The sequence below is a fragment of the Massilia sp. TSP1-1-2 genome (assembly GCF_049896185.1).
Lineage (GTDB): Bacteria > Pseudomonadota > Gammaproteobacteria > Burkholderiales > Burkholderiaceae_D > Telluria_A.
This window is the reverse complement of record NZ_JAFCTU010000037.1, coordinates 1-56,679: the sequence shown is the minus strand read 5'-3', so window position 1 is coordinate 56,679 and position 56,679 is coordinate 1. Positions and strand designations below refer to the sequence as shown.

Genomic DNA, 56,679 nt, shown 5'->3' with positions numbered 1-56,679 from the left:
TACGTGAAGCGGTCTGCGCCAAAGTAGCCGGCCTGCGGGGTGTAAGTCCAGGTGCCGTTGGCGTTGACGGCGATCGCGCCATGCGCCGGCTGGGTGACGACAATGGCCGCTAGCGCGTCCAGGTTGACATCCGTGGCATGGGCCAGCGGCGTGATCACGACGCTTGCCCCTTCGTTCACCGTGGCCGTGCTGCCGGCCAGGACCGGCACGTAATTGACCTTGGCGACATCGAAGGTCAAGGTGGCGACGTTCGACGGTTGGACGCCATCGCTGATCTGGTAGGTCAGGCTGTCGGGGCCGTAGTAGTTCAGCGCCGGCGTGTAAGTCCAGCTGCCGTGCGCCGGCTGGCGGACCACGCTGGCGGTCAGCACATCGTTCGCATTGCGGTCCGCCGCCGCAGCCAGCGGGTTGAACGTGCTCGTACCGTTCTCGCTCACATTGACGGTGCTGTCGGCCAGGGTGGGTGCGAACGCGATCTCGCCGACTGTGAATGTGACCGTCGCCGTGTTGGAGTCAGCAACGCCGTCGTTGACCTTGTAGGTGAAGCTGTCTGTGCCGAAGTAGTACTGCGCAGGCGTGTAAGTCCAGCTGCCGTCGGCATTCACACTAATGGCGCCGTGTGCCGGCTGCGACACCACCAGTGCCGCCAGCACGTCATTCGGGTTCAGGTCCAATGCATGCGCCAGCGGGTTGAAGCTGGCCGATGCATTCTCGTCCAGGCTAAGCGCGCTGTTGGCCAGCGTTGGCGCAAAGGCGATTTCGGCGACGTTCAACACGACCGTTGCCGTGTTCGAGTAGGCATTGCCATCGCTCACCTTGAACGTGAAGCTGTCGCTGCCGAAGTAGTACAGCGCGGGCGTGTAGGTCCAGCTGCCGTCGGCATTGACGGTGAGAACGCCATGCGACGGCATCGACACCAGCACTGCATTAAGCACATCATGATTCAGGTCGGCCGCGCTGGCCAGCGGGTTGAAGCTGGCCGCAGCGTTCTCGCTGAGGTGGATGCTGACATCGCCCAGCGTTGGCGCGAATGCTATTTCAGCCACGTTAAGCGTGACCGTCGCCATATTTGAGTCGGCGGCAGCGTCGCTCACCTTGTAAGTGAAGCTGTCGCTGCCAAAGTAGAACAGCTCCGGCGTATAGGTCCAGCTGCCATCGGCGTTGACGGTGATGAGGCCGTGCGCTGGCTGCGTAAGCAGCACCGCGGACAGCACATCCCCATTGCGGTCGAAGGCGGTCGCCAGCGGTTCAAAGCGGGCCGATCCGTTCTCATCGAGATTGACAATGCTGTCGCCCAAGGTCGGTGCAAACGCGATTTCGGCGACGTTGAGCACGACGGTTGCCGTGTTCGAGTCGTCGATGCCGTCGTTGACCTTGTAGCTGAAGCTGTCGGTGCCGAAAAAATACAGTGCCGGCGTGTAGGACCAGCTGCCGTCAGCGTTGACGGTGATCTGGCCGTGGGCAGGCTGGGACACCACAAGGGCGGTCAGCGGCTCCCGGTTGACGCTGTTCGCAGCAGCGAACGGCGACAGCGTCAGGCTGCCATTTTCGTCCAGCGCGTAATCGCTGTCGACCAGGGTCGGCGCGATCTGCACCTTGGCGATGGTGATGCCCAGGCTTGCCTCCTGCGAGCTGAGAAAGCCGTCGCTGAGGATGAAACTGAGGGTATCGCTGCCGTAGAAATGCAGGCCAGGCGTATAAGTCCAGGTGCCGTTCGCGTTCTGGGCAAGCACGCCACGGCTTGGCTGCGACGTAATGACGGCGCTGAGCGCGTCGCCATCAGCATCGGCGCCGAAACTGCCGAAGTCGATCACCAGGCTGCCGTCTTCCAGTACTTCGATGGCGGCGTTGTGCACCACGGTCGGCGCACGGTTCTCAGGCGTGACCTGGAAGCTGACGCTGACCGGCGCGGAGTCGGCCAGGCCGTCGTTGATGTGGAACACCAGCACGTCTGCGCCGTCGTAGTCGGCGTTGGCGGTGTAGGTCCAGCTACCGTTGGCATTGACCACCAGCGCGCCGTGCGCAGGCGGCGTGTCGAGCACCGCGCTCATGGCGTGGCCGTTGATGTCCTGCGCACCGGCCAGCGGATCGAAGGTGAACGGCACGCCGCCGATTGCCTGCGCATTGACGTTACCGCCGCTGACAGGGGCATAGATCACTTCGCTGACGGTGACGTGCACGGTGGCCAGGTTCGACACTTGGCCCTCGACTTCGTAGCTGTACTCGAAGCTGTCGACACCGTAAAAATGCAGGGCCGGGGTGTACTTGAGCGTACCGCCGGCGTTGCGGCTGAGCACCCCATGCACGCAAGTTTGCGCATGGGCGGTCATGTTGTCAAGGGGGCGCAGGCCGTTTGCAGGCCGTTTCGAGGTGTGGTCAACCTCCGTTTTCAAGAGGTCGAGTTTTTTTGAACCAGCGAAAAAATCGCTAAGTCCTTGATTTCTGGAGGCGAGGACGGGAATCGAACCCGTCTAAACGGCTTTGCAGGCCGCTGCATAACCTCTTTGCTACCTCGCCAGAAACTTTGCTACTTTCCCCTGAGAGGAAAAAAAAGGAAGCCAGGCTTCCCTTTTGAATTCTGGAGCGGGAGAAGAGTCTCGAACTCTCGACCTCAACCTTGGCAAGGTTGCGCTCTACCAACTGAGCTACTCCCGCGTCGTCACAACAGGCAGGCATTATAGATCATCTGAGCGGGTTGTCAAGGTTGGTTTCCCACTCGATTTTTTATAAGGCGTCGCCAGCCTTTTCCTTGATCAATGGCCACGCCAGGCGCATGTAATAAAACATCGACCACACCGTCAGGATCGCCGCCAGGATGATCAGGTAGTCGCCCAGCAGCTGGGTGTCGAGCACGCCCCACAGCTTGTCATGGAACAGCAGCATGGGGATGGCAATCATTTGCGCGGCCGTCTTAATCTTGCCGATCGAACTGACCGCCACCGAACGCGAGGCGCCGATCTGCGCCATCCATTCACGCAGCGCCGAGATGGCGATCTCGCGCCCGATGATAATAAAAGCGATGAAATGGTCGACCCGGTCCAGGTGCACCAGGACCAGCAGCGCGCCAGCCACCATCAGCTTGTCGGCCACAGGGTCGAGAAAGGCGCCGAAGGCCGAGGTCTGGTTCCAGCGCCGCGCCAGAAAGCCGTCGAACCAGTCGGTGACGGCGGCAACGACAAACACCACCGTTGCCGCCAGATCCTGGTCGGAGCGCGGCAGCCAGTGCAGCGGCAGGTAGTACACGCCTACCACCAGGGGAATGAGGGCAACGCGTAACCAGGTCAGGAGAATCGGGATGTTAAAGGGCATAGAGACAGGGCATAGAGACAGGGCATAGAGGCAGGGCACAGAGGCGCACGAACTGGTTAGGCATTATGAATACTTGCGCCGCTAGTCTACCTTGCTAATGCATATTGCACCAGTTCGGGAGGCAACATGGCGCGGGCGCGGCGCAGTGCCGCTTGCACCGGTTTGCACGCCGTGCGAAGCACGCGCAAACGCAGGGAACAAAAGCGCAGCGCATTGCGCCGCGTATCCACCCGCGGTTAATGCAGCTGCCGGTAAATCTCTTCGGCCAGCTGGGTCGAAATGCCTTCGACCGACATCAGGTCTTCGACACTGGCATCGACCACCCCGCGCAAGCCCCCAAAGCGCGCCAGGAGGCGCTGGCGGCGTTTGGCGCCGATACCCTCGATCTCTTCCAGGCGCGACGTTTGGCGCGTCTTGGCGCGCTTGGCACGCATGCCGGTGATGGCAAAGCGGTGCGCCTCGTCGCGAATCAGGGCGACCAGCATCAGCGCGGCCGATTCCTTGCCCAGTTCCTGCGCGGCGCGCCCGTCGACGAACATCAGCGTCTCGAGCCCGACGCGGCGCCCTTCTCCCTTGGCTACGCCCACGATCAGCGAAATATCCAGGCCAAGTTCGGCAAACACCTGGCGCGCCATTTCGATCTGGCCTTTGCCGCCGTCGATCAAGACCACGTCGGGCATGACGCCGTCGCCATTGGCCACTTTCTCGTAACGGCGCATCAGTACCTGGCGCATGGCCGCGTAATCGTCCCCCGGCGTGATGCCGTTGATGTTGTAGCGCCGGTACTCGCCGTTTTGCATGGCGTGGTGATGGAACACCACGCACGAGGCCTGGGTCGCCTCGCCCATAGTGTGGCTGATGTCGAAGCACTCCACGCGCAAGGTCTCCAGGTCTTCCGATTCAATGAGCAGCGCCTCGGCCAGCGCGCGCGTGCGCGACTGCTGCGAGCCCTGTTCGGAGAGCAGGCGCGCCAGCGAAATCTCGGCCCCCTTGTGCGCCATGTCGAGCCACTGGCGGCGCTGCCCCTGGGGCTGGAAGAGCAGATTGATGCGGTGGCCGCACTGCTCGGTCAAGGCCACCATCAGCGCCGGCTGGTCGAATTCGATATTCAGGATCAAGGTGCCGGGCACGAATTTTTCGGTGTAGTGCTGGGCCAGAAAGGCGGCCAGCACTTCGCATTCGATCGCCCCTTCGGCAATCGCCGCAGCTTCCGCCAGCTGCGACGGAAAATACGCGCGGTCGCCCAGGTGGCGCCCCCCGCGCACCATCGCCAGGTTGACGCAGGCGCGCCCGCCCTGCACCACCACGGCGATGATGTCGACGTCGGCGTCGCCGCCGCTCTCCATGCTTTGCTGGTGCAGCACGCGCGAGAGCGCCTGGATTTGGTTGCGCACCGCGCCCGCCTGCTCGAACTTCAGTTCACCGGCAAAGGCGTGCATCTTCGCTTCCAGGTCGGCCAGCACTTCGCTCTGGCGCCCGCGCAAGAACTTGGCGGCGTTGTCGACATCGCGCTGGTAGTCGCTTGGCTCCACCAGGTCTACGCACGGCGCGCTGCAGCGCCCGATCTGGTGCAGCAGGCAGGGCCTGGTGCGGTTCGAATACACGCTGTCTTCGCAGGTGCGCAGCATGAACACCTTTTGCAGGATCTGGATCGATTCCTTGACCGCCCACGCGCTCGGGAATGGGCCGAAGTACTGGCTCTTTTTGTCGATCGCGCCGCGGTAGTAGGCCATGCGCGGCGTGGCGCCGCCGGTGATTTTCAAGTACGGGTACGACTTGTCGTCCCTGAACAAGATGTTAAAGCGCGGCTTGAGCGTCTTGATCAAGTTGTTTTCAAGGATCAGCGCCTCCGCTTCACTCTGCGTGACGGTAGTCTCCAAGCGTGCAATGCGCTCGACCATCATGGCGATGCGCGGGCTGGCCAGGTTCTTTTGAAAGTAGCTCGACACCCGTTTTTTCAGGTCGCGCGCCTTGCCCACGTACAGCACGCCGTCCTGCGCATCGAAATAGCGATACACGCCGGGCAGATTGGGAAGCTTGCCGACCGTGTCGAGCACGATGGCGCGCGCCTCCGAAGTGACTACTGGCGTGAGCGCTGGAGTGACTGCTGGAGTGACTGCTGGAGTGACTGCTGGAGTTGCTGCTGACATCTACTGAACCTCTTGCGTCACGATCACGAAGGCAACCCCGTACTCAGCTTCGTCGCTGATGGTCACCTGGGCACTGAGCCTATTTTGACGCATAAACGCTGCGAGCGCGCCACTGCACGCGAGCACCGGCTGGCCGCTATCCAGATTCAGCGTTTGCGCGGCGGGCCACGTCATCGGTTCGCGCAGACCCAGGCCAATGGCCTTGGAAAACGCTTCCTTGGCCGAAAAGCGCGTGGCCAGGTAGCGCATGCCGCGCACGGGATTTTTGGCGCTGCGCTCGTGAAATTCGACCAGTTCGTCGGGCCCCAGGATCTTTTCGGCGAAGCGCACGCCATGCCGCGCCAGCGCCTGCGCAATGCGCGAGACCTGGACGATGTCGGTGCCGATCCCGTAGATCATGCGCCCCGGGCCAGGTTGGCCAGGCTCACGCCCAGGCGCGCGGCCACCATGATGGCCTTCATTTCGCGTACGGCGTTTTCCCAGCCGGCGAACACGGCGTGGGCGACAATCGCATGGCCGATATTGAGTTCGCCAATGTCGGCAATGGCGGCAATCGCTTGCACGTTGGTGTAGTGCAGGCCGTGGCCGGCGTTGACCGCCAAGCCCCGTTCCACGCCAAACCTGGCCCCGGCCTTGATGCGCGCCAGCTCGCGTTCCAGGTCGCTGGCGTGGGCCTGCGCGTAGCGCCCCGTATGCAGTTCGATCACCGGCGCGCCCAGCTCGGCGGCGGCGCTGATCTGCTGCTCGTCGGCGTCGATGAACAGCGACACGCGGATGCCCTCCCCCTGCAACTGCCTGATGGCCGCTTCCACCTGTTTGTAGTAGCGCACCACATCGAGCCCGCCTTCGGTGGTCACTTCCTCGCGCCGCTCGGGCACCAGGCACACGTCCTGCGGCTTGATGACGCAGGCGAAGTCGATCATCTCCTGCGTGACGGCCGCTTCCAGGTTCATGCGCGTCATGAGCAGCGGGCGCAGCGCCACCACGTCGGCGTCCTTGATGTGGCGCCGGTCTTCGCGCAGGTGCAGCGTGATGACGTCGGCGCCGGCCTGCTCGGCCAGCAGCGCCGCGCGCAGCGGGTCGGGATAGACGGTGCCGCGCGCATTGCGCAAGGTGGCCACGTGATCGATGTTGATGCCCAGGTCAATCACAGGGCCGGACGGCTGGAGAAAGCTCATGACGTTGTTCTCAGGTTATAACTGCATCAGGTCGATCAAAATCTGGCGCGTGTTGAGCGGCGCGCCGCCCAGGTGGTGCGCCAGCAAAAAGCGCATCAGCTGCTTGCTTTGCGCTTGCGTGACAGGGTCGCGGTAGTCTTCGTTTTCCATGTCGAGCAGCGTCTTGCCCAGCACCGCCGGCCAGGTGTCGGCCGCGCGCACCAGGCGCGGCCCGCGTTCCGGGTCGACGACGTACTCGACGAGCGGGTCGACCGCAGCGCGCGTGCTGGTGCAGCGCGTCAGGTCGGCCGCCACGCCTGTCTCTTTAAGTAAGGCCCGTTCGAATTTTCTCAAGACGATGGGCGCCGATTCCCCGTGCGCGAGCGCGTTGAGCGTGGCCACGTAATGGTCGAACAGCACCGGATGCGGGTCGTCGCGCGCCAGCAGCTTGACCAGCAGCTCGTTGAGGTAAAAGCCGCATAGCAGCGCCGTTTTTTCCAGCGGCAGCATGCCGCCCACCCATTCGGCGTCGATCATGGTGCGCAGTTCGGATTTGCCGCTCCACGACGCCTGCAGCGGCTGGAAGGTTTGCAGCACGCCGCGCAGCTTGGAATGGGGCCGCTTGGCGCCCTTGGCCACCAGCCCAATGCGGCCGTAATCGCGGGTGAACATGTCGACGATCAGGCTGGTTTCTTTGTAAGGGTAACTGTGCAGCACGAAGGCCGGCTGGCCGGCCACGCGCCCGGCCAGGGCGGGATTGCGCGAGCGCGCGGCGGCTGTGCGCCTGGCCGGGGCCGGTGCGCTGTCAGATGGCGCGGTGAGGGCCGTGTCGGCCGTGTCGGCGCTGGGCGTGGGCATGCAGGCGGGACGCTCTGCTTACTCGTAACCGTAAGCGCGCAGGCCGGCTTCGTTGTCGGCCCAGCCCGATTTGACCTTGATCCAGATTTCCAGGTAGACCGGGCCGCCGAACAGTTTTTCCATGTCCAGGCGCGACTGGGTGGACAGTTCCTTCAAGCGCGCGCCCTTGTTGCCGATGACCATGGACTTGTGGGTGTCGCGCTCCACCAGGATGGCCGCGAAAATGCGGCGCAAATCGCCCTCCTGTTCGAACTTTTCAATCAATACCGTGCTGGTGTAGGGCAGCTCGTCGCCCACCAGGCGGAACAGCTTTTCGCGTACGATTTCCGAGGCCAGGAATTTTTCGCTGCGGTCGGTGATGTCGTCCGGGCCGAACACGGGCGCGTTCTCGGGTAGGAAGCGCTTGATTTCGTTTTGCAGCGCGTCGAGCTGGAAGCGCAGCTTGGCCGACACCGGCACGATGGCGGCAAAGTTATGCTTGGCGGCCAGCTCCTGGGCGAACGGCATCAGCGCCGCCTTGTCCTTGACGCGGTCGGACTTATTGATCACCAACATGCACGGCACGTCCTGGGGCAGCAGGTCGATCACCTGCTGGTCGGCCGGGCCGAAGGTGCCCGCTTCCACCAGGTACAGGATCACATCGGCCGAAATGAGCGTGTTGGTGACGGTCTTGTTGAGCGTCTTGTTCAGGGCGTTCGAGTGGCGCGTCTGGAAACCGGGCGTGTCGACATAAATGAACTGGGCGTCGTCCAGCGTCTGGATGCCGGTGATGCGGTGGCGCGTGGTCTGCGCCTTGCGCGAGGTGATCGACACCTTGGCGCCGATCAGCTGGTTCATCAGCGTCGATTTGCCCACGTTGGGGCGGCCGACAATGGCGATATAGCCACAACGGAAATTGTCTGGGGTAGTTGGGCTTGTCATGCTGATTTCGTTTCAGGGTGTTTGAAAGCCTTGGCGTCGGCGGATTTTGCGGGTGTGGCCAGGATAACTTCTGCATCGCCCTCGCCGTCGCCGTCGCTCTGGATGGTGGCGATGCCGGCCAGCTTGAGCTGGGCGGCGCGCGGCTTGGCCTTGCGCGTTGCGCCCGGGGTCTTGAGCAGCGCTTGCTGGGCGACGTCGAGCGCCAGCTTGGCGGCCGCCTGTTCGCCGGCGCGCCGGCTGCCGCCGCGGCCATAAACCTGGATGCCCAGCTTGGGCACCAGGCATTCGATCTCGAATTCCTGGCTGTGCGCCGCGCCATGGGTGGCGACGACGTTGTAGGTCGGCAGCGAGATTTTTTTGCTCTGCAAAAACTCTTGCAGCAGTGTCTTGGCATCCTTGCCCAGCGTGCGCGGGTCGACCGAGTCGAGGATGGGAATGTAAAAGGCGCGGATCACGTCGCGCGCGGCATTAAAGCCCGCATCGAGGAAAATGGCGCCCAGCAAGGCTTCGAGCGTGTCGGCCAGGATCGACGGCCGGCGAAAGCCGCCCGACTTGAGTTCACCCTCGCCCAGGCGCAAGAATTGCGACAGTTCGAGCTTTTGCGCGATTTCATACAGCGACTGCTGCTTGACCAGGTTGGCCCGCAGGCGCGACAGGTCGCCCTCGTCGATGCTGGCAAAGCGCTCGTAGAGCACCGAGGCGACAACGCAGTTCAGAATCGAATCGCCCAAAAACTCGAGGCGCTCGTTATGCAAACTGCTGTGGCTGCGGTGCGTCAAGGCTTGCTGCAAGAGGCCAGCATCCTGGAACGTGTACGCCAAACGGGTTTGCAATAACTGAAGATTCATTGTCGGTGGTATGGTTGTCGTGCCTTAATGCACAGTCGCGTCGGACTTTTCAGGGACCACGCCGCTCTTGTCGGTCGTCGCCGCGTAGTGAATGCCCAGGTAGACGTCCTTGAACAGGGCAATCTTGTTCTCGTAATCGAAGGCCAGTTCGGTCTCGCCGTTGACCTTGGTGACGATCAGGTCCTTGCCGTCGATCGACGTGATCATGTTGATGTCGGCAGCCTTGTTGAAGGCAGAGCGCATTTCCATGGGCGTGCCGCCCTGGCGCTTGGCGCTGACGATGCCTTCTTTCGCGGCGCGGTATTCCAATACTGACGGAAACACTTTCATGCCGAGCAGCGCGACGGCGAAAATCACCGCGAGGCCGACGATCAGGCCCGAGAGCGACACGCCACGCTGCGAATGAAGATTTACACGCTTGGAACCGTACATGGTGTTTCCTTATGGTCTAGTCAATGCCGCCGATACGCTTCGGATTACCCAGGTTCATCCAGACGAAGAATGCCTTGCCGACAATGTTCTTATTGGGTACAAAACCCCAATAGCGGCTGTCCATGCTGTCGTCCCGGTTATCGCCCATCATAAAGTAATTGCCTGGAGGTACGATACACGTAAATTTGTCGTCGGAATACGCGCAAGCGTCATGGAAAGGGAAATCTTGCACCTGTTCCTGATTAATACTGCGGGTATTTTCCTTGTTCAATATCCGGTGTGTCTTTCCAGGCAAGTTCTCCACGAATTGCTTGTCGTAAGAGAATTTCTCATCGTGCAAGTAGTCATCCATCTGCGTATAGGCCAGCGGCTTGCCATTGACGGTCAGGCGCTTGTTCTCATACGTGATTTTATCACCCGGCACGCCCACCACGCGCTTGATGTAGTCCTGGCTCATGTCTTTCGGGTACTTGAAGACCATCACGTCGCCCCGCTGCGGGTCGTTGACGTCGAGGATTTTCTCGTTGAGGATAGGCAGGCGTACGCCGTAGGTGAACTTATTCACCAGAATCAGGTCGCCGATCACCAGCGTGGGCACCATGGAACCCGATGGAATCTTGAACGGTTCGTACAGGAACGAGCGCAGGAAAAACACCAGCGCGATGACCGGGAAGAAACTGCCCGAATACTCGATCCAGGTTGGCTGCGCCAGGTGATGGCGTTCGATATCGGCGCGCGCATTGGCATTGCTGTCGGGCTTGACGCCGTCGGCCATCAGCTTGGCGGCGCGGATGTCGAATTCGGCCAGCGCGGCATCGGCCGCGCGCCGGCGCTGCTTGGCGAGCACAAAGACATCGAGGCACCAGACCACCCCGGTGACCACCATCAAGACAAACAGGATCAGGGCGAAGTTGCTGAGAATCGTTTGTAGTGTCATTTAACCATCCACCTGTAAAATTGCCAGGAAAGCCTCTTGCGGGATTTCCACCGAACCAACTTGCTTCATGCGTTTCTTGCCGGCCTTTTGCTTTTCAAGCAGCTTTTTCTTGCGGCTGATGTCGCCGCCGTAACACTTGGCCAGCACGTTCTTGCGCAGCGCCTTGACGTTTTCACGCGAGATGACGTTCACCCCGATCGCGGCCTGGATGGCGACGTCGAACATTTGGCGCGGAATCAGTTCGCGCATCTTGGCGGCCACTTGCCGGCCGCGGTAAATGGCGTTGGCGCGGTGCACGATGATGGCCAGCGCATCGACCTTTTCGCCATTGATCAGCATGTCGACCTTGACCACGTCCGAGGCCCGGTTTTCCTTGAACTCGTAATCCATCGAGGCGTAGCCGCGCGAGGTCGACTTGAGCTTGTCAAAAAAGTCGAGCACGATTTCCGCCATCGGCATTTCGTAGATCAGCTTGACCTGGCGCCCGTGGTAGCTCATGTCCATCTGCACGCCGCGCTTGGAAATGCACAGCGTGATGACCGAACCGACGTACTCTTGCGGCATGTACAGGTTGACGATGACGATCGGCTCGCGCACTTCCTCGATCTTGGTCGTTTCCGGCATCTTGGACGGGTTGTCGACCTTGATGATGCTGCCGTCGCGCATCAAGACTTCGTACACCACGGTCGGCGCCGTGGTGATCAAGTCCATATCGAATTCGCGCTCCAGGCGCTCCTGCACGATTTCCATGTGCAGCAAACCCAGGAAACCGCAACGGAAACCAAAGCCGAGCGCCTGCGACACTTCCGGCTCGTACATCAGCGCGGCGTCATTGAGCTTGAGTTTTTCCAGCGAGTCGCGCAGTGCGTCGTACTGGTTCGCCTCGACCGGGAACAGGCCGGCAAACACTTGCGGCTGGACTTCTTTAAAACCTGGCAGCGGCGCGGCAGCGGGCCGGGCGGCGTGGGTGACGGTGTCGCCCACTTTGGCCGCTTTCAATTCCTTGATGCCGGCAATCACAAAGCCTACCTGGCCGGCCGACAATTGCGGCAGCGGTTGCGATTTGGGGCTGAACACGCCGACCGATTCGACCAGCTGGGTCGATTCGGACGCCATCAACAGGATTTTTTCCTTAGGCTTCAAGGTGCCGTTGATCACCCGCACCAGCATCACCACGCCGACATAGTTGTCGAACCACGAGTCGACAATCAGCGCCTGCAGCGGCGCCGTCGGGTCGCCCTTGGGCGGCGGCACGCGCGCGATCAAAGACTCGAGCACGTCTTCGACGCCCAAGCCGCTCTTGGCCGAGCATTGCACGGCGTCGGCGGCATCGATGCCGATCACGTCTTCGATTTCCTTGATGGCATTGGCCGGGTCGGCGTGCGGCAAGTCGATCTTGTTGAGCACCGGCACCACCTCCACGCCCAGGTCGAGCGCGGTGTAGCAGTTGGCAACCGTTTGCGCTTCCACGCCCTGCGACGCGTCCACCACCAGCAGCGCGCCTTCGCACGCCGACAGCGAGCGCGACACTTCATAGCTGAAGTCCACGTGGCCCGGGGTGTCGATCAGGTTCAGGTTGTACACCACGCCATCCTTGGCCTTGTAGTGCAAGGCGGCCGTCTGGGCCTTGATGGTGATGCCGCGCTCGCGCTCCAGGTCCATCGAATCGAGCACCTGGGCTTCCATGTCGCGGTCGGACAGGCCGCCGCAAATCTGGATGATACGGTCGGCCAGTGTCGATTTACCGTGATCGATGTGGGCGATGATGGAGAAGTTACGTATGTTGTTCATTGATGCAATTTTGACCGAGTAGGAGGGGCAGCGTTTGCGCAGGCAATACGAAAAAAGCGCTCCGGGGGGGCATGGCAATCCCCAGGCGAGCGCCTTATCATGCAAGAGAAGCATTGCCTTTTGGCAGAAGCTTTTCCGACCCCCGCATTTTACCGGATTTCACAGTAGAAAGCCCGGTTTATGCGCCTCCGGATAAAATATTGCTAGATAGACACCGGCGAGCTGGCCAGGAAACGGCGCGCGGCCGCTTCATCGAAGTGGTAATGGCACAGTTCCGGTTCGGCAAGGTGGCCAAAAAGAACCGGCACCAGCTCGTCGAAACGGGCCACCAGGGCCGGATCGTCGTCGATGTCGACCACCGACACCGTAAAGCGCACGGTCGCGCTCTGGAGTGCCTCGAGTGCGACGAGCATGTCGTCGCACAAGTGGCAGTAGGAACGCGCGTACAGCGTGAAATGCGGGATGCGCATTATTGCCGCGGCCGGATCACGACGTACTGGGTGCTGTCGTCGCGCCGCACCAGCAGGGCGGCGCTGCGTTTCGGGTCGAGCTTGGAAGCCATGGCGTTAAAACTCTTGGCGTCCTTCACTTCCACGTTGTTCAGCTGCAAGATCAAGTCGCCCGGACGCACGCCGGCGCGTGCCGCGGCGCCCTCGCTGGCGTCGACCACGACGCCGGCGTCGAGCTTGAGTTCGCGCCGCTGCACATCCGACAGGTCGGACACGTGCAGCCCGATCGCGTTCGGCGCCTGCTCGGCCTTCGGCTTTTTGACGGGAACGCGCTTGGCCTTGTCGTCTTCCAGCTCGACGATGCTGACATTGATGTCTTGCTGGGCGCCCTTGCGCCAGACGGTGACGACCGCCTTGCTGCCGACCGGCGCGGCCGCCACCAGGCGCGGCAGGTCGCCGGAGCGCTCCACGTCGGTACCGTTAAATTTCAGGATGATGTCGCCAACCTTGATGCCGCCTTTTTCGGCCGGCCCGCCCGCTTCCACCCGCGCCACCTCCACGCCACGCGCGCGGCCCAGGCCGAGCGACTCGGCCACGTCCTTGCTCACTTCGCCAATTTCAACGCCGATGCGCCCGCGCGTGACCTTGCCGCTCTTGCGTAGCTGGTCGGACACGCGCATCGCCTCGTCGATCGGCACGGCAAAGGAAATCCCGTTGTAGCCGCCCGACAACGTGGCGATCTGCGAATTGATGCCGATCACCTGGCCGCGCATATTGATCAAAGGGCCGCCCGAGTTGCCCGGATTGACGGCCACGTCGCTCTGGATCAGCGGCAAAAATTCGCCCGTGTCGCGCGACTTGGCGGAAATGATGCCGGCCGTCACGGTATTGTCGAGGTTAAAGGGTGAACCGATGGCAATCACCCATTCGCCGACCCGGATCTTGTTCGAGTCGCCTACCGTCAGGTAGGGCAGGTTGGCCGCGTCGACCTTGAGCACGGCAACGTCGGAGCGCTTGTCCGAACCGAGCACCTTGGCCTTGAATTCGCGGCGGTCGGTAAGCGTGACGATCACTTCGTCGGCGCCGTCGACCACGTGGGCGTTGGTGAGCACATAGCCATCGTTGGAAATAATGAAGCCGGAACCGACGCCGCGCTGCACTTCTTCTTCCTGCGCCTGGGGCGCGCGCCGTCCGCGCGGGGCCGGGCGCGTCGACGGGCCCGGGGCGCCGAAAAAGCGGCGCAAAAATTCCTGCATTTCCTCATCCTGCCCCCCGCCCCCGCCCTGCCCCTGGCGCAGCTTTTCGGTGGTGCGGATATTGACGACGGCCGGTCCCACCTTGTCGATCAGGTCGGTGAAATCGGGCAAGCCCGTGACCAGCGGCGCGGCGACGGGCGCCGCCAGTGCGGACGGGCTCGTCAGGCTCAGGCTTGAGGCTGCGACGATCAGGGCGAAAACAAGTTTGCGGCCAGCAGGAAAGGTCATGGTCATGGAATTGAATGGGAAAGTTCGTATTGGCGTTATGGTAAGCCAAAACGGCAAGAAGTGGGAAAGGTCCGAAAACAGCCGGCTGGTGTGGACCAAAAAAAACGCATGTGGATCGATGACGGCCCGGCGCCCGTCGCTGCCGGGCCCGCGCCGCCAGCCCAAAGCCGGCGGCGTCGCCCGAGCCAGCCAAGTATGGGGGAAGCGCGCGGCGGCCTTTACGACACTGAAATGACGGCGGGCTTGGCCTGCGACACTGCCACTGCTTCGGGCGCCGCATCGCCGGTGACGGCACTCGCACTCGAGGCTTGCTGCTGCCGGGATAAGGCCGTGATCGGACGTTTCTCCGGCGCGGGCGCCGGCCGGGTGACCTTGCGCAGCGGGACAGGTTCAAGCGCCAGCCTGGCAGCGAGCTTCTCGGCAAAGGCGTCCGACAGTTCAGGCGTAGCCTGCGCCCGGAGCGCGTCGCCGATCCGGTGGTAGGTATTCCATGCCTGCTGGCCGTCAGCGGACTGCAGCGCCGCGAGCGCGAGCTCGAGGTCCGAGTTCGACAGCGCCCCATCGCTCAGGGTCGAAATGTGCTCGCGGATTTTTTTGTGAGTGTCCATCGGGTTATTCCATCAGCATAGGTGTGTGACCAAAAATCAACCGGGCATGACGATCATCGCTACACCTAACGTCGCTTGTCAACTGGCAAGTCGAGAAGCGGTCTCAACTTTTCAGCGATGACTTCGCGTGCCCGGAAAATACGGCTACGAACAGTGCCGATCGGGCAGGCCATGACTTCAGATATTTCTTCGTAGCTCAAACCTTCAATTTCGCGCAGTACAATTGCCGTTCTCAATTCGAGCGGCAGCGCCTCCATCGCAGCATTGACCGTGTACGCGATTTGCTTGCTGGCCAACATCGATTCCGGCGTATTTATGTCGCGCAAGCTATCCGCATCGTCAAACGCTTCGGCGCGCTCTGCATCGGCCTCGGTCGAGGTCGGGGCACGCCTGCCCTGTGTGACGAGATAATTCTTTGCCGTGTTGATTCCTATGCGATACAACCAAGTATAGAATGCCGAATCACCGCGGAAATGCCGCAAGGCGCGATACGCCTTGATAAACGTTTCCTGTACAACGTCTTCCGCTTCCGCCGGGTCGTGCACCAGTCGCGACACCAGCCGCATCAGCCTGCGCTGATACTTTCCGACCAGCAGGTCGAATGCTTGGCGTTCGCCTGCCTGGACACGCTCAACCAGCAGTTGATCACACTCGCGTTCTGTCGTCACTGACCATGCCCTCTTGGCTGCGGCGTGGGGCGCGTCCCTATGTATATAGAGTTGGCCCGTTGCAATAAGTTCAAAGTATTTTGTTTTTATCTGAAAATTTATTGTCCCGCCTGGCAATCCATCTTATCGACACGGCAATTTTGCGAAATTGTCCAGCAGCTACACTGTCAGGCAAGATTGGCACGACTGTGATGACGCCGCTGGTGTTGTCGCGAAGCAGCAAAATCAGCAAGGATGGCCAGACCGTGGAACCCGGCAGCAGCAGCAAAGGTTCGCCAAACGCCCGTGCGGCTCCCAGACTCTGTTTTACCGAAAGGCGAATCTCTCCGGGTCCAGAAATGTCAATCTGGCGCGCATTCGCGCTTTGCAGCGCGCAGCGCCAAGCCAGCAGCGCGACCCCCGCGCACGACAACGCCAGCGGCGCCGGCCACGCGCAGAGCGCCGGCTGTGCGAACACCAGCAGCAAGGCCGCCGCACCCGCCGCCGCGCCCCAGGCAGCAAGCGCCAGGCGCAGCAAGCGCGACGGGTGAATGACGGCTGATAGCGCAATCGACATAGACAGGTGGGAATGGCAGGCGCAAGGAAACCAGATGAACGGGCGAAAGCCGCCCGCACAAAGCAAAACGCCCACTTCCTTGGACAGGAAATGGGCACCTCGGGTTCAAGCTGTTACAGGACTTTTACAATGCAGCGCCCTTACTTGCCACGCTTACGCCTTGCCGAAGACCAGGGTTCCGTTGGTTCCGCCGAAGCCAAAGGAATTTTTCACCGCAATGTCGATCTTCATGGCACGCGCCGTGTTGGCGCAGAAATCAAGATCACAGTTGGCGTCCTGGTTGAACAGATTGATGGTGGGCGGCGAGACTTGGTGATGCATCGCCAGCACCGTGAACACCGCTTCCAGGCCGCCGGCGCCGCCCAGCAGGTGGCCCGTCATCGATTTGGTCGAATTGACCACCAGCTTGTAGGCATGGTCGCCAAAGGTCTTTTTCAAGCCTTGCACTTCGGCTACGTCGCCCTGCGGCGTGGAGGTGCCATGGGCGTTGACGTAGTCGACCTGGTCGGCGTTGACGCCGGCGTTGGACAGCGCCGACACCATGCAGCGCGACGCCCCGGCGCCATCTTCGACGGGCGAGGTCATGTGATAGGCGTCGGCGCTCATGCCAAAGCCAAGCAGCTCGGCATAGATTGTCGCGCCGCGCGCCTTGGCATGCTCGTACTCTTCCAGCACCATCACGCCGGCGCCTTCGCCGAGCACAAAACCGTCGCGGTCGCGGTCCCATGGCCGCGAGGCCGTGGCCGGATCGTCATTGCGCGCCGACAGCGCGCGCGCCGAGGCGAAACCGCCCAGGCCCAGCGGCGAAATGGTCGCTTCGGCGCCGCCGGCGATCATCACGTCGGCGTCGCCGTATTCGATCAGACGCCCGGCCGCGCCAATGCTGTGCAGGCCGGTGGTGCAGGCGGTGACGATGGCCAGATTCGGGCCGCGCATGCCGTACTTGATCGAGAGATTTCCCGAGATCATGTTGATGATCGACGCCGGCACGAAGAATGGCGAAATACGGCGCGGGCCGCGCTTGGCGTATTCGTCCTTGGTATCTTCGATCAGCGGCAAGCCGCCAATGCCCGAACCGATGATGACGCCGATGCGGTCGGCGTTTTCCTCGGTCACCGTCAGGCCGCAATCCTGCCAGGCCTGGATGCCTGCCGCCATGCCGAAATGGATGAAGGTATCCATGTGGCGCGCTTCCTTGGCAGGCAGGTATTGCTCGACATCGAAACCCTTGACCTCGCCCGCGATCCGGGTCGAGAACGGCGTCGCGTCGAATTTGGTGATCGTGGCAATGCCCGACTTGCCGGCCAGCGCTGCGCTCCACGACTCGGCAATGGTATTGCCGATCGGTGATACGCAGCCCAGGCCAGTGATAACAACACGACGGTTGCGTGAACGGCTCAAGCGATTCTCCCGGAAACTATAAAACTCAGGCCTTGACGTGCGCCGTGGCGTAGTCGATTGCCTGCTTTACGGTGGTGATTTTTTCCGCTTGTTCGTCAGGGATTTCCATTTCGAATTCATCTTCCAGCGCCATCACCAGCTCGACCGTGTCGAGGGAATCGGCACCGAGGTCGTCCACGAACGAGGATTCGATTTTGATGTCCACTTCAGCAACGCCCAGTTGCTCAGCGACGATTTTTTTAACGCGTTGTTCGATATCCGACATGTTATGGCTCCATTGTGTGTGTTACGGAAAGTGCGCGCATTTTATCAGGTTTGCGCGCTGAAAAACTAATTTCAACGTCTACTGTAAAAACCACCGAAACTGCTGCTAAATCAATCTATTTGACCGCATTTTGGTTTTGCGTCGCGCACCAAAGCGTGAGCATTGGTGCACCGGATATTAACTCATATACATGCCGCCATTCACGTGCAAGGTCGTGCCCGTGATGTAGGCAGCTTGCGGACCGGCCAGGAAGGCAACCGCGTGCGCGATGTCTTCGGGTGCGCCCAGGCGTGCCAGGGGAATCTGGGTCAGCAAGGCGGCGTGCTGCTCGGCGCTGAGCGCTTTGGTCATGTCGGTGTCGATAAAGCCCGGTGCAATGCAGTTGACGGTGATATTGCGGCTGCCGATCTCGCGCGCCAGCGCGCGGCTCATGCCCGCCACGCCCGCCTTGGCGGCCGCATAATTCATTTGGCCGGCGTTGCCGGCCGAGCCGACCACCGACGTGATGTTAATGATACGCCCTTGCCGTGCTTTCATCATCCCGCGCAAGACGGCGCGCGACAAGCGGCCCACCGCCGTCAGGTTGGTCGCAATCACGCTGTCCCACTCGTCGTCCTTCATGCGCATGGCCAATTGGTCGGCCGTGATGCCGGCATTATTGACCAGGATAGACAGGCTGCCAAAGCGCTTCTGGACGTCGTCAATGACGGCGGCGCAGCCGGCGCTGTCGGTCACGTTCAGTACCACGCCCTTGCCGCCGAATTCGTCGAGGTAAGCAGAAATGGCGCTCGCGCCCGCTTCGGTGGTGGCCGTGCCGACCACCTTGGCGCCCTGGCGCGCCAGTTCGAGGGCAATCGCCTTGCCGATCCCGCGTGAAGCGCCCGTCACCAGTGCAACTTGTTTTTCCAAATTCATTACGGTTCCTGCTTTCTATATTTAAACGTTGGTGTTCAGCGCAGCGAGCACCCGCTCCAGCGAAGCCTGGTCGACCAGCGCCTCGCCCGCCAGGCGCGCATCGATGCGCTTGGCCATGCCGATCAATACCTTGCTCGGCGCGCTTTCAATGACCAGCGTGGTGCCGTCGGCGGCCAGCTTTTGCATCGTTTCCACCCAGCGCACCGGGCCGGCCGCCTGGCGCACCAGCGCATCCTTGATCAGCGCCGGGTCGCTCAATACCGCCACGTCCACGTTGTTGATCAAGGCGATCCGGGGCGCGCCGAAGTGCAGGTCCTGCAGGTAGGCGCGCAAGCGATCAGAGGCAGGTTTCAGCAGCGACGAATGAAACGGCGCCGACACCGACAGCCGCATGGCGCGCTTGGCGCCGCGCGCCTTGGCCAGTTCGCAGGCGCGGTCGAGCGCCGCATTGTGGCCGGCAATGACGATCTGGACCGGCTCATTGAAGTTGACCGCTTCCACCACGCTGCCGGGCGCGAGCGCGGCAGCTTCGCGGCAGACGGCGCGCACCTCGTCGGCCGCCAGGCCGAGAATGACGGCCATGCCGCCCTGCCCGACCGGCACCGCTTCCTGCATGGCTTGCGCGCGAAAGCGCACCAGCGGCACCGCATCCTTGAAGGCAATCACGCCGGCGGCAACCAGCGCCGCGTATTCGCCCACGCTGTGGCCGGCAACGACACTGGGCGGAGGACCACCGGCGGCGATCCACGCGCGGCACACCGCGACCGCGGCCGTCAGCATCACGGGCTGGGTATTGGTGGTCAGGTCCAGGTCTTCCTTGGGACCTTGGGCAATCATTTTGCCCAGGTCCATGCCGAGCGCCTCGTTGGCTTCGGCAATCGTGTGCGCCACGACGGCGTTGCCGGCAAAGCCGTTCAACATGCCGATGGCCTGCGAACCCTGGCCTGGAAATACGAATGCAAAATTATTCATGCGAGTTGCTCTCCTGTTTTTATTGGTTAGAACTCTTTACCTAAATAGGGTACTGCATCGGGTTTTGCATCGGGTTCGGCATTACATGCGCGCCAGCACCGCACCCCACGTAAAGCCGCCGCCCACGCCTTCCATCATCACGTTGTCGCCCTTCTTGACGCGGCCGTCGCGCACGGCAATGTCGAGCGCGAGCGGAATCGATGCCGCCGAGGTATTGCCGTGCTGGTCGACGGTGACGACCATTTTTTCCATCGGCAAGCCGAGTTTTTTGGCCGTGCTTTTCATGATGCGGAGATTGGCCTGGTGGGGAATGAGCCAGTCGATGTCGGACGGCAGCATGGCCGCATGCGCCAGCGCTTCGTGCGCCACCTGCTCGAGCACCGAGACGGCCAGCTTGAACACGGCGGGGCCATCCATAAACAGGAAACCGCTGCCGGCCAGCGCGCCGCCGGCCAGGTTGGCCGGGACCGACAGGATGTCCGCGTGGCGCCCGTCGGCGTGCAACTTGGTGGCCAAAATGCCCGGCTCGCTCGAAGCGGTCATGACGATCGCGCCGGCGCCGTCGCCAAACAGCACGCAGGTGGTGCGGTCCTGGAAATTAAGAATGCGCGAAAACACTTCGGCGCCGACCACCAGCACGTTTTTGTGCGCGCCCGACTTGATAAAGGCGTCGGCCACCGAGACGGCGTAGACAAAGCCGCTGCACACGGCTTGCACGTCGAAAGCAGCGCTATTGTTGTGCATGCCGAGCTTGCGCTGCACGATGCACGCCGTACTGGGGAAACTTCCATAGAAATCCGGGGTCGAACTGGCGACGATGACGAGATCGATCTGGTCGGGTTCCAGGTCGGCCATTTCCAGCGCCTTGCGCGCCGCGTTGGCGGCCAGGTCCGACGACAATTCCCCGTCGGCCGCGTAGTGGCGCGCTGAAATGCCGCTGCGCGAGACGATCCACTCATCCGACGTTTCAATGCCCTGCGCCGCCAGTTGCGCCGTCAGGTCTTCGTTGCTCACCCGTCGCTGCGGCAGGTAACTGCCGGTGCCGATAATTTTGCTATACAAAGTCATTGCTTGCCGTCCTGCTAAGTTGTTGAGCCTGTCGCTTCCGCCTCAGGCGCGCGTGGCATCAGTTCGGCAATTTTCTCCGAAAGATGCTCCTGCAAATGATAGTTCGCTGCATCGAAGGAGCGTTTGATCGCCCATTCGTAGGAATAGGCATCGGCCCCGCCATGACTCTTGAACACCAGGCCGCGCAAGCCGAGCAAGGCGCCGCCGTTATAGCGCGATGGATTGATGACGTTGCCAAAGTTTTTCAGCGCGCCGCGCGCAATCAGGGCGCCCAGCATGGTCAGCGGGTTGCGCCGAAATTCCGCCGTGAGCACGGTCTTGATCATGCGGCCGAGCCCTTCGGCCGCCTTGAGCGTGACGTTGCCCACGAAACCGTCGCAAACGACGATGTCGACCGTGCCTTTGAAGATATCGTTGCCTTCGACATTGCCGACAAAATTGAGGGCGCCGCGCTGCTGGTCCGCGCGCAACAGTTTCGACGTTTCCTTGACCAGTTCATTACCCTTGATTTCTTCGGTGCCCACGTTGAGCAAACCGATGGTCGGGCGTTCGATGCGTTCCATCGCGGACACCAACACCGACCCCATGATGGCGAACTGGTGCAGGTGATGGGGCTCGCAATCGACGTTCGCGCCCAGGTCCAGCATATAGGTCGGGCCACCCTTTTGATTGGGCAAAATCGAGCAGATGGCGGGACGGTCGACGCCGGCCATGGTTTTGAGCACGTAACGCGAGATCGCCATCAAGGCGCCCGTATTGCCGGCCGAAACGCAGGCATGCGCCTTGCCGTCCTTGACCAACTCGATCGCCACGCGCATCGAAGAATCTTTTTTGCGGCGCAAGGCCACTTCAATCGGGTCGTCCATCTCGACCACTTCGGAGGCGTGCACGATCGACAGGCGCGGGTGGTTCTCGGCCTTGCATTTTTTCAGTTCGGCGCGCACGACGTCTTCGAGGCCAACCAGGATCAGCTCGGCGCCGGGCTCGTGCTTGGCGAAGGAAATGGCTGCGGGAATGGTAACCGAGGGGCCGTGATCGCCGCCCATGCAGTCGATGGAAATTTTAATTGTCATTTGTTGGGTTCGTACCGCAGCCGGACAGGCCAAGGCGGCAGTATGCGCTCTGTAAGTGGGCGAATGCCAGCCAGAGTCTGCGTAAATCGAAATGACGGTGTGCAAAAATCGTTTGCAGCCGAAGAAACGGAAAAAGCGGCGCCACGCAGAAAAATACGTTGCACCGCTTTCATCTTACTCAGTAATAAGACGTCGATTACTCGTCGTTCTTAGTCTTGAGAACTTTACGGCCACGGTAGAAGCCGTTCGGGCTGATGTGGTGACGCAGATGCGTTTCACCGGTGGTTGGCTCGATACCCAGTTGCGGCGCGACCAGGAAGTCGTGCGAGCGGTGCATACCGCGCTTGGATGGGGACTTCTTATTTTGCTGAACTGCCATGATGACTCCTAATACATAAGTTCTAAAATTCTAACACAATCGACCAGCAAATACATGCGAATCGAGTATCCCAGCGGCAATAAACCTTATTGCCGACACGTTTAACGCCGTCCTACATTGCACTGCAACTTGCCATACTCGATTACGACACGCGTTTGACACGTTCCTTACTTACTGCAAATTCGGTATTACTCCGCCTTCAAGTCCTTGAGGCTGGCGAACGGCGACGGCTTCTCGCTTTTCAGCTCGTCCAGCAGCTTGGTCTCGGGACAGACATCATGCTTGGGCACTTGCGGCAAGGCCAGCAGCGCCTCATCTTCGACCAGGTCGCGAATATCGCATGAACGGCTGCCGACGATCACGTCGATGCTTTCATCGTCCAGCGCCTCTTCGATTTCATCGGCGTGCTGGTCGTCCTTGCCGAGCATGAGCGCGGTGGACGAATCCATCTCAAAAGCATACGGAGTCAGGCAACGCTGGCACATCAGCTGGACAGTGCCGGAGACCGACAGCGTCAATTGCGGATAGCCCTGCTTGCTGGTTGCGCCATTCACAGCCCAGGTAACTTCACCCGAGTGGTCCGCACAATCCTTGTTCAACCGGCTCATTTCAGCGACAGGCGTGATGCCCTCGCGATGGCCGTTGCTTCGACAAAACTCAAAAGCGTCGATGACAAAAGCACTCATTACAGAAAATTTCCCCGGAAAACCTGCGATAATAGCAGGCTTACCGCTGTGCAGTCAAAGACTTACGGTGTTTTTCCTGCTGAAGGCCGCAATGATACCAACTTATTCCCCTCCGCGTCTGATTCTTGCATCAAGTTCCGTTTACCGGCGCGAGCTGCTCGAACGGCTGCGCCTGCCCTTCGACGTGATGGTGCCCGATATCGATGAAAACGCCATGCCCGGCGAAGCGCCGGAAGCCACCGCCCTGCGCCTGGCGCGCTGCAAGGCGCAGGCGGTGGCGGCGCGCGCCCCCGGCAGTGTGGTCATCGGTTCGGACCAGGTTGCCACGCTGGACGGCGCGCAAATCGGCAAGCCGGGCAACCACGCCAACGCCCTGGCCCAGTTGCAAACCATGCGCGGGCGGCGCGTGGTGTTTCATACCGCGCTATGCGTGTGGGACGACCGCGCTGCCACCCTCACCGGCGGCGCGCAACTGGAAAACGTGCAGACCTTCGTCACCTTCCGCGACCTGCCCGACGCCGAGCTCGACGCTTACCTGCGCCTGGAACAACCATACGACTGCGCCGGCAGCGCCAAGAATGAAGGCTTGGGCATAGCCATCCTGGAACGCATTGACAGCACCGACCCGACCGCCCTGACCGGCTTGCCGCTGATCGCCTTGAGCGGCATGCTGCGCAAGGCCGGCTTTACCTTTTTCAACTAAAGACCCGATGACCGGCACCCTCTACCTGATTCCCAACACCTTGGGCGCGACCGACGCCCTGTCGCATGTCATTCCCGAGCACGTGCAGACGATTACCGCGCGGCTGGACTACTTTGTCGCCGAAAACGCCAAGACCGCACGGGGCTTTCTGAAATTGATTGCCGTCGGCCATCCGCTGGCCAGGCCACTGCAAGAAATCGAGATTGCCGAACTGAACGTCAATACACCGGCCACTGCGCTGGCGGGCTTGCTGGCGCCGCTGCTGGCGGGACGCGACGCGGGCCTGGTCTCGGAAGCGGGCGTGCCGGCGGTCGCCGATCCGGGCGCCGACCTGGTGCGCCTGGCGCATCAGCACGGCATTATCGTCAAGCCGCTGGTGGGGCCCTCGTCGCTGCTGCTGGCCGTCATGGCGAGCGGGCTGAACGGGCAAAGCTTCGCCTTCAATGGTTATTTGCCGACCGACGCCGCCCTGCGCATCAAGCGCATCAAGGAACTGGAAAACCGTTCGCGGAGCGAAAAGCAGACCCAATTGCTGATTGAAACGCCCTACCGCAACGCCGCCATGCTCGACGCGCTGGTGCTTGGCTGCCAGCAAAGCACGCTGATCTGCGTGGCAACCGATTTGAGCTTGCCGACGGAAGCGATCCGCACGCTGAGCGGTGCCAAATGGAAAGCCTTGCTCGCCAGCGGCAACGCACCCGACTTCCACAAAAAACCCACCGTCTTCCTGCTGCTCGCCCAGTAAAATCCACCACGGGGTCAGTTCCCCCATTACGACACGAACTCATCTGCGGGCTGATGAGCTCGTGTCGCAATGGGGGAACTGACCCCGGGTGAGGTGTTGCGCTAGCAAGATGGGGCAAGTTGGGGCGTGCTATCCTTCGGCTCGTTCAGCCATTCACGTTTCTTTTACAGGAAAGCGGCATGCTTCGACCCAACTCCCCTGCCCCGGTTAAATTGCCAACCCTTACGTACGTGAAGCCGCAACTCGGCCGCGACTATTGGGTCGCCGACGATTTCCTGCCTGACGCGGTCGAGGTTTCGCAACGCTGCTACGCCCGGACCGACTGGCAGCTCGGCGCGCCCTACCGGCCCGAGCCGTGGCCAGGCAAGCGCTGCCCGGATGCGCTCACGCCCGATCAAATTGCATACGTGGAAACGTGGGTCAAGCAAGTGACTGGCGCCAAGCGGCTGTGGCAAGAAGCCACGCCCGAGGGCAGCACGCTAAACCATAACCATGTGCAACTGGTGGGCATGGCCGACTCCGGCCCGCGCCCGCATACCGACTCGCGCAAGCTGTGCCGCTACGCCTGCGTGATCTACCTCACGCCCGACCCGGACCCGAGCTGCGGTACCTCGTTCTATCGCTTGCGCTACCCGAACGGCACGCTGAGCGGCAACACGTGCAGCCCGCCGCACGCCAATCTGCGCGAAGCGCTGGGCGTCAAGGGCTTGCCGCCCGAGGCGTGGCAGGAAGAGCTGCGGATCGACAACCGGTTCAATCGGATCTTGCTGTACCGGGGCAACCTGGTGCATTCGGCGAGCGGCTATTTCGGCTTTGACGATGCCGACAAACGCATGACGGTGGTGTTTTTCTGGATGGCGTAAGGCCCAGGTCCGGCCTGTTTACGCCACCAATTCATTGACCCAGCTAAACGCCTCAAGTTCAATCTCGCGTACTTCCTTGACCGTCACGCCGAGCGCCTTGAGCGACTTACTCAGCTGCGAGCCGCGCTTCGGATTTTCAAGCAACTCCACGATCTTGAGCATCTCGCCCAGCACGCCTTCGCGCTCGAGCAGAGCGGTGCGCACCTCGGGCGCGACGGCCACCGTGTCGAGCACGTCGGCCATCGACATGGAAAACAGCGCATCCATCAGCGACATGATGCCCACCGTAAACGCAGCGGCGGCCCCGGCGCGCTGCTCGGCCGGCAGCTTGCGCGCCATCAACTCCATCAGCTTGCCGCGCGTGGTGGCCATTTGCAGTAGTGGCGAAGTGAGTTCGACTGCGGTACCCGGCGTGGCGTAGAGCAAAATTTGCAGCCAGCGCTGCAGCTGGTCGCGCCCCAACACCAGCAGCGCTTCGGCCAGCGAATTGATGTGCCGGCGCGCACCCGCAGCCGGCGTGTTGACCAGCCGCAGCAAATTAAGGCTGATGAGAGGATCGCGCTTGATCGACATTTCAAGGTCGCCATCGTCGGCATCGGAATTGATCAGCTGCAGCAAATTGAGGATGACCAGCTCGGACGGCGCGATCTTCTTGCCGCTCAGAATGGCTGGACGGGCAAAATAATAGCCCTGGAAATATTCGAATCCCAGCGCCATGCACATTTCGTATTCTTCGACCGTTTCGACTTTTTCGGCCAGCAGCTTTTTGCCAGGCAAGGTGAAGGTCTTGACGAGCGCCGCGAGGTTGGCCGCAGGCACCGCCTGAACGTCGATCTTGACCACGTCGACCAGGCCGATCAGCTTGCTGGTGTCGTCCGATTCGGCAATCACGTCGTCGAGCGCGAACTTGAAGCCGAACGCACGCAGCTCGGTCACGCGGGCGATCACTTCGGGCGTGGCGCGCACGGTTTCCAGGATTTCAAGGATGACTTTGTCGTGCGGCAGAAAGCGCACGAAGTCGCTCATCAACACGATTTCATCGACGTTCACGAAAGCCAGGCGTTCGCCCACCACGCGCTGCATGCCCAATTGCGAGGCATGCGAAATGACGGCGGCCGTGGCCGCCGCGTGATCGACGACGTTGGCCTCGGGCGCGTCGGCGCTTCGAAACAGCAATTCGAACGCCACCAAGCGCTGGTTGCGCCCAAGAATTGGTTGCCGGGCAAGAAAAAAATCATCCGTCGGCAGCACGACGTCGCTGACTGCTTCACTGAGCATGAAAATATCCGTAAGCTAATGCAGCGCCAGGGGCGGCGCATTTTAATGCAATATTTATAACTATACTACGGACCATGGTTCAAGGTCGACGCGGTCCGGTTTTTCCCGGACCGGTTTTCCCCGAACCCGTGGGGCGTGAACCGGTCGGGCGCCCGGCCCGGGCCGGCGCCGCGGCGCGCGGCCGGACTGCGTCCGCGCCGGCCGCACCCGGCGTGCCAGCCGGTGCTTGCCCGGGCAGGCGCAAGCTGCCCGTGCCGGCCGTCGGGCTGCCGCGGCGAGCATTGCCAACCGGCACGCGAGGCGCGCCGCTGGCGCTGCGCGACGTGGTCGAGCCCGTCACCTGGGTACCCTTTTCAATGACGAAGGTAGCGCCCGCATCCTTGCCCAGCACCTGAACCAGGTAAGGCATTACCTGGCGCAGCATGGGCTCGAGCGTAAACGGCGGATTGAAAATAAACATGCCGCTGGTGTGCAAGCCGAAGCCGTCCGGGCCCGGAGTGGTGACGGTCAGCGTGACGTTGAGCCATTCCTTGGCCGGCAAGCGCTTGAGCTTGTCGGCAAACCCGCGCGACTCCATGCGCTGCAGTACCGGATACCAGATTGCATAAATTCCTGACGGAAAACGCACCAGCGCATCGTCGATCGCGTCGCGCACTTTGCGGTAATCCTGCTTGTCCTCGTACGGCGGGTCGATCAGGACCAGGGCGCGCCGCGAGGGCGGCGGCAGCAAGGTCTTGAGAGCATGAAAACCATCGCCCCGCTCGACCAGCACACGCTTGCCGCGGGTGGTCGGACGGATGCCGTTTTCCGCCTGGTGCAATTCAACCTTGCGGAAATTGTCAGCCAGGATCTTGGCGTCGGCGGGGTGCAGTTCGAACAGGCGCAGCCGGTCATGCTCGCGCATGGCCTTGTCGGCGCAGTAAGGGGAGCCCGGGTAATAGCGCATCTTGCCGCTGGGATTGAGTCCCTTGACGAGGTCCACGTATTCCTTCAAGCCTTTCGGCAAGTCGGTGCGTTCCCACAAGGGGCCGATGCCGGTCTCGTACTCCGCGTTTTTCGAGGCATAGCCGCCATCGAGCGCGTACACGCCGGCGCCCGAGTGGGTGTCGATATAGGTGTAAGCAGTGTCTTTCTGATTCATGTATTCATGCAACTGGATCTGCACGAAATGCTTCAAGACGTCGGCGTGATTACCCGCGTGAAAGGCGTGGCGGTAGCTCAACATAAGATAATTCCAATGAAAAAGGTGTTAACAACGTATTGCACCATTATCCACTAATCCGCGCCGCCACGAAAAAAAGCCGCAGCACAATTTCCGTGCTGCGGCGGCGCGCCAATCCAGCCCGGCGTGCGCTAACGGGTCAGGCGACCTTCTTTTCGTCGAAGAATTGGGCGTCTTCGGTCGAGCCGTGCAGGGCCGTGGTCGAACTTTGGTGTTGCTGGATGGTCTGGGTGACAGTGTCGAAATAGCCAGTGCCCACTTCGCGCTGGTGCTTGACGGCAGTGAAGCCGCGCTGGGCTGCGGCAAATTCGGCCTCCTGCAACTCGACAAAGGCCGGCATGCCGCGCCGCGCATAGCCGTGCGCCAGGTTAAACATGCCGTAATTGAGCGCGTGGAAGCCGGCCAGCGTGATGAACTGGAACTTGTATCCCATGGCGCCCAGTTCCTTCTGGAATTTGGCGATCGTGGCGTCGTCCAGGTTTTTCTTCCAGTTAAAGGATGGCGAGCAGTTGTAGGCCAGCATTTTGCCGGGGAACCTGGCATGCACGGCCTGGGCGAACTGCTTGGCGTAAGCCAGGTCGGGCTTGCCCGTTTCGCACCAGACCAGGTCGGCGAAAGGGGCATACGCCAGCGCGCGCGCGATGGCTTGCTCGATTCCGGGGCGCACCTTGTAGAAACCCTCGACCGTCCGCTCGCCCGTACAAAACGGGCGGTCATTGGCATCGATGTCGGAGGTGAGCAAGTCGGCCGCATCGGCATCGGTGCGCGCGATGACCAGCGTGGACACGCCCATCACATCGGCCGCCAGGCGCGCTGCCGTCAGTTTTTCAACGGCTTCGCGCGTGGGCACCAGTACCTTGCCGCCCATGTGGCCGCATTTCTTGACCGATGCCAGCTGATCCTCGAAGTGCACCCCGGCCGCACCCGCATCGATCATGGACTTCATCAGTTCGTAGGCATTGAGCACGCCGCCGAAACCGGCTTCCGCATCGGCCACGATGGGAACGAAATAATCAATGTCATCTTTTCCTTCGGACCACTGAATCTGGTCGGCGCGCTGGAAGGTGTTGTTGATGCGTTTTACCACCTGCGGGACTGAATTGGCCGGATACAAGGATTGGTCGGGGTACATTTCGCCAGCCGCATTGGCGTCGCCGGCCACTTGCCAGCCAGACAAATACACGGCCTTGAGCCCCGCCTTGACCTGCTGCATGGCCTGGTTGCCGGACATGGCGCCCAGCGCGTTGACGTAGTGGTCGCGGCTCAGCAAGTCCCACAGCTTGAGCGCACCGCGCCGGGCCAGCGTGTGCTCGATGGGGAGCGAACCGCGCAGGCGCACGACGTCGGCGGCGGTGTAATTGCGCACGATGCCGGTCCAGCGGGGATTGCTGTCCCAGTCCTCTTGCAATAGTGCTGCTTGCTGTTCGCGCGTTGCCATGGTGTTCTCCTGATTGAGTAGCTAAATGAGCAGTGGTATCCCTTATCCAAATGATAGGCCCAATTGCGCAGCGCAACAATACTCTTATATAAGACACATAACTAATTAAAAACACATAAAAATCAGAAGCTTGCCACCAACATTTCGCGATGCGAAACAAAATTTCTTTAAATGGAAAAGCGTGAGCGCCCGGCGCGCCAGCCAGTTTTCACAATGTGAAATGAGACTTTCGCCTGATGAAAAGCTCAGCCAGCCACGCGCGTGCCGGATCGGTCCGCGCCGCGCGCACAAATTGGCCGCAGTCACCGTTACGCCAGCTTTTGCTGCGCCACCAGCACCCCGTCGGCGTCGGCGTAGATCCAGTCGCCGGGACTGACCGGCACGCCGCTGATGAGCACGCGAATGTTGCGCTCGCCCGCACCCTTTTTCGCGCTTTTTTGCGGATGCACGCCCAGCGCGCGTACGCCGATATCGCAGGCATTGATTTCATCGCTGTCGCGCACGCAACCGTCGACCACGATGCCGGCCCAGCCATTGTCCTGGGCCAGCAGCGCCAGTTGACCGCCCACCAGCGCGCGCCGCAGGCTGGCGCCGCCATCAATGACGAGCACGTTGCCGTTGCCAGGCCCTTCCAGCGTGGAACGCACCAGCGCGTTGTCTTCAAACACCTTGAGGGTGCTCACGCGCCCGTAGAACTTGGCGTGCCGCCCCAGGTGCCGGAACAGCGGGGGCAAGACCGACAGGCGGCCATCTTCAAGCAGTTGGGGATGGTCGTCGCACAGATCGGTGGTGGCAAAGGTCATGGGTGGCTCGCGGCAGATGGCATGGATGAATGATTGTCAGGCTGGCGCCAATTTTAAGCCCAATGAACAAGGCTTGCACGAGCACGGCCGTCTTTGCAAATGAGATATTTCCTTCAAGCACTTATCCCGTATAGTGAGCACCTATCTTTACAGGGAGTCCGTGGTGTACATTCTGATTGCTCATGCGGCCTTGCCGCTGCCGCGCGCGTGGAAACGGCTCAAGGAAGAGATGGTCGGCAATCGGACCGGAAAGAGGGGCGGCGCAAGCCAGCGCGCATGGTGAACTGGCTGCGTTCCCTGTTCATGCCTGCGCCGCGCTTGCAGCTGGCGCCGGACGCCCTGCCCGTTCCGTGGAGCGCAGGCCGCATGGCGGTGCATGACCGCATTTGCACCAGCGAAACGCAAAGCGACGGCAGTCTGCGCAACCCCAGTTTTCCCCTGTTCGGCGAACAAGCGCCCGGCGCCACGGCGTGGGACGGCGCCACCGACTACAGCGCCAACGACCACCGAAGCGCGCCGGCACGTGCCCAAGCACACGCGGTGAATACGGCCTTGCACCGCGCCGCCGGCCACCATGCCGCGCCTCACTTGGACACGCTGTACCAGGCCTTGTTGTCCGCCCCAGACGAAATGCTCGCCGGCGACGTGCTTACACGGCTGGACAAAACCGGCGCCGACCCCGCGCGCATGGCGCTGCTGGCGCGCTGGCTGGCGCGCAAGGCGCCCGACGCGATGCCTGTCAAGATCGCCATTGCCGTGCTGGGCCGCTACGGCAACGCCAGCGACGCCGACCTGCTGATGACACTCGGCCTGCACGAAGCGTTCACCCAGCTGTGTGCAATTGCCCTGTGCCAGCTGCTCGGCCCCGAGCAATCGCAAACAGCCATGTGGAACCTGGCCCGGCGTGTGCGCGGCTGGGGCCGCATTCACGTGGTGCGCAAGCTGGCCGGCACGCAGTGTCCCGAAATCCAGCAATGGCTGCTGCGCGACGGCTACAAGAATACGCGCATGAGCGCCAGCCTGGCTTACCTGTGCGCCACCGGCGGGAACTTGCTGGAAGCACTAAAGGCGCCGGCCCCCGACGAGCGCCTGCTGCTTGGCGCGGGCGAGATCCTTCAAATCCTGTGCGAGGGGCGTGAGGGACCGGACAAGACCATGGCCGATTACGCCGACGGCGCCGCGGCCACCCTGGCCTACCTGCACTGCGTGCAGCGCCAGCGGCCGCAACAGTTACAGGTGGCGGCGACGGTGCGCGCCATCGCCGCCATGGACAGCGATGGCTGGGACGACGCGCAGCTGCGCCACGTCAGGCACCTGGCCGGGCAAGTGCTGGCCATGGACGATTGGCCGGCGCTGGTGCGCGACAAGCTGCGCTCGGGCACCGACGACCAGTTTGAACTGGCCGCGCAGCTGGCGCCCGACTTCCGTGTCGATCCGTGGGATTTTCACTTCGCCAAGCAGCAACGGCGCGAACGCAGCCAGTGGTTCGGCCTGACCAGCACGACCGACCCGGCCCGGGTCGAGCGCTATGTAGCGCTGGCCCTGGAGCAGCTCGACCTGGCGGCCGAGCAGGGTCCGCACGACGCCGAAACGCGCGCGGCCATCAACTGGCTGGCGATCGGCCTGCGCAAATTTTCCGGCAAAGGCTGGCCCATCCTGCGCGCGGCGCTCAGCGGCGACGACCGGGCGAACAAGAGCAACGCGGTCGACACCTTGGCGCGCTGGCGCAGTGTCCACTGGCACGCGCAAGCTGAAGACGTCCTTGAGCGCGCCTGGTGCTCGGAAGCGCAAGGCGAACTCAAGCAGCAGATGGAAGCTTTACTGGAAAAGACTGCGGGCGCGCGGACCCGCAGCGGCGCCTGAACGCAGCGCCGCGCCGGCCGGCACCTTGCGTCACGCCTTGTCGAGATCGACGATGCCCGCCTCGCCAAACACCAGTCCGCCCGGACCGACGCCGACTGAAATCGTATCCTTCGGCCCGAAGCGGCCCGACAGAATCAGTTTGGACAGCGGATTTTCAATCTGCTGCTGGATCGCGCGCTTGAGCGGACGCGCGCCATACACCGGATCGTAACCCGCCTCGGCGATTTTTTGCAGCGCTTCCTGCGACACGGCGAGCGTCATTTCCATCTTGGCCAGGCGCTGTTCCAGGTGCTTCAACTGGATCTTGGCAATGGCGCCGATGTTCTTCTCGTCGAGCGCATGGAACACCACAATCTCGTCGATGCGGTTGATGAACTCGGGCCGGAAATGGGCGCGCACCTCGGCCATCACGGCCAGCTTGACCACGCCCGGATCGTCGCTTTCCATCGCCTGGATCCGGTGCGAGCCCAGATTGGACGTCATCACGATCACCGTGTTCTTGAAGTCCACGGTGCGCCCCTGGCCATCCGTCATGCGCCCGTCGTCGAGCACCTGCAGCAGCACGTTGAATACGTCCGCATGCGCCTTTTCGACTTCATCGAGCAAAATCACGCTGTAGGGCTTGCGCCGCACCGCCTCGGTCAGGTAGCCGCCTTCGTCGTAGCCGACGTACCCGGGCGGCGCGCCGATCAGCCGCGCCACCGAATGCTTTTCCATGAATTCGCTCATGTCGATCCGGATCATCGATTCCTCGGTGTCGAACAGGAAGCCGGCCAGCGCCTTGCACAACTCGGTCTTGCCCACGCCCGTGGGCCCGAGGAACATGAACGAGCCGTATGGCCGGTTAGGGTCGGCCAGACCCGCGCGCGAACGGCGGATGGCGTCGGCCACGGCTTCGATCGCCTCGTCCTGGCCGACCACGCGTTCATGCAGCTTTTCCTCGATGTGCAGCAGCTTGTCGCGCTCGCCCTGCATCATGCGCGAGACGGGAATGCCGGTCGCGCGCGAGACGACTTCGGCGATCTCCTCGGCGCCCACCTGGGTGCGCAGCAGCTTGGGCTTGGCTCCGGCGTCGGCCGCCTGGCGCGCCGTGTCGTCTTCGGCGTGCTTCAACTGCGCCTCGAGTTCGGGCAGCTTGCCGTACTGGAGCTCCGACACCTTTTGCCAGTTGCTGCTGCGCGTGGCCTCGTCCATCTGGTGGCGGATGCGCTCGATTTCTTCCTTGATGTGCGTGGTCCCCTGCACCATCGCCTTTTCGGCCTTGAGGATTTCTTCAAAGTCGTTGTACTCGCGTTCCAGGCGCGCGATCTCCTCGTCGATCAGGTCCAGGCGCCGGCGCGACGCTTCATCTTTTTCCTTCTTGACGGCTTCCTTTTCGATTTTCAGCTGGATGATGCGCCGTTCCAGCTTGTCCATTACTTCGGGCTTGGAGTCGATCTCGATCTTGATCTTCGAGGCCGCCTCGTCGATCAGGTCGATCGCCTTGTCCGGCAGGAAGCGGTCCGTGATGTAGCGGTGCGACAGTTCGGCTGCGGCGATGATGGCCGCGTCCGTGATTTCGACCTTGTGATGCAGCTCGTACTTGTCCTGCAGCCCGCGCAGGATGGCAATGGTCGCCTCCACGCTCGGCTCGTCGACAATGATCTTCTGGAAGCGGCGCTCGAGCGCGGCATCCTTCTCGATGTATTTGCGGTATTCGTCGAGCGTGGTCGCGCCGACGCAGTGCAGTTCGCCGCGCGCCAGGGCCGGCTTGAGCATATTGCCCGCATCCATGGCGCCATCGGCCTTGCCCGCGCCGACCATGGTGTGCATCTCGTCGATGAAGACGATGGTCTGGCCCTCGTCCTGCGCCAGCTCCTTGAGCACGGATTTGAGGCGCTCTTCGAATTCGCCGCGGTACTTGGCGCCCGCCACCAGCGCGGCCATGTCGAGCGAGAGCACGCGCTTGCCCTTGAGCGACTCGGGCACTTCACCGTTGACGATGCGCTGCGCCAGCCCCTCGACGATGGCGGTCTTGCCCACGCCCGGCTCGCCGATCAGCACCGGGTTGTTCTTGGTGCGCCGCTGCAGCACCTGGATCGCGCGCCGGATTTCATCGTCGCGCCCGATCACGGGATCGAGCTTGCCCTGGCGCGCGCGCTCGGTCAGGTCGAGCGTGTATTTTTTGAGCGACTCGCGCTGGCCTTCGGCGTCGGCCGACTGCACGCCGGCCCCGCCGCGCACCGCGTCGATGGCAGCTTCCAGCGACTTGCGCGCCAAGCCCTGTTCGCGCGCCAGCTTGCCCGCGTCGGACTTGTCGTCGGTGAGCGCGAGCAGGATCATTTCGCTGGAGATGAACTGGTCGCCCCGTTTTTGCGCTTCCTTGTCGGCAAGGTTGAGCATGCCCAGCAGCTCCCGGCTGATCTGCGTTTCGCCGCCGTTGCCCGACACTTTCGGCAAACGCTCAAGCGAACTCTTGAGCGCGGTGCTCAAGCCGCCCACGTTCACGCCGGAGCGCTGCAGCAGCGAGCGGGCGCCGCCGTCATCCTGGTTCAGCAAGGCGGTGAGCAAGTGCACGGGCTCGATGTATTGATTGTCGTTTCCTACCGCCAGACTCTGCGAATCGGAAAGCGCTTCCTGCAGCTTGGTGGTCATCTTGTCTTGACGCATGGTCTAGCTCCCTGAAAAGGTATGTCTATGTTGAAAACGAGATTGGGACGTATGGACACATTTCAAGTCGCCAGAAAATTTTCCACAATGAAAAGCAATGGTGATATCGTTGCGCGATTCCACATCAAGGAGCCTCCATGAGCCGTCCCGTTCCACGCGTATTGACCCTCGCCGCCATCGTTGGCTCACTGTTTGCGCTCGCCGCAGTTGCGCCGGCGGCTGCCGCCCCGTCTGCCAAAATTGCCGCCGCCGCCGCCCCGCGCGCCGAAAACGCCTACCTCACGCGCGAAGAAGCAATGAAGCGCTCCGCGCGCGTGTCGAACGTGGCCTACACGCTGGCCTTTGAGCTGACCGGCAAGGAAACCTTCGGCGGCACCAGCACCATCGCGTTCGACTTGAAGGACGCGTCGGCGCCGCTGACGATAGACCTGAACAAGGGCACGATCAGCGCGCTGACCGTTAACGGCCAGGCCGTCACGCCACAGTACAACAACTGGTTCATCACCGTCGCCGCCAAGGACCTGGTCGCCGGGCGCAACACCGTCTCCGTCACCTACACCCGATCGCACAGCACCAATGGCGAAGGCTTGCACCGCATGCAAGACCCGCTCGACGGCAAGGTCTATACCTACTCGCATTTTGAACCGGCGGCCGCCAACCAGATGTTCGCGCTATTCGACCAGCCCGACCTGAAAGCAACTTACGCGCTGACGGTAACCGCGCCCGCCGACTGGACCGTCATCTCGACCAAGCGCGAAACCAAAATCGACGACCAGGGCGCCACGCGCCGGTGGACCTTTCCGGCCACCAAAAAACTGAGCTCGTATAACTTCTCGCTGCACGCCGGACCCTACAAGGTCTGGGAAGACAACAGCGGCACATACCCGATGCGCCTGTTCGCGCGCCAGTCGCTGGCCGGGCAGATACCGGCCGACGTCTGGTTCAAGTACACCAAGGCGGGCCTGGCTTACTTTGACGGCTACTTCGGCGTGCCGTACGCCTTTGAAAAATACGACACCATCCTCGTGCCCGACTTTTTGTATGGCGCGATGGAAAACGCGGGCGCCATCACCTTTGCCGAACGCGGCTTCGTCTACAAGAGCGCGATGACCAGCGGCGAGCGCGAGAAACTGGCCGAAGTGATCCTGCATGAAATGGCGCACCAGTGGTTCGGCGACCTGGTTACCATGGACTGGTGGAACGGCCTGTGGCTGAACGAAAGCTTCGCGTCCTTCATGGCCACGCTGGCGCTGGGCGAGTCGACCGAATTCAAGAACGCCTGGCAGTCGTTCTATATCAGCGACAAGCAAAGCGCGTACGTGCAAGATACCGGGCCGTCCAGCCATCCGATCGAAGTGGCGGTGCCGTCCACGGCCAACGCGTTCGACAATATCGATGCGATCACCTATTCGAAAGGCGCCTCCACGCTCAAGCAGCTGCGCCATTTGCTGGGCGAGGAAGCGTTCCGCAAGGGCGTGCACAACTACCTGGTCAAGTACCAGTTCAAAAACGCGAAGCTGGACGACTTTATCGGTGAACTGGGCAAGGCGGCCGGGCGCGACCTGGGGCCATGGAAGCAGCAATGGCTTTACACCGAAGGGGTGAACACGATCGCGGCCGACTTCACGTGCAGCGGCGGCAAGATCGCCAGCTTCAATCTGCGCCAGTTGCCGGCCGGCGCCGGCAAGCCTGCTACCCTGCGCGAGCAGCGCGTGCAGGTGGCCACGTTCGCCATGAAAAACGGCAAACTGGTCCTCGACAAGAAAGTCCCGGTGACCTACAAGGGCGCCAGCACGCCGATCAAGGCACTAATCGGCGGCGCCTGCCCTGACCTGGTGTATCCGAACTACGAAGACTGGGGTTTTGCGATGGTCGAGCTGGACGCTGCCTCGTTTGCCACCGCCGGCAAGGTGCTGGGCAAGGTGGACGACACGCTGCTGCGCACCATGCTGTGGCAAAGCCTGTGGGACGGCGTGCGCGCGGCCAAGTATCCGCTCAATGACTTCATGCAGACGGCGATGGACAACGTCGGCGCCGAGAAGGACTACACCTTGCTGGGCGAAGCGATCGGACGCATCTCGAACGGCGCCTACTACCTGAAGGCGATGCCCGCGCCGGCCGCCTACGCGGCCAAGACCATGACCCAATTGCAGCAGATTGCATGGAAGGGCATCGAAGAAAACAGCGGCAACCTCGATTTTGCGCGCCGCTGGTTCCGCCTGTACCAGGATGTCGCCACCGACAAGGCGGGCCTGGACAAGCTGGCCTCGATCCTGTCGGGCGAAACCGTCATCCAAGGCATGCCGCTGAACCAGGACCTGCGCTGGAGCCTGATCACGACGCTGAACCGTTACGACTATCCGAACAGCGCCGCGCTGATCCCGGCCGAACTGGCGCGCGACAAGTCCGACAGCGGGCAAACGGCCGCGCTGCGGGCGAGCGTGATGCGGCCCGACGCTGCCGTCAAGGCCGAATGGCTGGCCAAGATCGAGGACGTGAAGACCAGCACGCCATTCCCGCGCCTGCGCGCGGCGATGGGCAGCATGTACCCGGTCGAGCAGGCGGCGCTGGCCGAAGCGAGCGCCGAACAGCGCCTGGCCAAACTGCCGGCGATCGACAAGGCGGCCGATCCGGTCTTCATGCGTTCCTACGGCGGCTCGATGATCCCGGCCAACTGCACCGCAGCCAACGTGGCGCGGCTGGACAAGGTCATCGCGCAGAACAAAAACCTGTCGGCCGGGATCATGCGCGCGCTGAAGGACACGCATGAGCATGAAGTGCGCTGCGTGGCCATCAAGAAGGCGATGACGGTGCGTTGACGCTGCAGTGGCGCGCGCTCTTGGCCGGGGGTGCGCCAATTTACTTGTGCTAAACGAAAGAGACGGATGCCGTTTACATTGTGCCACCCGGCGCTCGTGATCCCGCTGCATCGCCACGCCGGGCGCCTGACCTCCTTGCCGGGATTGGTCATCGGCAGCATGGCGCCCGATTTTGTCTATTTTTGCTCACTGGGCGTCACTGGCAAGTTCAGCCATAGTGTGCCTGGCATCCTCATCTATTGCGTCCCTGCGGGCGCTGCTGTCCTGGCAATCTATTACGCGCTTATGAGGGAGCCCCTGCTGGCATGGCTTCCGCAAGCGTTGAGTTCGCGCATGGAGCAGCAAGTGCCAACGCCATGGTACAGTGCGCGCGCTGTCCGGATCGTGCTGATATCGCTGATAATCGGCGCCGCGTCGCATATTTTCTGGGACGCGTTTACGCACGCCGATACCCCGATCGTCCATCGCTTCAGCCTGTTCCGCTCCTTTATTACCGTGGGCGGGCATGACATTGCGCTTTTCAAGGTGTTGCAGCAGGTGAGCAACCTGCTGGGATTGATCGTTATCGCAAGCTATATTGTTGCATGGTGTAGACGAACCGCACCCGATGGTGTGCATCGAGCGCACTTGAGCACGAGGCAGCGCTTTCTGTCGCTCGCCGCTGTGGGCGCTGCCGCTGCGGCCGGCGGTACGACTGGCGTGCTGCTTCGCAGTGCCGTCAGCGTGGAGCATGGCCTCTTCAATTTCGTTGTTACCGGCATGGCTTGTGCAGCCCTTGCGACAGTATGTCTGTGCGTCGCCTGGAAAATGGGCAGAGCGCCGATGAAGCGCTGAACAAAGCGCTTGCCCGCGCTTGCCCGCGCTTGCCCGCGCTTGCCCGCGCTTGCCCGATGTGTAAGCTGCGCCGTGTGCCAGAACGGAACGTGGCGGCGCAGGCCGGCTTTCCACGCGGGAGGCGAGTTCCCGCTATGCGCGCCCTATTCCTTGCTGTAAGCGGCCGGTGGCGACGTGAGGTCGGCCTGGGCGTTGTCGCGCACGTTCTTTTGTACGGCCACCGATGCGAACAGGCTAAGCAGGAACGACATCGCATAAAACCCTTTTTCGCTCGCGGCCAGCGTGGCGTTCCACAAGCCCACCGTCAACAGCAGGACCGCCAGCATCAGCGAGATCCAGCACAGCCCGAAATAAATGTTCGTGACGTTCACGCCTTCGAGCCGGTCGCGCACCGACTTTTGCAGCGACACCGACGCGAACAGGCCGTACATCAGCAGCGTGAAGTAGTAGCCCTTCTCGTTGAGCAGCATCTGGGCGTTCCACAGGCCGATCATGTAGGTCGTGGTACCGACCAGCAGCGCGAGCCACGAAGCGCCGACGAATGCCGCGGTAGGACGTGGGGATATGTGAGTGGACATGCAGTTCTCCTGGGTGGTTGGGACTTACGCTGACAATGCGCGCCAGGTGGCATACCCGGCGATACAACAAAAAATCGATCCGATCAGGTGCAGCGCGCTGTGCGCCAGCGCCCAGGCGTAGTCGCCGCGCTGCAGCAGCGTCATCGCTTCGCCGGAAAAGGTGGAGAACGTCGTCAGCCCGCCCAGAAAGCCGGTGACGGCAAACAGGCGCCATTCCGGCGACAGGTGCGGGTAGCCGGCAAAAAAACCCAGTGCGATGCCGATCAGGTAGCCGCCGGCCAGGTTGGCCGCCAGCGTCCCGGCCTGCACCTTGTCGTGCGCACCCGCCAGCCACAGGGCCAGCGCCCAGCGCAGCCAGGCGCCGATGGCGGCGCCCAGGCCGACGGCGGCGAAACTTAGCGCGCCGCCCATTTTTCCAGCGCGGCGTCGTCGGTCGCGCGCGCGTCCACCCAGCGCGCGCCCTCGCTCGTTTGTTCCTTTTTCCAGAATGGGGCCTCGGTCTTGAGGTAGTCGATGATAAATTCGCAGGCCGCAAATGCTTCGCCCCGATGCGCCGCGCTGCACGCCACCAGCACGATCTGCTCCATCGGCTTTAAAGGGCCGACGCGGTGGATCACGCGCGCGCCCAACAGCGGCCAGCGCGCCCTGGCCTGGTCGACGATTTTTTCAATCGACTGCTCGGTCATGCCGGCATAGTGTTCGAGCTCCATTTCGGCCACGCCGGCGCCGTCGTTCATGTCGCGCACGGTGCCGACAAAACTGACGATGGCGCCAACGCCCGCGTCGCCGCTGCGCAGGGCGGCCACTTCGGCGGAAAGATCGAAGTCCTGCGCCTGGACGCGCACGGTGCTCACTTGCCGTCTTTCGCGATACGGGCGAACAAGTGCTCGATGCGCGCGGCGGTGCGTTCGTCGGCCAGCGCCGGCAGAACGCACAGTTGCTGGAACTGGGTGGTCGCGCTGGCCGGCTTGTGGCCCGACTTGAGCGACGATTGCAGCGTCTCGACCTGCAGCTTGAGGCGCTCGCGCGCGAACTCGCTGCCGCTGTCGATGCCGGCCGCAATTTCAAGGCGCAGCACTTCGTGCAGCAACCGGGCGCGGTTTTGCTCGAGCGTGGCGGCGTACGCCGCGCGCGGCGCACTCAGGGCCGCGTCGAGCCGTCCCTTGAGCGCGCGCTCGTACTCGGCCCCCACTGCAGGCAGCGCGGCCCAGCGCGCCGCCCAGTCGACCGATGCCGGATCGGCGGCGCCGTCCGCCAGCGTCGACTCGAGCTCCTGGCACAGGCGCAGCTTGTCGCGCAGCGCCGTGGCCTGCGCCTTGCCGGCATTGCGCCGGGCGACGTCGACATGGTGCTGCAACGCCGCCACCGCCGCGTGATAGCGCTTGTCGACCTTGGCTTCATTGGCGCGCGGGACCGGGCCAATCGCGTGCCACTGCGCCGCCGCTTCGCGCAGCAGCTTGCCGGCGCTCGCAGCGTCGGTGTCGGTGGCCGCGGCCGCCTGTTCCAGGCCGGCGCTGATGGCCTCCTTGGCTTCCTGGTGGCCGCGCCGTTCGGCGTCGGCCGCGTGCGCGGTTTCCTTGCGTTTGGCAAAAGCGGCGTCGCAGGCGGCGCGAAAACGCTGCCACAGCGCCTGCTCGGTCTTGCGTTCGAGCGGCAGCGCGCGCGCATGCTCCTGCCAGCGCTCCTGCAGCGCCTTGAGCGCGTCGAGCGCGTGCCGTTCGTTCGGGTTCAAGGCTGCCACTTCGGCGATCATCGCCTCGCGCTCGGCCACTTCGCCCTTGCGCTGTTCTTCGAGCGGGCCTTGCAGCACGTTGAGCGCATCGGCAAAGGCCTGGTCGAGCCGTTTTTTGTCCTTGCGGTCGATCGCGCCCAGGTGGCTCCACGCCAGGCGCATGCGCTGCACCGTGACGGCCATGTGCTTCCAGTCGACCGATTCGCCGCTGGCCAGACGCGCCGTTTCGGCCGCCGCTTCCGCGATCAAGGCCTCGGCTTTGGCGGCGTTGGTGTGGCGCTCGTCGGCCAAATGCTTGAAGTGGGCGGCGGCGGGCGCGTAGGCAGCCGAACAGGCCGCGTCAAAGCGCTCCCACAAGGTTTTGGGCGCGGGGCCGGACAGGGTGTCGAGCGCTTTCCAGCGGTCGCGCATGCTGCCCACCTTTTTGGCCAGTTCGCTCATGGCCAGCGATTGCGTGCTCAATTGTTCGACCGCCTTGATCAGTTCTTCGCGCGAGACATTGCCGCCCCAGCGCGCCCAGTCCGACAATCGCTTCAGTTCGGCGCGCGCATGCGCCAGCCGCTCGGACAGGGCCGGCGTCAGGCGCATGGCCTTGCCGTCCTTGCTGTCCTTCAGGCCTTTGTCAAAGTCGGCCGCCGCGCCCAGCGAACCATGCTGCAGCGCCGCTTCCATGGCTTCGAGCACGTCCATGAAATGCTGGTCGGGGGCCGGCGCCGGGCCACCCTTGCGCGGCCCCGGGGCCGGCGCCGGGGCCGGGGCCACCGTCACCGGGATCGTGGCCAGCAGTTCGTCGAAACGCTGGCGCAATTGCGCAGCTTCCGGTTCGGGCGCGGGCGGCAGTTGGCGCCAAGCCTTGTTCAGGAGCTCGGCGTTGAGCGTATCGGGCGCCACGCCGCGCCACTCGGCCAGCAGCGCGTCGCGCTTGGCGAGCGCCGCCTGGTCCTGCTCGATATGACTCAGCATGGCGGCCACGCGCGCGTGTTCCGTGGCAAATTCATTGGTCAGGCTGCGCGGCAGCGAGGCGTGTTCGGGCGCTGCGAGCGCGCTTTGCTGGTCTTGCGCCATCTGGTGCAGCCGCTCGGCGATCTCGCTCGCCGGCAGAGCGCTGTTCGGCAGTTTGCGCACCTGGCCCAGGCGGTCGATCATGGCGCGCTGCAGCTGCACCTGCGCTTCCAGGCGCGCGGCCAATTGCGCGCGCAAGACGTCAAAACGCGGCGTCAGTTCGGGCGCGGCAACGACGGACCATTTGCGGTCCAGGTCGGCAACCTGGTTGGCGGTCAGCTTTTCTTCGCGCAGCAGAGCGTCGGCCTGCTCGATGCACAGTTGCCCACGCTGCAGTTCGGCGTCGTGGTGGCGCATCGCGTCCAGGCGCGACTGCATCAGCTTGGCCACGCGACGGTCGGTATTGCGGATGGCGGCGTACACGCGCTCGAGCTGGTGGCGCGACGTAATCTGTTCGGCCGCGGTCAGGCGCAGTTCCGAATATTCGCACTGCAAAATGAACTCGGCGGTGCCTACTTCGTCTCCGCGCAGCCCGGCCATTTTCTGGGCTTGCAGCTCGCGCGACGATGCGCTCGCCGCCTGTTTGGCGCTCGCGTTCTGCTCGGCTTGCGTTGGCTGTGCGGCGGCGTTGTCACCCGGCTTGTCTCCGGGCTTGTCGCCCGGTCGCTTGAAAAGGAATTCGAACATGACGTGTGATCAACCATTCAAAACCGTCATCATAGCAAGAACCGCCGCCAAAGCGGGCGATTGCCTGCATTGCCGCCCGGTCAGACCGATCGATGATTCCCGTGGTATTGAATCGCGCTACCAATCCAGGGGCAGATCATGGCACGAGATCATGGCACGAGATCAAGGCACGAGATCAAGGCACGAGATCAATGCACGAGATTGGCGGCAAGGCGCTGTTGGCGCCCCTGCTCATGCGGCAATTCCTGGGCCGCCGTCACGGCGCGCATGGGGCGCGACTCCTGCACATAAGCGTCGTGCGCCAGCATCTGGTTGGCGATCGAGAACCAGGCTTCACCGGAAATAACGGACCGCGCCACGGGAAACAACTTTTTTTCTTCCAGTTCCAGGCGCTTGAGCGTGGCCATGCTGAACGACTCGATGGCGTCGCAAAACTGGGCCACCTTGCCACTGCTGTCGACGGCGGTCGAACCAAGCTTGATGGCCAGCAGGCCCACGGCGTCGGCGGCGGCACGACCCAGTTCCTCAAGGCTGTGCAGCAATTCGTCGGCTTCGGCGGTAGCGCTGCGGATCGCCGGGATCAGAAACATGTCCAGCTTGCGCCAATGGCAGCTTTCGTACAAACGCTGGACGACATCGCATGCGTAGCTGACCTGGCCTGGTGTCAGCGCGCTCTGGTGAACAAAATTGGTTTCAAGTTGCTTTTGCAGGGATTGCAAGCTGACTCGCACGTTGGCCTGTTCGACCGATAGTGCCACCAGGGTATATGTCGCCGTTAACATACTCTCTCCTCAGAAAGTGCTCCATGCGCAAGCGCCACTTGTACGGGGATGCACAGTGGGCCTGGCTGGAGTCGTTGGTTTTGGACGGGCTTGAGGTTGTTCTTTATGAACTTTTTCATCAGCCCGGAGAAGCTAGTGTAAAGAAGACCGACAAAGCCGGTTTGATATATCGCAAGCCTTAACCGAGCGGGCGTTCTTTTCTACCAGCGCGACCGGTGCTCTTCCGTCACCCCGAGCAGTGCCTCGACCGCAATGGCGGGCCCCTTTGCATCGGCTTTTACCCAGCCGCTGAAAGTGCCGATCGGCTGCACATATTTGCTGGCCGCGATCAATAGGTTCTTGTCGTCCCGACGCAACCCTTCGGGCGTGAATTGCAAATTGAGCAAGCCGCAGTCGGTGTGGATGCGCCAAGGCGCCATTGGATCGGCAGCGTCAAAAGCGAACCGGGCCGCGCCGAGCGGGATCAGCGCGCCGCCCAGCCACAGCGCGTTTTCATTGGCCCCGAAGTAGCCGGCCTGCAAATTGAAGCCCAGCGTGCGACTGTGCGCGCAGGCCCAGCGCCAGTCGGTTTCGCGCGCCAGCAAGCCGTTCGAATAGTCGACACTGGCCACGCCGCCGTGCAGCGCGATGCGCCGTCCACCCACCCTCGCCTCCCCCGTCAGCGCCATGCCGGCCGACTTTTGGGTGGCGTGCACCGAGCCGCCGGCCACCGTGCCCACGGCCAGCAGGTGCGGCGCGCCGCCATGAAAGAGTGCGTCGACCTCGAACCCGGCGCAGCGCAGCGTCAGCGCATCGGGCCCGATGTCGATCTGGCTGGCCAGAAAGCGGAAACGGCTGGCGCCAGCGCCGTGATCGGCCAAGCGCGCCGACAGGCCCGGCAGGCCGTTCTGCGCGAACGAGGCGATCAGCTGGCGCGCGCGGCGCTCGAACACGTAGGCAAACGCGGTACTGGTCCAGCCCAGGTCGACAATGGCGACTGCGCAAAATACGTCCTCGCAGGCCAGCGCCACGTAGTGCCAGCGTTTGTGGTGAAAGCGGCGCCACCAGGCGCTGCGCCGGTAAGGCGGGGCCAGCGCGCGCCAGTCGATGCCTTCGGCCAGGCCGCAAAAGCGGCCCAGCGCGACCTGGCCGTCAGGGCCGACGATGCTGCGCGGCGCGGCGGGCAGCGTCATGGATCGCAGGGCGTGCAGCGTAGATCCAGACCCGGATCCAGACCCGGACCGAGACCCGGATCGAGACCCGGATCGAGACCCGGATCGAGACCCGGATCGAAACCCGGATCGCAATCCGGATCGCAACCCAGCGCGGCGCCCAGCGGCGCGGCCAACGACGCCGGCACCGTGCGCGTAACGCGCACCTGCGGGCACGCATGCCAGCGCGCGCAGCGCAGCAGCGCCTGCGCCACGTCCCGGCAAAAACGCTCGCTCACGCGCACGCCCGCCTCCAGTTCGAGCGACTTGACTTCGAACACGCCGTCGCGCCGGTGCGCCTTGGCGTCCACCCGGCCCACCAGAACGCCGCGGCGCAAAATGGGCAGCGTGAAGTAGCCGTAGCGCCGCTTGGCGGCCGGCGTATAACATTCGAGCCGGTAGTCGAAGTCGAACAGTTCGAGCGCGCGCCGCCGGTCCCAGACGATGGGGTCGAAGGGCGACAGCAGCGTCGTCACGCTCGGCTTCAAGGCGCCGGCGGCGGCCCGTTCGGCCAGTGCGCGCAAACTGGCGTGGATGTAGACCGGCTCAATCCAGCCCTGCACGCTGGCGCGCAGCAGCGCGCCGCGCTCGACCAGCGCATCGAGGTCGGCGTGCGGCCTTTTGGTGCGGTAGTAGTCGGCCACCCAGCCGGCCTTGCACAAGCCCAGCGCCCGCACGGCGTTCAGGGCCAGCTCGCGCCGCGCGTCGGTGATGCTTGGCAGGCGCTCGTCGTGCCAGGATGGATGCACCCGTTCGGCCAGGTCGTAGATGCGCTGAAAATTGTGGCGCCGCGCGATCATCAGCGCGCCCGAGGTAAACAATACTTCCAGCGCGCGTTTTTCCGGCTTCCACTCCCACCATCCGCCGGCCCGGCCGTCGCTGCGTTCGAAGTCCGACGAACGGGTCGGCCCGTTGACGCGGATGTGGGCCAGCACCCCGGCCACGGCCGCGCCATTGTCGCGCAGCCAGGACTGGGCATACTTCCAGCCCATCGCCGCCGGGTCCAGCATGCGGTGGCGCAGCAGGGCGTAATCCTCGATCGGCACGAAGCAGGCCTCATGGGCCCAGTATTCAAACAGCGAGCCTTCGGCCAGGTGCTGGTCCAGCCACTCCATGTCGTAGTCGCCCAGCCGGCTCCACAGCACCAGGTAGGGACTGCGCGCCACTACGCTGATGGTATCGATCTGCAGCACGCCCATGCGCCGGATTGCGTCCAGCACGTCCGCCTTGCCCGCCTTGCGCCGGGGCGGAACCAGCATGCCCTGCGCGGCCAGATGCAGGGCGCGCGCGCCGGCCAAGGTGAGTGTCAGTTCGGTCATGTGGGCATTTTAATCATGAAGCGGCTCCGGAATGGACCTATATTTACCGCCAGGCGAGCGGGAAAGCGATTTTTCGCGCAAAATAGCTCAAAAGTAACATCTACCGTCATCTACTTTCACTTTAGGATTCTTTGATTACCTCGGCGAGCATCCTCCGCAAATCGGCACGGCGCCTGTTCCGGGTGGCGCTGCTGCCCGCCTTTGCCCTCGCGCTGACCGTTGCGATGTGGGTCGGCGTGCTGTACCAAAGTTCACTCGAACGCCAGGCCAGCCACGGCGAGGCGGTCGCCCACAGCCAGGCGCTCTCGCGCGTGCTGGCCGAACACGTTAGCCACATCCTGCGCCAGAGCGGCCATGCAACCCAGCTGTTCGGGCTCAAGTACCTGGAAACCGGCGGCCAGTACAGCCTGGCCACGTTCGCCGTGCGCGGCGGCCTGCTCGACTCGGTGCTGCCGGTGCGGCTCGACCTGCCGATGGCCGTCATCAATCGCGACGGCCAGACCATCGACACCCTTAATGGCTTTGCGCCCGGAAGCGTGGCCGACGAAGCGTTCTTCAGCGCGCTGGCCAACAACGGTTCGGCGCCAACGCTGCTGTCAACCCCGATCGTCGACCAGGCCAGCGGCAAGTGGCAGCTGCGCGTGGTGCGCGCCCTGGCCGGGCCGGAAGGCGCATTTGCCGGCGCCGTCATCATCATGATCGACCCGTATCTGTTCGTGGATGACTACGACCGCCTGAACGTGGGCGAAAACGGCGCACTGATCCTGACGACCCGGGGTAAAGCGAAAGCGCTGTCGGCCGGACGCACCGGCGAGCGCCTGTTTGTCAGCAGCAGTCTGGCGTTCGCGCCGCAGCGCGCGCCGGGCGCCTCGTCCGAGGAAATCGTTCCCCTGGCCCCGCTCGACGCCCTCGACGCCACGCCGCGCATCTACAGCCAGAGCCCGGTGCCGCGCTACAATCTGTCGGCCGTGGTCGGCATCGAGACCGGCGTGGCCATGGCCGCGTTCGAACGCCATCACACCCGGTACCTGCACATTGCGCTCGGCGCCAGCTTGCTCATTGCCGTCATTGTCGCCATCCTGATGCGCCAGAGCGCCCAGTTGCGCACCGCCGTGCGCGCCGCGCGCCGCGCCCAGGCCACGCTGCGGGCCGCCTCCGACGGCAGCCTGGACGGCTTGCTGATCCTGGCGGCCTGGCCGCCGGGCGCGCGCGAGGTGCAAGACTTCGTCATCGAGCACATCAACGAGCGCGGCGCCGCGTTGTTCGGCCAGTCGCGCGCCGCGCTGCTCGGACAAAAGGCATTCGCGCTGCTGCCGCGCTATCGCCAGACCGGCTTTTTCGCGCGCTACGTCCAGGTCTACCGCGAAGGCAGGCCGGTCGAGGAAGAAGTCGAAGTGCGCCTGGACGACGACGCGCCGCGCTGGATCCACCATCAGATTGTGCCGCTCGACACCGGCGTGGCCGTCACCTCGCGCGACATCAGCGCGCGCAAGCGCAGCGAGATCGAGATCCACAACAGCCGCAGCTTCCTGCAGTCGCTGATCGACCACTTGCCGCTGCTGGTGGCCGTGAAAAGCGTGCGCGAAGCGAGCAAGGGGACGATGATGGTCTGGAACAAGGCGGCCGAAGCGGCCACCGGTTTCGCCGCCGCCGACGTGCTCGGCGCGCGCGACGGCGCCGTCTTCCCGCCCGGTTTCGCCTTTTACAATCCGGCCGAAGACCAGGCCATGCTGGCGCGCCCCATGGTGCTCGACCTGCCCGAAAGGCCGCTGCCCGCGCCCGACGGCAGCGCGCGCTACCTGCGCTCGCTCACGGTGCCGCTGTTCGACGACCACGGCAAGATGGAATTCATTCTCTACATTGCCGAAGACGTGACGCAAAAACGCGCGCAGCAGCAAAGCCTGCGCGCCGGCGAAGCGCACCTGGCCGCCGTCACCAACGCCTCGCCGCTGGGGCTGATCCGGGCCGACGTGCGCGGCAACTGCACCTACGTCAACCGGCGCTTTGAAACCATCACGGGCCTCACGCGCGAAGAGTCGCTCGGCCTGGGCTGGCTCGACGCCCTGGTGGTGGACCGCGCCGCCTACATGCGCCTTGTGTTCGAGCACCAGCGCGACCATGAAGAGCCGTACGTGCAGGTCTCGCACGTGCGCCGGCGCGACGGCAAAATGATCTGGGCCTCGACCAAGACTGCCGCCATTCGCATCGACGGCAGAATCACCGGTTTTATCGGCACCATCGACGACATCACCACCCTGCGCGAGGCCGAAATGGCGCTGCGCGAAAGCGAGGCGCGCCTGCGCACCATCGCCGACACGCTGCCGACCATGGTCGCCTACCTCGATGCGTCCGAAATTTACCGCTTCCACAACCGCGCCTACGATCGCGAGTTCGGGCGCAACGGCATCGAGGTGCTGGGCATGTCGGTGCTGGCCACGGTGGGGCCGGAACGCTACGCCGTGCTGGCGCCTTACGTGCGGCGCGCGCTGGCTGGCGAAACCCTGACCTTCGAAGAGCACGACGGCGTGGACGGCCTGGAGCGCACACTGGAAGTGACGTACATTCCCCAGTACGGCGAGGACGGGCGCAGCGTGGTCGGCTTTCACGTCATGCGGCACGATACCACCAGCCAGCAGCGCGAGAAAAATCGGCTGCTGAAACTGGCGCAGGTCGACCAGCTGACCGGCCTGGCCAACCGCGCGGGCTTTCTGCACAAGCTGGCCGGCGCGATGCGCGCCAGCGCCGCCGACAAGCGTCTGATGGCGCTCATGTACATGGACATCGACCACTTCAAGCCGGTCAACGACACGTATGGCCACCACGTGGGCGACGGCCTGCTGAAAGCATTTTCGGCGCGCCTGCTGCAAACGCTGCGCGCCAGCGACGTGATCGCGCGCATCGGCGGCGACGAATTTACCATCATTACCGAAAAACTCGGCCGACGCGAGGACGCGGCAATCCTGGCCGACAAGGTCGTTTCCGCCATGCAAGCTCCGTTCGAGCTCGACGGCGTGACGGTGAGCGTCTCAGCAAGTATTGGCCTGGTCTTTTACCGCGACGAAGACATCGACCCTGACGCGCTGATCAGGCAGGCCGACCGGCTGCTGTACCAGGCCAAGGAAGCCGGACGCAACACTTACCGCAGCGCTGCCTGAGCGCGCTGCCCGAGATCTGCCCGAGAGCACCAGATACGCTATAGTAGATGCTGGCGTTTCACTCACATCCACTCATGCGGCTGCTTCACACTTCCGACTGGCATCTCGGCCAGACCCTGCACAATTACGAGCGTACCTACGAACACCAGTGCTTTCTCGACTGGCTGCTCGACACCATCGTCGCCCACGACATCGACGCGCTGCTGATCGCCGGCGACGTGTTCGACACGGCCAATCCGTCGGCGGCGGCGCAAAAGCAGCTGTATCGCTTCCTGCAGCAGGCGCGCGCGCGTTCGCCCTTGCTCGACATCGTCGTCATCGCCGGCAACCACGACTCGCCCGGCCGCCTCGAAGCGCCCGGCCCGCTGCTCGAGGCGCACGGCACCAGCGTGGTGGGCCACGTGCTGCGCCTGGCCGACGGCAGCATCGACCTGGAGCGCCATCTGATCCCCTTGCACGACAAAACCGGCGCGGTAAGGGCCTGGTGCCTCGCCATTCCCTTCCTGCGCCCGGGCGACGTGCCGCGCCCTGAAGTGGAGGAAGACGAGGATGGCCAGGATGGCGAAGATGGCGAGGCGGCGAGCACCGGCCCTGTCTCAACGGACCCCTACCTGGCCGGCATCAGTCTGTTGTACGCACAAGCCTTTGCGCTGGCTAGCGCGCGCCGCAGCGACGGCCAGGCCATCGTCGCCATGGGCCACTGCCACATGGTCGACGGCACTGCCTCGCTCGAATCGGAGCGGCGCATCGTCATCGGCGGCACCGAGGCGCTGCCGGCCGGGATCTTCAACCCGGCGATTGCCTACGCCGCGCTCGGGCACCTGCACCTGGCCCAGCGCGTGGGCCAGAAAGAGCACCTGCGCTACAGCGGCAGCCCGCTGCCGCTCTCGTTCGCGGAAGTCCTCTACCAGCACCAGGTACTGCGCGTGGACCTGCTGGACGGCGCGGTCACGGTCACGCCGCTGATGGTGCCGCGCGCCGTTGAACTGCTGCGCGTGCCGCCGCAGCCGGCGCCGCTGGCCGAAGCGCTGGCCGCCCTTGAGGCGCTGGAACTGGCCGAACTGCCGCTGCACCAACAGCCTTTTCTGGAGGTGCGCGTGCTGCTTGAGGCGCCCGAACCTGGCCTGCGCGGGCGCATCGAAGCGGCGCTCGTAAGCAAACCCGTGCGCCTGGCAAAAATCGAACCGACCCGCAGGCTTGACGGCGACGCAGCCGCCCAGGCGCCGATGTCGCTCGACCAGCTCGCGCAACTGCAGCCGGACGATATTTTCCGCCGCCTGTACCTGCAAAAATACGGCGCCGACGCGCCCGACGACCAGTTGCAAGCCTTTGCCGAATTGCTCAACACCGCCGCCCCGATCGACGCCGCATGAAGATCCTGAAAATCAGCGGCAAGAACGTGGCCTCGCTGGCCGGTGAATTTTGCGTCGACTTCGAGCAAAAGCCGCTGGTCACGGCCGGCCTGTTTGCCATCAGCGGCCCGACCGGCGCCGGCAAGTCGACCCTGCTCGACGCGCTGTGCCTGGCCCTGTACGACGCCACGCCGCGCCTGCCCAAGATGCGCAGCGGCAGCCATCTGCCCGACGTGGGGAGCGAGACGGTGGGCGCGCACGACTCGCGCACGCTGCTGCGGCGCGGCGCGAGCGAAGCTTACGCCGAGGTTGACTTCGTGGGCAACGACGACGTGCGCTACCGCGCGCGCTGGAACGTGCGCCGTTCGCGCGGCAGGACCGGCGGCGCCTTGCAAAAAGTGGGCATGAGCCTGCACCGGCTGCCCGAACTGACGGCGCTGGGCGGCACCAACACCGAAGTGTTAAAAGAGATCGTCGAGCGCGTGGGCTTGTCGTTCGACCAGTTCACGCGCGCCGTGCTGCTGGCGCAAAATGAATTTTCCGCCTTCCTCAATACCGAAGAAAACGAACGCGGCGCCCTGCTCGAAACGCTGACCGGCAGCGCGATCTACAGCGCGCTGTCAAAGCGCGCCCACGAGCGCTTTCATGCCGAGAAAAACGCGATACTGCAACTGAGCGCGCGCCTGGCCGACCATACGCCGCTGGCGCACGACGCGCGCAACGCACTGGAAGCCCAGTGCTGCGCCGCCGACGCCGCGCTGGCCGTGGCCGACGCGCAAAAGGCCGCGCTGGAGCGGGAGCTGCGCTGGCACCAGGAAGGCGATAAGCTGCACGCCAGCGAAGCCCAGGCCGAACAAGCCGTCGCGCTGGCGAACGCCGCGCGCGCGGCGGCCGGCGAACGGCGCCGCCGCCAGCAGACGCGCGAAGCGGTGGAGCCGGCGCGCGCGCTGCAGGCCGACAGCATGCGCCTGGCGCGCGAGTGCAGCGCGATCGAAGCGGCCATCGAAAGTGCCGGCGCCGAGCTGGCGTCGGCAAGCGCCGTCCAGGAACAGGCCGGCGTGGCGCTGCATGCCGCCGGCAGCACGCTGCACGACGCCGAACAGGCGCACATTGCGGCCGCGCCCCAGCTGGACCAGGCCAAGGCGCTGGACGCCAGCATCGCCGCCCTCGCCCCGTCCCACGCCAAAGCGCGCGATAACCTCGCGACCGCCCGCCACGCCCTGGCGCAGGCCGACGCCGCTGTGCAGAGCACGTGTGCGCAACTGGACCAAACCCGCGCCGCGCATGCGCAAGGCCAAGCCTGGCTGGCCGCGCACGCCCACCTGCAAACGCTGTCGCAGCAGTGGCCGCGCTGGGACACCTTGCTGACCCAGGCGCAAACTGCCGCCGCGCTGCACGCACGCACCGCGGGCGAGCTCGATGCCGCCGCGCTAGCCCTGCAAGGGGCCGCCGGCAGCGAGCAGCAAGCTGCCAAGGTGCTCGCCGCCAGCGCCAAGCAACTGGCCACGCTGGAAGCGGCGCGCCAGCAAGCCATCAGCGCGCTGGCAGCTTTCGACGGCGAGCAGTTGCGTGCGCAGCGCAGCGGCTTCGAGGAGCGCCGCGACAGCCTGGCCGTAGCCGAAAAGCGCTGGACCGAACTGGCAGCGGCGCGCGCCCGCCTGGACCGCGCGCAGGCGCACGCCGCCAGCCTGGCCGAGGCACATGGCGCAGCCGCGGTGGCGCTGGCAACGGCGCAAGCCCAAACTGGGGCCCTGGCGGCAGCGCTGGCGCAGTCCGAACGCTCGCTGCAGGTGGCCGAAATCGCCTGCGCCGAACGCGTTGTTGACCTGCGCGCCACCTTGAGCGACGGCCAGCCGTGCCCCGTCTGCGGCAGCGCCGAGCACCCCTACCAGCATCAGAACGCGGCCCTGGGCGAGATGCTCTCGACCTTGCGCGGCGAAGTGTCGCGCTGCCGCGCGCAGTTTCAGGACAATGCCTCAATCATTGCAGCCCAGGGCGCCCTGCTGACCGGGCACGCCCAACAGTTGGCAGCGTCGCAGCGCGACGGGGCGGCGCTGCAGGGCGCGGTGGAACAATTGCAGGCGGCGTGGGACGCCTTGGCGCTGGCGCCGGATGGGCCGCCGCAGGCCTGGTTCGCACGCCAGCAGGACGCTATCGGCGCGCTTGCCACAGCGCTGGACGTACAGGAGCGCGCCGCGCGCCTGGCCGCCAGCGCGCGCGACGCCGCCCAGCAAGCGTGCGACAGCAGCGCCACCGAACACGCGCGCGCGCAGCAAAGCGCGGTCGCCGCGGGGAGCGCGCATGCGCAAGCGGCCAGCCGCCACGGCGCGCTGCAGGAAAAGTGCGGCCACGCGCGCGACCATACCGAGCACTTGCTGGCAGAACTTGATGGCGGCATTGACGCCATGCCCGGCTGGCGCGAGCAATGGCAAGCCGGCCCGGCGCAGTTTCACGCCGGGCGCGAGGCCGATGCCAGGCGCTGGCGCGAGCAATCCTTGCACCATGAAGGCCGCGCAACGACGCTTATTGCGCTGGGCGCAGAGGCGGCCAGCGCCGCCCAGCGCCAGCAGCAGATGCAGCACTTGCGCGATGCCGCCGCCGCCGAATTTGCGCGCATCGACGCCGATATACTGGGCCACACAACACAGCGCGGCGCCTTGTGGAACGGGCGCGCCGTGCGCGACGTGGAACAGGAATTGGCGGGGGCAATAGGCGCCGCGCGCGCCGCACTGGCCACGCGCCAGGCAGCGAGCCAGCTGGCCGCGCAGGCGCACACCCGGGCGCGCGAGTCGCAGGCGCAGTTGCAGGCGCGCCTGGCGGCAGTGCAGGCACAGACACAGGAAGCGCACGCGCGCGTGGCCGCGTGGCTGGCCGCCTATTCGCAGCGCCACCTTCTGCTCGATGCGGTGCCCGGCATCGCCGAACTCGATGCACTGCTCGCGCTCGACGCCGAATCCTTGGCGCGGGAACGCGCCGCCCTGCAAGCGATCGACGCCGCAGCCGCCACCGCGCTGACGGTACTGGCCGAAAGGCGCAACCAGCGCCAGTTGCACTGCCAGTTGGCGCCGCCCGGCAGTGCCGGCGACGCGGACACGCTGGCCGCCGCGCTGCAAACACTGGAGGCCGGGCGCAAAGAGGCGCTGGACGGCGCGACGGCTTTGCGCCTGCAGCTAGCCCAAGACAATGTGCGCCGCGAACACGCGCAGACCATGATGGCCGACATCGAAAAGCAGCAACTGGTCGAGCTGCGCTGGGGCCGGATGAACGAACTGATCGGCTCTGCGGACGGAAAAAAGTTTCGCAATTACGCGCAGCAGTTCACGCTCGACGTGCTGCTCGGGTATGCCAACGCCCATCTGGGCCAGCTGGCCAAGCGCTACCGGCTCGAACGCGTCATCGCACCGTCCGGCCCTTCGCTCGGCCTGATGGTGCGCGACCAGGACATGGGCGGCGAAGTGCGCTCGGCCCATTCGCTGTCGGGCGGCGAATCATTTTTGGTGTCGCTGGCGCTCGCGCTGGGACTGGCCTCGCTCTCGTCGAACCGGGTGCGGGTTGAATCGCTGTTCATCGATGAAGGCTTCGGCAGCCTGGACAGCGAAACGCTGCGCGTGGCCATGGATGCGCTCGACGGCTTGCAGTCGATGGGCAGGAAGGTCGGCGTCATCTCGCACGTGCAGGAGATGACGGAACGCATCGCCACCCGCATCATCGTGCAGCCGGCGGGCGGGGGCACCAGCAGCGTGACGGTGCAGTAAGGGCGCAGGGCGCAGCGCAGGGGAAAAGCGGCAGCACGGCCTAGCGCTTGCACTCGCACGCCATCTTGACCTGGCCCCATCCCAGCTCGCGCCGGATCTGCGCGGCGTCCGGGGGCGGACGGCGCTGTTCGATGCGCGCACGCAGCCATTTGCGCACGCTTTCCTTGCTCGGCTGCTGAAACTTGGTCATCACACAATCCGTTTCCAGAAAAAGATCAATCGCCCCGACCAGTTAACGTTGCATGCCGTCTTCAGTTGACGTCAGTTGGGCCGGCCCGCCAATGATAAAATGCGCCCTTTTCACGCACCGAGCCCGCCATGACCAAACCTGCCCGCATCCTGACCTTCAAATGCATCAAATGCACCAAACCGGTGAAAGTATTCCTCCAGAAAGTTTCAGCCTGTTCGCATATTCAGCCCTATACAGGCGTGTGCGCCTGCGGCGAACCGCGCCGCTATGCCACAGGCGAAAAGCACGCTGTCGAATCGTTCCTGCACTCGGTTGACGGCAGCTGGGCGCATCATCACTGATGGTGGCCGCAGGTGGAAGGTGGCCGAAGGTGGCTGAAAAAAGTTTCGTGAATTTATTAAAGTTTTTAAACACAGTGTCGTTACCGGTCGTGACACCCGCTGCTTTATCTGCTTTTTAACGTTACCTAACCTGACTGACAGCCATGTCCATGTCCTCCGCCTCGGGTGCCCGCCCGCCCGCCTCTCCCACTCTTCCCGCCTTTGCGCAGGCAGCCGGGAAAGTTGCGGGCATGCAAACCACCTCCGCGAGCGGGATGATGCCGGCTGCATTGCCGACGGTCGATCCGGTCAGGTCGCGCGACGATATTGTCAGCCTCTCCAGGCAAGCCATCCAGGCCCGCGGCAACGATCTTGCCGTCTCGAGCAGCGATTCGGCGCAAAGTTTTGTCGGCCAGATCGCCAAGACCATGTTCGGCGATGTTGCGGAAACGGCAACGGTCGCCTACAACCTCGGTTCGCTCAAGAGCGCCGTGGGCGCGCCAGGCGCGGCCGATGAAAATGTGCGCGACGTCACCCTGGACCTGAAGCAAGACGCCAGCTTCATCGGCACCGGCCAGATTTCCACGCAAGATGGCCGCACGCTCGACTTTGAAGTTGAGGTCAAATACAAGTCGAATACCGACGAACAGACGCTGGCCGCCAAGCAGCGCATCGAAATGCCGGACGTGCTGGTGCTAACCGGCAAGCCGCTGCCGGCCATTGAATATCCCGGCAGCCTGAACGACCTGTTCAAACTGCTCAGCCGTGAACTGCGCACCGATGTCTCCGCCGGCGACAGCAGCGGCAACATGACCTTGCGCCTGCAGCGCCTGGTCGACAGCGCTGCCCTGCTGGCGCCGCGCGCGCGCCAGGACGATCCGCAAGCGAGCGCCGTGGAGCGCGCCAAGGCGATTGCCACGACCTATGGCAACGCGGCCGCCGGCGGCGCAAGCGCAGCCTGAGCACACCCCCGGCGCAGTATAATGGGCGCCTCGCCGCGCTGCTTTGGCACGCCCCTATCATCCGCTTTTGACTGAACCATGCTCCCAACTATTCCCGCCGACGCCGCCCCTGCACGCATTCAATGGACCGAGGGCGGCGAGACGCGCTCGGCGCGCTGGCGCTCCGAAAGCGGCATGCCAACCCCGAAAAAAGTCGTCATCGCCGACGACAAGACCCCCGCCGACCTCGCTTACAGGCTCGCTTGCGAAGGCACTGCCCTGCTGTGGCGCGGCGACTTTCAAAACGCGCGCCAGCTGCTGCAGGCGCTGGCGCGGCGTACCGACCACAAAAGCGACAAGGGCAAGCGCGCCAAGGCGCCCACGGCGCCCACCTCGCCCGCCCAAGCATTCCACCTGCACCGCCAGGCCCAGTCGCAGCGCGCCCGCACGCTGGCCATGCTGCTGTTGCCCTTCGATGCCGACTACACCATCCCGCTGCGCCGCGCGCCGGAAGTCAAGCTGGCCTGCAATGAAGCGTACGGGCGCAGCGACGAGCCGTTCGTGGCGTCGATGCGCGAGCTGCTCGGGGTGATCGGCGCGCATGAATGGCGCAAGAACGGCGTCGAGATCGCCGCCCTGGGCGAGCGCATCCATCCCCATTACGGCGTTTTTTCGCCGATTCGCGGCGAATACGTGGCGCTGGTGGCTGACACCGCGCTGCCCGACGGCGCCAAGGTCGCCTTTGATATCGGCACCGGCACCGGCGTGCTGGCGGCCGTGCTGGCCAAGCGCGGACTGCAGCATATCGTGGCCACCGACATGGATGCGCGCGCGCTGTCGTGCGCGCGCGAGAACCTGCACCGCCTTGGCCTGGAGCAGCAGGTCGAGCTGATGAAGACCGACCTGTTCCCCGACCGCCGCGCCGACCTGGTGCTGTGCAACCCGCCGTGGCTGCCGGGCCGTCCGAGTTCGTCGCTTGAAAGCGCCGTGTACGACCCGGACAGCCGCATGCTCAAGGGTTTCCTGGGTGGCGTGGCGGCGCACCTGGCGCCGGGCGGTCAAGCGTGGCTGATTTTGTCGGATCTGGCCGAGCATCTCGGCCTGCGCCCGCGCGCCGAGCTGGACGCCTGGATCGCCGCTGGCGGTCTGCAAGTCATCGAGCGCCACGACGTGCGCCCCACCCATTCGCGCGCCAGCGACGCCACCGATCCTCTGCATGCGGCGCGCTCGAAAGAGGTCACGTCGCTGTGGCGTTTGCAGGCTTTTTGAGAAGCCCTTGTACAAACGACCGCGACGATATATAATTCGCCTGCGGGGTGGAGCAGTCTGGCAGCTCGTCGGGCTCATAACCCGAAGGTCACAGGTTCAAATCCTGTCCCCGCAACCAGAATACAGCAAGCCCTTGATTCTCTTAGCGGATCAAGGGCTTTTTTCTTTTCCGGGTGCGCCACCTAGCCTGAATTTTGCATAAAAAAGGGCAAGAATGCCGTAAGTGATTGATAAAATGTGAGTTATCTGGAAACACAGTTATC

General features: G+C 63.6%; 51 protein-coding genes and 3 tRNA genes (1 of these 54 only partly in view). 15 read left to right on the top strand and 39 right to left on the bottom strand.

Annotated elements, in window-relative coordinates; all coding sequences use genetic code 11:
* The 15 genes from ACP7BV_RS23160 to ACP7BV_RS23090 form a co-directional block, all read right to left on the bottom strand.
* Positions 1-2,330 carry the 5' portion of an Ig-like domain-containing protein gene (locus tag ACP7BV_RS23160; RefSeq protein ID WP_426107126.1) on the bottom strand. Its footprint begins 1,972 nt before the window's first position, so 2,330 of the gene's 4,302 nt are visible here — the first part of the coding sequence; the start codon lies at positions 2,328-2,330; its stop codon lies beyond the left edge, outside the window.
* Positions 2,331-2,443: 113 nt separating this feature from the next.
* Positions 2,444-2,517: transfer RNA gene (locus ACP7BV_RS23155), tRNA-Cys, on the bottom strand.
* A 62-nt stretch (positions 2,518-2,579) separates the two neighbouring features.
* Positions 2,580-2,655 (bottom strand) — tRNA-Gly (locus ACP7BV_RS23150).
* Between the two features lie 69 nt (positions 2,656-2,724).
* Positions 2,725-3,309 carry a CDP-diacylglycerol--glycerol-3-phosphate 3-phosphatidyltransferase gene (pgsA, locus tag ACP7BV_RS23145; protein WP_426107125.1) on the bottom strand — a complete coding sequence of 195 codons (585 nt, stop codon included), beginning with the start codon at positions 3,307-3,309 and terminating at the stop codon, positions 2,725-2,727.
* Between the two features lie 236 nt (positions 3,310-3,545).
* Positions 3,546-5,459, bottom strand: coding sequence for an excinuclease ABC subunit UvrC (uvrC, locus tag ACP7BV_RS23140; protein ID WP_426107124.1), 1,914 nt, complete (start codon positions 5,457-5,459; stop codon positions 3,546-3,548).
* Positions 5,460-5,858, bottom strand: coding sequence for a holo-ACP synthase (acpS, locus tag ACP7BV_RS23135; protein WP_426107122.1), 399 nt, complete (start codon positions 5,856-5,858; stop codon positions 5,460-5,462).
* Positions 5,855-6,637 carry a pyridoxine 5'-phosphate synthase gene (gene pdxJ / locus ACP7BV_RS23130; RefSeq protein ID WP_426107121.1) on the bottom strand — a complete coding sequence of 261 codons (783 nt, stop codon included), beginning with the start codon at positions 6,635-6,637 and terminating at the stop codon, positions 5,855-5,857. Before pdxJ ends, acpS begins: the two co-directional genes overlap by 4 nt.
* A gap of 15 nt (positions 6,638-6,652) precedes the next feature.
* Positions 6,653-7,474: a DNA repair protein RecO gene (gene recO / locus ACP7BV_RS23125; RefSeq protein ID WP_426107120.1), complete on the bottom strand. Its 822-nt coding sequence runs from the start codon at positions 7,472-7,474 to the stop codon at positions 6,653-6,655.
* Between the two features lie 18 nt (positions 7,475-7,492).
* Positions 7,493-8,395, bottom strand: a complete 903-nt coding sequence (gene era, locus ACP7BV_RS23120) for a GTPase Era (protein WP_426107119.1) — start codon at positions 8,393-8,395, stop codon at positions 7,493-7,495.
* The gene (gene rnc, locus ACP7BV_RS23115) at positions 8,392-9,243 is read right to left on the bottom strand and encodes a ribonuclease III (protein WP_426107117.1); all 852 of its coding nucleotides are present in this window, start codon (positions 9,241-9,243) and stop codon (positions 8,392-8,394) included. Before rnc ends, era begins: the two co-directional genes overlap by 4 nt.
* Positions 9,244-9,267: 24 nt before the next feature.
* Positions 9,268-9,675 (bottom strand): DUF4845 domain-containing protein, encoded by a 408-nt coding sequence (locus tag ACP7BV_RS23110; protein WP_426107116.1) that lies wholly within the window; start codon positions 9,673-9,675, stop codon positions 9,268-9,270.
* A gap of 16 nt (positions 9,676-9,691) precedes the next feature.
* Positions 9,692-10,612 (bottom strand): signal peptidase I, encoded by a 921-nt coding sequence (gene lepB / locus ACP7BV_RS23105; protein WP_426107115.1) that lies wholly within the window; start codon positions 10,610-10,612, stop codon positions 9,692-9,694.
* Entirely contained in the window at positions 10,613-12,403 is a 1,791-nt protein-coding gene (lepA, locus tag ACP7BV_RS23100) for a translation elongation factor 4 (protein ID WP_426107114.1), read from the bottom strand.
* A gap of 203 nt (positions 12,404-12,606) precedes the next feature.
* A complete protein-coding gene (locus ACP7BV_RS23095; RefSeq protein WP_426107112.1) occupies positions 12,607-12,873 on the bottom strand; it encodes a glutaredoxin family protein in 267 nt (88 codons plus the stop codon).
* Positions 12,873-14,336: a DegQ family serine endoprotease gene (locus tag ACP7BV_RS23090; protein WP_426107111.1), complete on the bottom strand. Its 1,464-nt coding sequence runs from the start codon at positions 14,334-14,336 to the stop codon at positions 12,873-12,875. Before ACP7BV_RS23090 ends, ACP7BV_RS23095 begins: the two co-directional genes overlap by 1 nt.
* Here ACP7BV_RS23090 and ACP7BV_RS23085 point away from each other — a divergent pair.
* Positions 14,335-14,571, top strand: coding sequence for a hypothetical protein (locus ACP7BV_RS23085; RefSeq protein ID WP_426107109.1), 237 nt, complete (start codon positions 14,335-14,337; stop codon positions 14,569-14,571). The genes ACP7BV_RS23090 and ACP7BV_RS23085 overlap by 2 nt on opposite strands.
* Here the strand turns inward: ACP7BV_RS23085 and ACP7BV_RS23080 are convergent.
* The 11 genes from ACP7BV_RS23080 to ACP7BV_RS23030 form a co-directional block, all read right to left on the bottom strand.
* Positions 14,555-14,944, bottom strand: coding sequence for a sigma-E factor negative regulatory protein (locus ACP7BV_RS23080; protein WP_426107108.1), 390 nt, complete (start codon positions 14,942-14,944; stop codon positions 14,555-14,557). The genes ACP7BV_RS23085 and ACP7BV_RS23080 overlap by 17 nt on opposite strands.
* A gap of 65 nt (positions 14,945-15,009) precedes the next feature.
* Positions 15,010-15,612, bottom strand: a complete 603-nt coding sequence (gene rpoE / locus ACP7BV_RS23075; RefSeq protein WP_426107107.1) for an RNA polymerase sigma factor RpoE — start codon at positions 15,610-15,612, stop codon at positions 15,010-15,012.
* A gap of 70 nt (positions 15,613-15,682) precedes the next feature.
* The gene (locus ACP7BV_RS23070; RefSeq protein WP_426107106.1) at positions 15,683-16,168 is read right to left on the bottom strand and encodes a hypothetical protein; all 486 of its coding nucleotides are present in this window, start codon (positions 16,166-16,168) and stop codon (positions 15,683-15,685) included.
* Positions 16,169-16,321: 153 nt separating this feature from the next.
* Complete coding sequence (gene fabF, locus ACP7BV_RS23065) at positions 16,322-17,569, bottom strand: beta-ketoacyl-ACP synthase II (protein ID WP_426107105.1); 1,248 nt, start codon at positions 17,567-17,569, stop codon at positions 16,322-16,324.
* 25 nt (positions 17,570-17,594) lie between these two features.
* A complete protein-coding gene (acpP, locus tag ACP7BV_RS23060; RefSeq protein WP_018059410.1) occupies positions 17,595-17,834 on the bottom strand; it encodes an acyl carrier protein in 240 nt (79 codons plus the stop codon).
* A gap of 177 nt (positions 17,835-18,011) precedes the next feature.
* Entirely contained in the window at positions 18,012-18,749 is a 738-nt protein-coding gene (fabG, locus tag ACP7BV_RS23055; RefSeq protein ID WP_426107104.1) for a 3-oxoacyl-ACP reductase FabG, read from the bottom strand.
* A gap of 21 nt (positions 18,750-18,770) precedes the next feature.
* Positions 18,771-19,721 (bottom strand): ACP S-malonyltransferase, encoded by a 951-nt coding sequence (gene fabD / locus ACP7BV_RS23050; protein ID WP_426107103.1) that lies wholly within the window; start codon positions 19,719-19,721, stop codon positions 18,771-18,773.
* 81 nt (positions 19,722-19,802) lie between these two features.
* Positions 19,803-20,789, bottom strand: coding sequence for a beta-ketoacyl-ACP synthase III (locus ACP7BV_RS23045; RefSeq protein ID WP_426107101.1), 987 nt, complete (start codon positions 20,787-20,789; stop codon positions 19,803-19,805).
* A 14-nt stretch (positions 20,790-20,803) separates the two neighbouring features.
* Positions 20,804-21,862, bottom strand: a complete 1,059-nt coding sequence (gene plsX, locus ACP7BV_RS23040; RefSeq protein WP_426107100.1) for a phosphate acyltransferase PlsX — start codon at positions 21,860-21,862, stop codon at positions 20,804-20,806.
* A 196-nt stretch (positions 21,863-22,058) separates the two neighbouring features.
* Positions 22,059-22,241 carry a 50S ribosomal protein L32 gene (gene rpmF / locus ACP7BV_RS23035; RefSeq protein WP_008449924.1) on the bottom strand — a complete coding sequence of 61 codons (183 nt, stop codon included), beginning with the start codon at positions 22,239-22,241 and terminating at the stop codon, positions 22,059-22,061.
* Positions 22,242-22,429: 188 nt separating this feature from the next.
* Positions 22,430-22,927, bottom strand: coding sequence for a YceD family protein (locus ACP7BV_RS23030; RefSeq protein WP_426107098.1), 498 nt, complete (start codon positions 22,925-22,927; stop codon positions 22,430-22,432).
* Between the two features lie 91 nt (positions 22,928-23,018).
* On the opposite strand from ACP7BV_RS23030, the gene ACP7BV_RS23025 reads away from it, so the two are divergent.
* The 3 genes from ACP7BV_RS23025 to ACP7BV_RS23015 all read left to right on the top strand — a co-directional run bounded on the left by ACP7BV_RS23025 (position 23,019) and on the right by ACP7BV_RS23015 (position 25,238).
* The gene (locus ACP7BV_RS23025) at positions 23,019-23,630 is read left to right on the top strand and encodes a Maf-like protein (RefSeq protein WP_426107097.1); all 612 of its coding nucleotides are present in this window, start codon (positions 23,019-23,021) and stop codon (positions 23,628-23,630) included.
* 7 nt (positions 23,631-23,637) lie between these two features.
* The gene (locus tag ACP7BV_RS23020) at positions 23,638-24,375 is read left to right on the top strand and encodes an SAM-dependent methyltransferase (protein WP_426107095.1); all 738 of its coding nucleotides are present in this window, start codon (positions 23,638-23,640) and stop codon (positions 24,373-24,375) included.
* 179 nt (positions 24,376-24,554) lie between these two features.
* On the top strand, positions 24,555-25,238 hold the full coding sequence (locus ACP7BV_RS23015; RefSeq protein WP_426107093.1) for a DUF6445 family protein: 684 nt from the start codon (positions 24,555-24,557) through the stop codon (positions 25,236-25,238).
* Positions 25,239-25,256: 18 nt separating this feature from the next.
* Here ACP7BV_RS23015 and ACP7BV_RS23010 read toward each other — a convergent pair whose 3' ends face one another.
* The 4 genes from ACP7BV_RS23010 to rraA form a co-directional block, all read right to left on the bottom strand.
* Positions 25,257-26,516: an EAL and HDOD domain-containing protein gene (locus ACP7BV_RS23010; protein ID WP_426107092.1), complete on the bottom strand. Its 1,260-nt coding sequence runs from the start codon at positions 26,514-26,516 to the stop codon at positions 25,257-25,259.
* A 79-nt stretch (positions 26,517-26,595) separates the two neighbouring features.
* Positions 26,596-27,741, bottom strand: coding sequence for a 23S rRNA (adenine(2030)-N(6))-methyltransferase RlmJ (locus ACP7BV_RS23005; RefSeq protein ID WP_426107091.1), 1,146 nt, complete (start codon positions 27,739-27,741; stop codon positions 26,596-26,598).
* A 136-nt stretch (positions 27,742-27,877) separates the two neighbouring features.
* Positions 27,878-29,176: an isocitrate lyase gene (aceA, locus tag ACP7BV_RS23000; protein WP_426107090.1), complete on the bottom strand. Its 1,299-nt coding sequence runs from the start codon at positions 29,174-29,176 to the stop codon at positions 27,878-27,880.
* A gap of 308 nt (positions 29,177-29,484) precedes the next feature.
* Complete coding sequence (gene rraA, locus ACP7BV_RS22995; protein ID WP_426107089.1) at positions 29,485-29,979, bottom strand: ribonuclease E activity regulator RraA; 495 nt, start codon at positions 29,977-29,979, stop codon at positions 29,485-29,487.
* A 276-nt stretch (positions 29,980-30,255) separates the two neighbouring features.
* On the opposite strand from rraA, the gene ACP7BV_RS22990 reads away from it, so the two are divergent.
* Positions 30,256-31,842 (top strand): hypothetical protein, encoded by a 1,587-nt coding sequence (locus ACP7BV_RS22990; RefSeq protein WP_426107088.1) that lies wholly within the window; start codon positions 30,256-30,258, stop codon positions 31,840-31,842.
* A gap of 30 nt (positions 31,843-31,872) precedes the next feature.
* Here the strand turns inward: ACP7BV_RS22990 and clpB are convergent, their stop codons facing one another.
* The gene (gene clpB / locus ACP7BV_RS22985; RefSeq protein WP_426107087.1) at positions 31,873-34,491 is read right to left on the bottom strand and encodes an ATP-dependent chaperone ClpB; all 2,619 of its coding nucleotides are present in this window, start codon (positions 34,489-34,491) and stop codon (positions 31,873-31,875) included.
* 137 nt (positions 34,492-34,628) lie between these two features.
* On the opposite strand from clpB, the gene pepN reads away from it, so the two are divergent.
* Positions 34,629-37,310, top strand: a complete 2,682-nt coding sequence (pepN, locus tag ACP7BV_RS22980; RefSeq protein WP_426107086.1) for an aminopeptidase N — start codon at positions 34,629-34,631, stop codon at positions 37,308-37,310.
* A 66-nt stretch (positions 37,311-37,376) separates the two neighbouring features.
* On the top strand, positions 37,377-38,144 hold the full coding sequence (locus ACP7BV_RS22975) for a DUF4184 family protein (protein WP_426107084.1): 768 nt from the start codon (positions 37,377-37,379) through the stop codon (positions 38,142-38,144).
* 143 nt (positions 38,145-38,287) lie between these two features.
* Here ACP7BV_RS22975 and yiaA read toward each other — a convergent pair whose 3' ends face one another.
* From yiaA to ACP7BV_RS22950, 5 genes are all read right to left on the bottom strand, one after another.
* Complete coding sequence (gene yiaA / locus ACP7BV_RS22970; RefSeq protein WP_426107083.1) at positions 38,288-38,722, bottom strand: inner membrane protein YiaA; 435 nt, start codon at positions 38,720-38,722, stop codon at positions 38,288-38,290.
* A 24-nt stretch (positions 38,723-38,746) separates the two neighbouring features.
* On the bottom strand, positions 38,747-39,133 hold the full coding sequence (gene crcB, locus ACP7BV_RS22965; protein ID WP_426107081.1) for a fluoride efflux transporter CrcB: 387 nt from the start codon (positions 39,131-39,133) through the stop codon (positions 38,747-38,749).
* Complete coding sequence (locus ACP7BV_RS22960) at positions 39,118-39,576, bottom strand: molybdenum cofactor biosynthesis protein MoaE (protein WP_426107080.1); 459 nt, start codon at positions 39,574-39,576, stop codon at positions 39,118-39,120. The genes crcB and ACP7BV_RS22960 overlap by 16 nt, the downstream gene beginning before the upstream one ends.
* On the bottom strand, positions 39,573-42,143 hold the full coding sequence (locus tag ACP7BV_RS22955) for a DUF349 domain-containing protein (RefSeq protein ID WP_426107079.1): 2,571 nt from the start codon (positions 42,141-42,143) through the stop codon (positions 39,573-39,575). The genes ACP7BV_RS22960 and ACP7BV_RS22955 overlap by 4 nt, the downstream gene beginning before the upstream one ends.
* 188 nt (positions 42,144-42,331) lie before the next feature.
* A complete protein-coding gene (locus ACP7BV_RS22950) occupies positions 42,332-42,925 on the bottom strand; it encodes a hypothetical protein (RefSeq protein WP_426107078.1) in 594 nt (197 codons plus the stop codon).
* A gap of 23 nt (positions 42,926-42,948) precedes the next feature.
* Here ACP7BV_RS22950 and ACP7BV_RS22945 point away from each other — a divergent pair, with 23 nt between their 5' ends.
* The gene (locus ACP7BV_RS22945) at positions 42,949-43,107 is read left to right on the top strand and encodes a hypothetical protein (protein ID WP_426107077.1); all 159 of its coding nucleotides are present in this window, start codon (positions 42,949-42,951) and stop codon (positions 43,105-43,107) included.
* Between the two features lie 18 nt (positions 43,108-43,125).
* Here the strand turns inward: ACP7BV_RS22945 and ACP7BV_RS22940 are convergent, their stop codons facing one another.
* Both ACP7BV_RS22940 and ACP7BV_RS22935 read right to left on the bottom strand, forming a co-directional pair.
* Complete coding sequence (locus ACP7BV_RS22940; protein WP_426107076.1) at positions 43,126-44,097, bottom strand: DUF2804 domain-containing protein; 972 nt, start codon at positions 44,095-44,097, stop codon at positions 43,126-43,128.
* Positions 44,094-45,434 (bottom strand): winged helix-turn-helix domain-containing protein, encoded by a 1,341-nt coding sequence (locus tag ACP7BV_RS22935; protein WP_426107074.1) that lies wholly within the window; start codon positions 45,432-45,434, stop codon positions 44,094-44,096. Before ACP7BV_RS22935 ends, ACP7BV_RS22940 begins: the two co-directional genes overlap by 4 nt.
* Before the next feature lie 131 nt (positions 45,435-45,565).
* Between ACP7BV_RS22935 and ACP7BV_RS22930 the strand changes: the two genes are divergently transcribed.
* From ACP7BV_RS22930 to ACP7BV_RS22920, 3 genes are all read left to right on the top strand, one after another.
* A complete protein-coding gene (locus tag ACP7BV_RS22930; protein ID WP_426107073.1) occupies positions 45,566-48,589 on the top strand; it encodes a PAS domain S-box protein in 3,024 nt (1,007 codons plus the stop codon).
* Between the two features lie 74 nt (positions 48,590-48,663).
* Entirely contained in the window at positions 48,664-49,962 is a 1,299-nt protein-coding gene (locus tag ACP7BV_RS22925; protein ID WP_426107072.1) for an exonuclease SbcCD subunit D C-terminal domain-containing protein, read from the top strand.
* Positions 49,959-53,696, top strand: a complete 3,738-nt coding sequence (locus ACP7BV_RS22920) for an AAA family ATPase (protein ID WP_426107070.1) — start codon at positions 49,959-49,961, stop codon at positions 53,694-53,696. The genes ACP7BV_RS22925 and ACP7BV_RS22920 overlap by 4 nt, the downstream gene beginning before the upstream one ends.
* Positions 53,697-53,736: 40 nt before the next feature.
* Here ACP7BV_RS22920 and ACP7BV_RS22915 read toward each other — a convergent pair whose 3' ends face one another.
* Entirely contained in the window at positions 53,737-53,886 is a 150-nt protein-coding gene (locus ACP7BV_RS22915; RefSeq protein WP_426107069.1) for a hypothetical protein, read from the bottom strand.
* 128 nt (positions 53,887-54,014) lie between these two features.
* Here ACP7BV_RS22915 and ACP7BV_RS22910 point away from each other — a divergent pair, with 128 nt between their 5' ends.
* From ACP7BV_RS22910 to ACP7BV_RS22895, 4 genes are all read left to right on the top strand, one after another.
* On the top strand, positions 54,015-54,227 hold the full coding sequence (locus ACP7BV_RS22910) for a hypothetical protein (protein WP_426107068.1): 213 nt from the start codon (positions 54,015-54,017) through the stop codon (positions 54,225-54,227).
* A 230-nt stretch (positions 54,228-54,457) separates the two neighbouring features.
* Positions 54,458-55,168: a hypothetical protein gene (locus ACP7BV_RS22905; protein WP_426107067.1), complete on the top strand. Its 711-nt coding sequence runs from the start codon at positions 54,458-54,460 to the stop codon at positions 55,166-55,168.
* Between the two features lie 78 nt (positions 55,169-55,246).
* Positions 55,247-56,416, top strand: a complete 1,170-nt coding sequence (locus ACP7BV_RS22900) for a methyltransferase (RefSeq protein ID WP_426107066.1) — start codon at positions 55,247-55,249, stop codon at positions 56,414-56,416.
* Positions 56,417-56,457: 41 nt separating this feature from the next.
* Positions 56,458-56,534 (top strand) — tRNA-Met (locus tag ACP7BV_RS22895).
* Positions 56,535-56,679 lie beyond the last annotated feature (145 nt).

Bases quoted from the DNA above. Each gene is read 5' to 3' on its own strand.
- pgsA (WP_426107125.1), bottom strand. From the start codon at position 3,309: ATGCCCTTTAACATCCCGATTCTCCTGACCTGGTTACGCGTTGCCCTC.
- uvrC (WP_426107124.1), bottom strand. From the start codon at position 5,459: ATGTCAGCAGCAACTCCAGCAGTCACTCCAGCAGTCACTCCAGCAGTC.
- acpS (WP_426107122.1), bottom strand. From the start codon at position 5,858: ATGATCTACGGGATCGGCACCGACATCGTCCAGGTCTCGCGCATTGCG.
- pdxJ (WP_426107121.1), bottom strand. From the start codon at position 6,637: ATGAGCTTTCTCCAGCCGTCCGGCCCTGTGATTGACCTGGGCATCAAC.
- recO (WP_426107120.1), bottom strand. From the start codon at position 7,474: ATGCCCACGCCCAGCGCCGACACGGCCGACACGGCCCTCACCGCGCCA.
- era (WP_426107119.1), bottom strand. From the start codon at position 8,395: ATGACAAGCCCAACTACCCCAGACAATTTCCGTTGTGGCTATATCGCC.
- rnc (WP_426107117.1), bottom strand. From the start codon at position 9,243: ATGAATCTTCAGTTATTGCAAACCCGTTTGGCGTACACGTTCCAGGAT.
- ACP7BV_RS23110 (WP_426107116.1), bottom strand. From the start codon at position 9,675: ATGTACGGTTCCAAGCGTGTAAATCTTCATTCGCAGCGTGGCGTGTCG.
- lepB (WP_426107115.1), bottom strand. From the start codon at position 10,612: ATGACACTACAAACGATTCTCAGCAACTTCGCCCTGATCCTGTTTGTC.
- lepA (WP_426107114.1), bottom strand. From the start codon at position 12,403: ATGAACAACATACGTAACTTCTCCATCATCGCCCACATCGATCACGGT.
- ACP7BV_RS23095 (WP_426107112.1), bottom strand. From the start codon at position 12,873: ATGCGCATCCCGCATTTCACGCTGTACGCGCGTTCCTACTGCCACTTG.
- ACP7BV_RS23085 (WP_426107109.1), top strand. From the start codon at position 14,335: ATGGTCATGGAATTGAATGGGAAAGTTCGTATTGGCGTTATGGTAAGC.
- ACP7BV_RS23090 (WP_426107111.1), bottom strand. From the start codon at position 14,336: ATGACCTTTCCTGCTGGCCGCAAACTTGTTTTCGCCCTGATCGTCGCA.
- ACP7BV_RS23080 (WP_426107108.1), bottom strand. From the start codon at position 14,944: ATGGACACTCACAAAAAAATCCGCGAGCACATTTCGACCCTGAGCGAT.
- ACP7BV_RS23070 (WP_426107106.1), bottom strand. From the start codon at position 16,168: ATGTCGATTGCGCTATCAGCCGTCATTCACCCGTCGCGCTTGCTGCGC.
- acpP (WP_018059410.1), bottom strand. From the start codon at position 17,834: ATGTCGGATATCGAACAACGCGTTAAAAAAATCGTCGCTGAGCAACTG.
- fabG (WP_426107104.1), bottom strand. From the start codon at position 18,749: ATGAATTTGGAAAAACAAGTTGCACTGGTGACGGGCGCTTCACGCGGG.
- fabD (WP_426107103.1), bottom strand. From the start codon at position 19,721: ATGAATAATTTTGCATTCGTATTTCCAGGCCAGGGTTCGCAGGCCATC.
- ACP7BV_RS23045 (WP_426107101.1), bottom strand. From the start codon at position 20,789: ATGACTTTGTATAGCAAAATTATCGGCACCGGCAGTTACCTGCCGCAG.
- plsX (WP_426107100.1), bottom strand. From the start codon at position 21,862: ATGACAATTAAAATTTCCATCGACTGCATGGGCGGCGATCACGGCCCC.
- rpmF (WP_008449924.1), bottom strand. From the start codon at position 22,241: ATGGCAGTTCAGCAAAATAAGAAGTCCCCATCCAAGCGCGGTATGCAC.
- ACP7BV_RS23030 (WP_426107098.1), bottom strand. From the start codon at position 22,927: ATGAGTGCTTTTGTCATCGACGCTTTTGAGTTTTGTCGAAGCAACGGC.
- ACP7BV_RS23025 (WP_426107097.1), top strand. From the start codon at position 23,019: ATGATACCAACTTATTCCCCTCCGCGTCTGATTCTTGCATCAAGTTCC.
- ACP7BV_RS23020 (WP_426107095.1), top strand. From the start codon at position 23,638: ATGACCGGCACCCTCTACCTGATTCCCAACACCTTGGGCGCGACCGAC.
- ACP7BV_RS23015 (WP_426107093.1), top strand. From the start codon at position 24,555: ATGCTTCGACCCAACTCCCCTGCCCCGGTTAAATTGCCAACCCTTACG.
- ACP7BV_RS23010 (WP_426107092.1), bottom strand. From the start codon at position 26,516: ATGCTCAGTGAAGCAGTCAGCGACGTCGTGCTGCCGACGGATGATTTT.
- ACP7BV_RS23005 (WP_426107091.1), bottom strand. From the start codon at position 27,741: ATGTTGAGCTACCGCCACGCCTTTCACGCGGGTAATCACGCCGACGTC.
- aceA (WP_426107090.1), bottom strand. From the start codon at position 29,176: ATGGCAACGCGCGAACAGCAAGCAGCACTATTGCAAGAGGACTGGGAC.
- rraA (WP_426107089.1), bottom strand. From the start codon at position 29,979: ATGACCTTTGCCACCACCGATCTGTGCGACGACCATCCCCAACTGCTT.
- ACP7BV_RS22990 (WP_426107088.1), top strand. From the start codon at position 30,256: ATGGTGAACTGGCTGCGTTCCCTGTTCATGCCTGCGCCGCGCTTGCAG.
- clpB (WP_426107087.1), bottom strand. From the start codon at position 34,491: ATGCGTCAAGACAAGATGACCACCAAGCTGCAGGAAGCGCTTTCCGAT.
- pepN (WP_426107086.1), top strand. From the start codon at position 34,629: ATGAGCCGTCCCGTTCCACGCGTATTGACCCTCGCCGCCATCGTTGGC.
- ACP7BV_RS22975 (WP_426107084.1), top strand. From the start codon at position 37,377: ATGCCGTTTACATTGTGCCACCCGGCGCTCGTGATCCCGCTGCATCGC.
- yiaA (WP_426107083.1), bottom strand. From the start codon at position 38,722: ATGTCCACTCACATATCCCCACGTCCTACCGCGGCATTCGTCGGCGCT.
- crcB (WP_426107081.1), bottom strand. From the start codon at position 39,133: ATGGGCGGCGCGCTAAGTTTCGCCGCCGTCGGCCTGGGCGCCGCCATC.
- ACP7BV_RS22955 (WP_426107079.1), bottom strand. From the start codon at position 42,143: ATGTTCGAATTCCTTTTCAAGCGACCGGGCGACAAGCCCGGAGACAAG.
- ACP7BV_RS22950 (WP_426107078.1), bottom strand. From the start codon at position 42,925: ATGTTAACGGCGACATATACCCTGGTGGCACTATCGGTCGAACAGGCC.
- ACP7BV_RS22945 (WP_426107077.1), top strand. From the start codon at position 42,949: ATGCGCAAGCGCCACTTGTACGGGGATGCACAGTGGGCCTGGCTGGAG.
- ACP7BV_RS22940 (WP_426107076.1), bottom strand. From the start codon at position 44,097: ATGACGCTGCCCGCCGCGCCGCGCAGCATCGTCGGCCCTGACGGCCAG.
- ACP7BV_RS22935 (WP_426107074.1), bottom strand. From the start codon at position 45,434: ATGACCGAACTGACACTCACCTTGGCCGGCGCGCGCGCCCTGCATCTG.
- ACP7BV_RS22925 (WP_426107072.1), top strand. From the start codon at position 48,664: ATGCGGCTGCTTCACACTTCCGACTGGCATCTCGGCCAGACCCTGCAC.
- ACP7BV_RS22920 (WP_426107070.1), top strand. From the start codon at position 49,959: ATGAAGATCCTGAAAATCAGCGGCAAGAACGTGGCCTCGCTGGCCGGT.
- ACP7BV_RS22915 (WP_426107069.1), bottom strand. From the start codon at position 53,886: ATGACCAAGTTTCAGCAGCCGAGCAAGGAAAGCGTGCGCAAATGGCTG.
- ACP7BV_RS22910 (WP_426107068.1), top strand. From the start codon at position 54,015: ATGACCAAACCTGCCCGCATCCTGACCTTCAAATGCATCAAATGCACC.
- ACP7BV_RS22905 (WP_426107067.1), top strand. From the start codon at position 54,458: ATGCAAACCACCTCCGCGAGCGGGATGATGCCGGCTGCATTGCCGACG.
- ACP7BV_RS22900 (WP_426107066.1), top strand. From the start codon at position 55,247: ATGCTCCCAACTATTCCCGCCGACGCCGCCCCTGCACGCATTCAATGG.